Annotated in this window: 38 protein-coding genes; 14 read left to right on the forward strand and 24 right to left on the reverse strand. The window is 72.3% G+C overall.

What is annotated here, in order from left to right; all coding sequences use genetic code 11:
- The 3 genes from katG to ABZ215_RS30100 all read left to right on the forward strand — a co-directional run.
- On the forward strand, positions 1 to 1,835 hold a 1,835-nt coding region (gene katG / locus ABZ215_RS30090), incomplete at its 5' end, for a catalase/peroxidase HPI (RefSeq protein WP_354953389.1).
- A 173-nt stretch (positions 1,836 to 2,008) separates the two neighbouring features.
- Positions 2,009 to 3,502 (forward strand): HD domain-containing phosphohydrolase, encoded by a 1,494-nt coding sequence (locus ABZ215_RS30095; protein WP_354710433.1) that lies wholly within the window; start codon positions 2,009 to 2,011, stop codon positions 3,500 to 3,502.
- Between the two features lie 54 nt (positions 3,503 to 3,556).
- On the forward strand, positions 3,557 to 4,558 hold the full coding sequence (locus ABZ215_RS30100; protein ID WP_354953391.1) for a nitronate monooxygenase: 1,002 nt from the start codon (positions 3,557 to 3,559) through the stop codon (positions 4,556 to 4,558).
- On the opposite strand, the gene ABZ215_RS30105 is transcribed toward ABZ215_RS30100, so the two are convergent.
- The 7 genes from ABZ215_RS30105 to ABZ215_RS30135 form a co-directional block, all read right to left on the reverse strand.
- Positions 4,473 to 5,861 (reverse strand): 2-polyprenyl-6-methoxyphenol hydroxylase-like oxidoreductase, encoded by a 1,389-nt coding sequence (locus ABZ215_RS30105; RefSeq protein WP_354953393.1) that lies wholly within the window; start codon positions 5,859 to 5,861, stop codon positions 4,473 to 4,475. The two genes, ABZ215_RS30100 and ABZ215_RS30105, sit on opposite strands and share 86 nt — an antisense overlap.
- 236 nt (positions 5,862 to 6,097) lie before the next feature.
- A complete protein-coding gene (locus ABZ215_RS30110; protein WP_354953395.1) occupies positions 6,098 to 7,063 on the reverse strand; it encodes an ABC transporter substrate-binding protein in 966 nt (321 codons plus the stop codon).
- A gap of 19 nt (positions 7,064 to 7,082) precedes the next feature.
- On the reverse strand, positions 7,083 to 8,078 hold the full coding sequence (locus ABZ215_RS30115; RefSeq protein ID WP_237335029.1) for an ABC transporter permease: 996 nt from the start codon (positions 8,076 to 8,078) through the stop codon (positions 7,083 to 7,085).
- Positions 8,075 to 9,652 (reverse strand): sugar ABC transporter ATP-binding protein, encoded by a 1,578-nt coding sequence (locus ABZ215_RS30120; protein ID WP_354953397.1) that lies wholly within the window; start codon positions 9,650 to 9,652, stop codon positions 8,075 to 8,077. Before ABZ215_RS30120 ends, ABZ215_RS30115 begins: the two co-directional genes overlap by 4 nt.
- Positions 9,649 to 10,497: an amidohydrolase family protein gene (locus tag ABZ215_RS30125; protein WP_354953399.1), complete on the reverse strand. Its 849-nt coding sequence runs from the start codon at positions 10,495 to 10,497 to the stop codon at positions 9,649 to 9,651. Before ABZ215_RS30125 ends, ABZ215_RS30120 begins: the two co-directional genes overlap by 4 nt.
- On the reverse strand, positions 10,494 to 11,441 hold the full coding sequence (locus ABZ215_RS30130) for an aldo/keto reductase (RefSeq protein ID WP_354953401.1): 948 nt from the start codon (positions 11,439 to 11,441) through the stop codon (positions 10,494 to 10,496). The genes ABZ215_RS30125 and ABZ215_RS30130 overlap by 4 nt, the downstream gene beginning before the upstream one ends.
- A complete protein-coding gene (locus tag ABZ215_RS30135; RefSeq protein ID WP_354953403.1) occupies positions 11,434 to 12,711 on the reverse strand; it encodes an L-fuconate dehydratase in 1,278 nt (425 codons plus the stop codon). Before ABZ215_RS30135 ends, ABZ215_RS30130 begins: the two co-directional genes overlap by 8 nt.
- Positions 12,712 to 12,860: 149 nt before the next feature.
- On the opposite strand from ABZ215_RS30135, the gene ABZ215_RS30140 reads away from it, so the two are divergent.
- The 4 genes from ABZ215_RS30140 to ABZ215_RS30155 all read left to right on the forward strand — a co-directional run bounded on the left by ABZ215_RS30140 (position 12,861) and on the right by ABZ215_RS30155 (position 15,972).
- Complete coding sequence (locus ABZ215_RS30140) at positions 12,861 to 13,718, forward strand: fumarylacetoacetate hydrolase family protein (protein ID WP_237335024.1); 858 nt, start codon at positions 12,861 to 12,863, stop codon at positions 13,716 to 13,718.
- The gene (locus ABZ215_RS30145; RefSeq protein ID WP_354953405.1) at positions 13,718 to 14,452 is read left to right on the forward strand and encodes an SDR family oxidoreductase; all 735 of its coding nucleotides are present in this window, start codon (positions 13,718 to 13,720) and stop codon (positions 14,450 to 14,452) included. The genes ABZ215_RS30140 and ABZ215_RS30145 overlap by 1 nt, the downstream gene beginning before the upstream one ends.
- An 86-nt stretch (positions 14,453 to 14,538) precedes the next feature.
- Complete coding sequence (locus ABZ215_RS30150) at positions 14,539 to 14,913, forward strand: hypothetical protein (RefSeq protein ID WP_020419171.1); 375 nt, start codon at positions 14,539 to 14,541, stop codon at positions 14,911 to 14,913.
- 9 nt (positions 14,914 to 14,922) lie between these two features.
- Positions 14,923 to 15,972 (forward strand): hypothetical protein, encoded by a 1,050-nt coding sequence (locus ABZ215_RS30155; RefSeq protein ID WP_354953407.1) that lies wholly within the window; start codon positions 14,923 to 14,925, stop codon positions 15,970 to 15,972.
- A 15-nt stretch (positions 15,973 to 15,987) separates the two neighbouring features.
- Here ABZ215_RS30155 and ABZ215_RS30160 read toward each other — a convergent pair whose 3' ends face one another.
- The 4 genes from ABZ215_RS30160 to ABZ215_RS30175 are packed head-to-tail and all read right to left on the reverse strand — an operon-like array spanning position 15,988 to position 19,375.
- Positions 15,988 to 16,665, reverse strand: coding sequence for a FadR/GntR family transcriptional regulator (locus tag ABZ215_RS30160; RefSeq protein ID WP_020419175.1), 678 nt, complete (start codon positions 16,663 to 16,665; stop codon positions 15,988 to 15,990).
- A gap of 5 nt (positions 16,666 to 16,670) precedes the next feature.
- Entirely contained in the window at positions 16,671 to 17,006 is a 336-nt protein-coding gene (locus tag ABZ215_RS30165; RefSeq protein ID WP_354953409.1) for an L-rhamnose mutarotase, read from the reverse strand.
- Positions 17,007 to 17,058: 52 nt separating this feature from the next.
- Positions 17,059 to 17,739, reverse strand: coding sequence for a DUF1345 domain-containing protein (locus ABZ215_RS30170; protein ID WP_020419177.1), 681 nt, complete (start codon positions 17,737 to 17,739; stop codon positions 17,059 to 17,061).
- 37 nt (positions 17,740 to 17,776) lie between these two features.
- Positions 17,777 to 19,375 carry a DNA polymerase ligase N-terminal domain-containing protein gene (locus ABZ215_RS30175; RefSeq protein ID WP_354953411.1) on the reverse strand — a complete coding sequence of 533 codons (1,599 nt, stop codon included), beginning with the start codon at positions 19,373 to 19,375 and terminating at the stop codon, positions 17,777 to 17,779.
- 358 nt (positions 19,376 to 19,733) lie between these two features.
- Here ABZ215_RS30175 and ABZ215_RS30180 point away from each other — a divergent pair, with 358 nt between their 5' ends.
- Complete coding sequence (locus ABZ215_RS30180; protein ID WP_354953413.1) at positions 19,734 to 22,136, forward strand: hypothetical protein; 2,403 nt, start codon at positions 19,734 to 19,736, stop codon at positions 22,134 to 22,136.
- 18 nt (positions 22,137 to 22,154) lie between these two features.
- Here the strand turns inward: ABZ215_RS30180 and ABZ215_RS30185 are convergent, their stop codons facing one another.
- From ABZ215_RS30185 to ABZ215_RS30195, 3 genes are read right to left on the reverse strand one after another with little or no spacing between them, the layout of a single operon-like run.
- The gene (locus ABZ215_RS30185; protein WP_354953415.1) at positions 22,155 to 22,451 is read right to left on the reverse strand and encodes a hypothetical protein; all 297 of its coding nucleotides are present in this window, start codon (positions 22,449 to 22,451) and stop codon (positions 22,155 to 22,157) included.
- 20 nt (positions 22,452 to 22,471) lie between these two features.
- A complete protein-coding gene (locus ABZ215_RS30190; RefSeq protein ID WP_354953417.1) occupies positions 22,472 to 23,650 on the reverse strand; it encodes an MFS transporter in 1,179 nt (392 codons plus the stop codon).
- Positions 23,647 to 23,802, reverse strand: a complete 156-nt coding sequence (locus tag ABZ215_RS30195) for a hypothetical protein (protein ID WP_354953419.1) — start codon at positions 23,800 to 23,802, stop codon at positions 23,647 to 23,649. Before ABZ215_RS30195 ends, ABZ215_RS30190 begins: the two co-directional genes overlap by 4 nt.
- A gap of 20 nt (positions 23,803 to 23,822) precedes the next feature.
- Between ABZ215_RS30195 and ABZ215_RS30200 the strand changes: the two genes are divergently transcribed.
- Positions 23,823 to 24,731, forward strand: a complete 909-nt coding sequence (locus ABZ215_RS30200; RefSeq protein WP_354953421.1) for a LysR family transcriptional regulator — start codon at positions 23,823 to 23,825, stop codon at positions 24,729 to 24,731.
- 33 nt (positions 24,732 to 24,764) lie between these two features.
- On the opposite strand, the gene ABZ215_RS30205 is transcribed toward ABZ215_RS30200, so the two are convergent.
- Genes ABZ215_RS30205 through ABZ215_RS30215 form a run of 3 tightly spaced genes read right to left on the reverse strand, consistent with a single transcriptional unit; the run spans position 24,765 to position 27,680 of the window.
- Positions 24,765 to 25,370, reverse strand: coding sequence for a hypothetical protein (locus ABZ215_RS30205; protein ID WP_354953423.1), 606 nt, complete (start codon positions 25,368 to 25,370; stop codon positions 24,765 to 24,767).
- Positions 25,367 to 26,695 (reverse strand): aromatic acid/H+ symport family MFS transporter, encoded by a 1,329-nt coding sequence (locus ABZ215_RS30210; protein WP_237335015.1) that lies wholly within the window; start codon positions 26,693 to 26,695, stop codon positions 25,367 to 25,369. The genes ABZ215_RS30205 and ABZ215_RS30210 overlap by 4 nt, the downstream gene beginning before the upstream one ends.
- 37 nt (positions 26,696 to 26,732) lie before the next feature.
- Positions 26,733 to 27,680, reverse strand: coding sequence for an amidohydrolase family protein (locus tag ABZ215_RS30215; protein WP_354710450.1), 948 nt, complete (start codon positions 27,678 to 27,680; stop codon positions 26,733 to 26,735).
- 138 nt (positions 27,681 to 27,818) lie between these two features.
- Between ABZ215_RS30215 and ABZ215_RS30220 the strand changes: the two genes are divergently transcribed.
- Both ABZ215_RS30220 and ABZ215_RS30225 read left to right on the forward strand, forming a co-directional pair.
- Complete coding sequence (locus tag ABZ215_RS30220) at positions 27,819 to 28,943, forward strand: NAD(P)-dependent alcohol dehydrogenase (protein ID WP_027936046.1); 1,125 nt, start codon at positions 27,819 to 27,821, stop codon at positions 28,941 to 28,943.
- Between the two features lie 3 nt (positions 28,944 to 28,946).
- On the forward strand, positions 28,947 to 30,392 hold the full coding sequence (locus ABZ215_RS30225; protein ID WP_354953425.1) for an aldehyde dehydrogenase family protein: 1,446 nt from the start codon (positions 28,947 to 28,949) through the stop codon (positions 30,390 to 30,392).
- 53 nt (positions 30,393 to 30,445) lie between these two features.
- On the opposite strand, the gene ABZ215_RS30230 is transcribed toward ABZ215_RS30225, so the two are convergent.
- Together ABZ215_RS30230 and ABZ215_RS30235 are read right to left on the reverse strand one after the other, a co-directional pair.
- Complete coding sequence (locus ABZ215_RS30230; protein WP_039791626.1) at positions 30,446 to 31,912, reverse strand: NAD(P)/FAD-dependent oxidoreductase; 1,467 nt, start codon at positions 31,910 to 31,912, stop codon at positions 30,446 to 30,448.
- A gap of 14 nt (positions 31,913 to 31,926) precedes the next feature.
- Complete coding sequence (locus ABZ215_RS30235; RefSeq protein ID WP_354953427.1) at positions 31,927 to 32,817, reverse strand: alpha/beta hydrolase; 891 nt, start codon at positions 32,815 to 32,817, stop codon at positions 31,927 to 31,929.
- 133 nt (positions 32,818 to 32,950) lie between these two features.
- Here ABZ215_RS30235 and ABZ215_RS30240 point away from each other — a divergent pair, with 133 nt between their 5' ends.
- From ABZ215_RS30240 to ABZ215_RS30250, 3 genes are read left to right on the forward strand one after another with little or no spacing between them, the layout of a single operon-like run.
- Entirely contained in the window at positions 32,951 to 34,558 is a 1,608-nt protein-coding gene (locus ABZ215_RS30240) for a bifunctional 3-(3-hydroxy-phenyl)propionate/3-hydroxycinnamic acid hydroxylase (RefSeq protein ID WP_354953429.1), read from the forward strand.
- 29 nt (positions 34,559 to 34,587) lie between these two features.
- Positions 34,588 to 35,517, forward strand: coding sequence for a VOC family protein (locus tag ABZ215_RS30245; protein WP_354953431.1), 930 nt, complete (start codon positions 34,588 to 34,590; stop codon positions 35,515 to 35,517).
- A gap of 7 nt (positions 35,518 to 35,524) precedes the next feature.
- Positions 35,525 to 36,349, forward strand: a complete 825-nt coding sequence (locus ABZ215_RS30250; protein ID WP_354953433.1) for a fumarylacetoacetate hydrolase family protein — start codon at positions 35,525 to 35,527, stop codon at positions 36,347 to 36,349.
- Between the two features lie 4 nt (positions 36,350 to 36,353).
- Here the strand turns inward: ABZ215_RS30250 and ABZ215_RS30255 are convergent, their stop codons facing one another.
- The 5 genes from ABZ215_RS30255 to ABZ215_RS30275 all read right to left on the reverse strand — a co-directional run.
- On the reverse strand, positions 36,354 to 37,145 hold the full coding sequence (locus ABZ215_RS30255) for an IclR family transcriptional regulator (protein WP_027936048.1): 792 nt from the start codon (positions 37,143 to 37,145) through the stop codon (positions 36,354 to 36,356).
- A gap of 20 nt (positions 37,146 to 37,165) precedes the next feature.
- Positions 37,166 to 37,996 (reverse strand): 3-keto-5-aminohexanoate cleavage protein, encoded by an 831-nt coding sequence (locus ABZ215_RS30260; protein ID WP_354953435.1) that lies wholly within the window; start codon positions 37,994 to 37,996, stop codon positions 37,166 to 37,168.
- A 13-nt stretch (positions 37,997 to 38,009) separates the two neighbouring features.
- The gene (locus tag ABZ215_RS30265; RefSeq protein ID WP_354953437.1) at positions 38,010 to 38,783 is read right to left on the reverse strand and encodes a cyclase family protein; all 774 of its coding nucleotides are present in this window, start codon (positions 38,781 to 38,783) and stop codon (positions 38,010 to 38,012) included.
- 12 nt (positions 38,784 to 38,795) lie between these two features.
- Positions 38,796 to 40,091 (reverse strand): MFS transporter, encoded by a 1,296-nt coding sequence (locus ABZ215_RS30270; protein ID WP_354953439.1) that lies wholly within the window; start codon positions 40,089 to 40,091, stop codon positions 38,796 to 38,798.
- Positions 40,092 to 40,125: 34 nt separating this feature from the next.
- The coding region (locus tag ABZ215_RS30275) for an amidohydrolase family protein (protein ID WP_354953441.1) at positions 40,126 to 40,767 on the reverse strand (642 nt) is incomplete at its 5' end.

The following is a 40,767-nucleotide window of genomic DNA, read 5'->3' on the forward strand; positions in this document are numbered from 1 at the left end:
AGCGCTTCGCCCCGCTGAACACCTGGCCGGACAACGCCAACCTGGACAAGGCGCGCCGCCTGCTGTGGCCGGTCAAGCAGAAGTACGGCCAGAAGATCTCCTGGGCCGACCTGCTCGTGCTCGCGGGCAACGTGGCGCTGGAGTCGATGGGCTTCAAGACCTTCGGCTTCGGCTTCGGCCGCGAGGACATCTGGGAGACCGAGGAGGTCTACTGGGGCCCCGAGGACGACTGGCTGGGCGACGAGCGCTACGTCACCGACTCGGAGATGGTGCCCGAGCTCGGCGCCACCGAGATGGGCCTCATCTACGTCAACCCGGAGGGCCCGCGCGGCAGCGCCGACTACATGGCGGCGGCGCACTTCATCCGCGAGACCTTCGGCCGCATGGCGATGAACGACGAGGAGACCGTCGCCCTCATCGCCGGTGGCCACACCTTTGGCAAGACCCACGGCGCCGGCATCGCCGACGACCACGTCGGCCCGGAGCCGGAGGCCGCCCCGCTGGAGGCACAGGGCCTCGGCTGGCTGAGCACCCACGGCAGCGGCAAGGGCCCGGACACGATCACCAGTGGTCTCGAGGTGACGTGGACCGACAAGCCGACCCAGTGGAGCAACCGCTTCTTCGAGATCCTGTTCGGCTACGAGTGGGAGCTCACCACGAGCCCCGGCGGCGCCAAGCAGTACGTGGCGAAGGACGCTCCGGAGATCATCCCGGACCCCTACGACCCGAACAAGAAGTACAAGCCGACCATGCTGACCACGGACCTGGCGCTGCGGTTCGACCCGGTCTACGGCAAGATCTCGCGCCGGTTCCTGGAGAACCCGGACGAGTTCGCGCTGGCGTTCGCCAAGGCCTGGTACAAGCTGCTGCACCGCGACATGGGCCCGATCAGCCGCTACCTCGGCCCGTGGGTGCCCGAGCCGCAGCTGTGGCAGGACCCGGTGCCCGCCGTCGACCACGAGCTCGTGGGCGAGTCCGACATCGCCGCGCTGAAGGCGAAGGTCCTGGAGTCCGGCCTGACCACCCAGCAGCTGGTCACCACCGCGTGGGCGTCGGCGGCGAGCTTCCGCTCCACCGACAAGCGCGGTGGCGCGAACGGCGCCCGCATCCGGCTCGAGCCGCAGCGCAACTGGGAGGTCAACCAGCCCGAGCAGCTCGCGCCGGTGCTGGAGAAGCTCGAGGCCATCCAGCGCGAGTTCAACGAGGCGGGCGGCGCGAAGATCTCGCTGGCCGACCTGATCGTGCTGGCCGGCTCGGCCGCCGTCGAGAAGGCCGCGCGTGACGCGGGCGTCGAGGTGACCGTGCCGTTCCACCCGGGCCGCACCGACGCCAGCCAGGAGCAGACCGACGTCGAGTCGTTCAAGGTGCTGGAGCCGCGCGCCGACGGGTTCCGCAACTACCTGCGGGCCGGGGAGAAGCTCCAGCCGGAGGTCCTGCTGGTCGACCGCGCCTACATGCTGGACCTGACCGCGCCGGAGATGACCGTCCTGGTCGGCGGCCTGCGCTCGCTGGGCGCCAACTACGGCGGCGCCAAGCACGGCGTGCTCACCGACCGGCCGGGCGTGCTCACCAACGACTTCTTCACCAACCTGCTCGCGCCGGGCACCCGGTGGAAGGCGTCGGAGTCGGAGGAGAACGTCTACGAGATCCGCGACGTGGCGACCGACGAGCTGAAGTGGACGGCCACCCCGGTCGACCTGATCTTCGGCTCCAACTCGCAGCTGCGGGCCCTCTCGGAGGTCTACGCCAGCGACGACGCGCGCGAGAAGTTCGTCAACGACTTCGTCGCGGCCTGGACGAAGGTCATGGAACTGGACCGGTTCGACCTGGCCTGATCCGGTCTCCGCGGCGGCGAGCCCGGCTGATCCTCCGCGGATCGGCCGGGCTCGTCCCGTTGTGCCGAGGTTCGCCGGACCGGGCTGGGCGAGGTCGCCCCCCGGCGGCCGGCCCGTCGTCACCTCAAGCGCAGAAGTAGCGGACCGGCGCCCCGGCGCGTCAAGCTGGGGGAGTGACGGACGGGCGGATCCGGCTCGCGGAGGTCCTGGCGGCGTTGTCGATCGCCACGGACCTCGGGCTCGGGCAGCCCGCCGGGCACGCTGCCCGCACCTGCCTGCTCGCGATGCGGCTCGCCCGCGCGCTCGGCGTCGGCGGCGCCGAACTGTCCGATGTCTACTACGTGTCGCTGCTGCGGTACATCGGCTGCACCGCGGACGCGTTCGAGGTGGCGGCGCTGGCCGGCGACGAGATCGGCATCGCCGCGGCGGTGGGCCCGGCCGTGATGGGGGAGCCGGCCGAGGAGGCCGCCGCCGTCGCGCTGCCGGGCGGGAACGCGGCCAAGGCCGTGGTGATGGCGACGCACTGCGAGGCCGCCGAGTTGCTGGCCGGACGGCTGGGGCTCGGCGCCGGGGTGCTCACCGCCCTGCGGCACGCGTTCGAGCGGTGGGACGGCCGGGGCAACCCGGCCGGGCTGGCCGCGGAGGCGGTGCCGCTGCCGGTCCGCGTCGCCGTCGTCGCCCGGGACGCGGAGCTGTGGCACCGGCGGGCCGGGTACGCGGCGACAGCCGAGGTGCTGCGTCACCGTCGCGGCCGCGCCTATGACCCGGCCGTGGTCGACGCGATCCTCGGCGGCGGCGAGCCGATGCTGGCCGGGACCGCCGTGCCCCCGTGGGAGGAGGTCCTGGCGGCCGAACCGGCTCCGGTCCACATCGGAGGCGACCGGCTGGACACCCTGCTGGCGGTGGCCGCCGACTTCGCCGACCTGAAGATCCCCTACGCGCTCGGGCACTCCCGCCAGGTGGCGCGGCTGGCCGAAGCCGCCGCCCGCGACGCGGGACTCGGCGACGAGTGCGCGGTCCGGCTACGGCGCGCGGGGCTGCTGCACGATCTCGGCCGCACCGGCATCAGCAACGTCGTCTGGGACCAGCCCCGGCCGCTGTCGGCCGACGAGTGGGAACGCGTCCGCCTGCACCCCTACCTCACCGAACGCATCCTGGAGCGCACCGCGTTGCTGCGCCCGCTGGCCCGCCTGGCCGGGGCCCACCACGAGCGGCTCGACGGCGGTGGCTACCACCGCGGGAGTCCCGGTTCCGCGCTCGGCATGGCCGAGCGGGTCCTGGCCGCCGCGGACTGCTACCAGGCGATGCTCCAGCAGCGGCCGCACCGGCGGGCGCGAACCCCGGCGGAGGCGGCGCGGGAGCTGGCTGCCGAGGTCGCCGGCGGCCGGCTCGATCCGCGGGCGGCGGCAGCGGTGACGGCGGCGGCCGGGCAGACCTCGGTGCGGCTGCCGTCCCGCTGGCCCGGCGGCCTCACCGACCGGGAGGTGGACGTGCTGCGGCTGGCCTGCCGCGGACTGTCCAAGCCGCAGGTCGCCCAGGCGTTGTGCATTTCGGTCAAGACGGTGGGCCGTCACCTGGAGAACAGCTACGCGAAGATCGGGGTGTCCAGCCGCGCCGGAGCGGCCCTCTACGCCGTGCACCACGGCCTCCTCGGCGAGACCGGGTGAAAGATGGGGCGATCGCCCGAGGCGAAGACCGGGCCGCCCGCGCAGACTTCCCCCATGCGAACCACACTCTGCGATCTGCTCGGCATCGAGGTGCCGATCATCAGCGCCCCGTTCGGCCCGTTCGACTCGGTCGGCCTCGCGGCCGCCGTGTGCGAGGCCGGCGGCCTGGGCAGCCTGGGCACGGCGATCCGGCCACTGCCCGACCTGCGCGAGCAGTGGCGCCGGCTGCGGGAACGCACCGCGCGGCCCTTCGCCATCAACCACACCACCCGGCCCTTCGACGAGGAGGTGTTCGCCGCGAGCCTGCTGGCGCGGCCGTCGGTGATCTCCTTCCACCTGGGCGACCCCGGCGACCTCGTGAAGCGGGCGCACGACGCCGGTTGCGCCTGGGTGCAGCAGGTCATGGACGTCGACCAGGCGCGCCAGGCCCTCGACCGCGGCGCCGACGTGCTGATCGCCCAGGGCACCGAGGCGGGCGGGCACAGCGGCTTCATCGGAACACTGGCGCTGGTCCCGCAGGTGGTGGACGTCGCGGGGGCGGTGCCCGTGGTGGCCGCGGGCGGGATCGCCGACGGCCGCGGCCTGGCCGCGGCGCTCGCGCTCGGCGCGCAGGGTGTGGCGATGGGCACCCGGTTCCTCGCCACCACCGAGATGGCGATCAGTCCCGAGTGGAAGCAGCTGCTCGTCGAGGCCGGCTCCCGCGACGCGGTGCACGAGGACCTGCTCGACGTGCTGCTGCCGCCGTACAACCGGCCGCGCCACCCCGCGCAGGGGCGCCTGCTGCGCACCCCGTTCCTGCGCGAGTGGGCGGACCGGCGGGACGAGCTCCCCGAACGGATCGGCGAGATCGGCCGCGAGGTGGTCACGGCCGTCCTGACCGGGCGGGGTCACGAGTACCTGCCGTTCGCGGGGCAGTCCGTCGGCCTGATCGGGGATGTCCGTCCCGCGGCGCAGGTCGTGCGTGACGTCGTCAGCGAGGCTGAAACGATCCTGTCCGCGCTGGGGCGGGACCGGGCACCGCGGCCGGCCGCGGGAGCGCCCGTCCCGTCCCGGTGACGCGTGCCAGGATCGACGGCCGCATCAGGGCGGACGGCGGGTCCAGGAACGCGCTCACCCGCATGAACTGCGCCGCCACCACCGGATCCTCTTCGGCGGCGGTGAGCACCTTCGCCACGTACCGGTTGACCAGCCGCACGGGCAGCGGTCGCGGCGCCTCGATCTGCGGCAGCGCCAGGTCGCTGCCCACCGACAGCTTCCACGCCACGCCGATCGGTTTCGCCGCGGCGCGGAAGAACCGCCGGGCCAGGTGCCGATCGCCCTGGCGCAGGCAGTCCCGCAGCGCCAGCGCCTCCAGCGCGGCGACGGACATGCCCTGCCCGTAGATCGGGTTGAAGCTGCAGATCGCGTCGCCGAACACGAGCAGGCCGTCCGGGAAGCGGCGAAGCTTGTCGTAGCGGCGCCAGCGGCTCGCCGGGAAGGCGAAGGTGGCCACGTCGGACAGCGGCTCGGCCGTCCGCAGCGCCTCGATCAGGTGCGGGGGCGCGCACTGGGCGGCGAAGTCGACCATGGCGTCGTACCGGGGTGACGGGTGGTCACCGGCGTAACCGGCGACGGTGAACAACCAGGTGTCGTCCTCGTAGGCGAACAGCGCCATGCCGTTGGGCCGCTCCGGGGTGGCGCCGACGACGACCAGCGTCTCCGGGACCGCACCGGGCCGCAGCCGCACCAGGCGGCTGGTGTACCGCAGCTGCACCGGGACTTCGACCTCGGCCGGCCGCCGGTAGCCGAGCTCGGCCAGCCAGGCCGGCGTGCGCGCGCCGCGGCCGAGCGCGTCGACCACCAGGTCCGCGCTCAGAACCTCCTCGGGGCTGCCCGGCGCCCGACGCTGGAGGCGCACGCCGGTGACGCGGTCACCGGCCGCGGTGGCGGTCAGGCCGGTCACGTCGCAGCCGTCGCGAAGGTCAACAGTGGACAGTCGCCGGAGCCGGTTGCGCACGTGGGTCTCGAGGAACGGCCTGCTCGGCTGGTGCATCGGCGGCAGCTCCATCTCCGGCGACAGCCGGTGCCCGCCGGGGGAGAAGTGCAACCGCGAGTAGTCGGTCAGCACCGTGCCGCCGTCGGCGACGAGCTCGCCGAGCAATCCGGGGAACAACTCCTCCACGATCTCCCCGCCGCGCGGCAACAGCGCGTGGACGTGCCGGCCCTGCGGGATGCCGCGCCGGTGCGCCACCGTTTCGCCGAGGTGGTCCCGCTCGACCACCGTCACCCGGTCGTAGGACCCGGCGAGCACGCGGGCCGCGAGCAGCCCGCCCATCCCCGCGCCCAGCACCACCGCGTGCGTCCGCTCCTGCGTCGTCATCGTCCCGCGCCTCCTCCGTCGTCGCCCGTTTCCTCCGGCCAGCGTGACCGGACCGCCGGGGCGATGCATGGAGGAGAGGTGGGGAAAGTGTGGAGACTCCGCGGTGACCGTCGTCCACACCGGACTCGCCGAACTCGCGGGTTTGTTGTCCACGCGGTGCGGCCGCGACCTGGGGGGCGCCCACGGCGAGGGCCGTGGACGGCCCCGTCGTCACCGTCCACGGCCCTCGCCCGCGGTCACTGGTACAGCGCCGCCTGGATCTTGGGGTCGTTGATGTTGCTCTTGTCGTACCAGTAGTACGCCGTGTCGATCCGCTTCGGCAGCTGCTCGCCGTTGATGGCCTTCAGCGAGGCGTCCACCAGCTGCCTGCCCATGTCCACCGGGTCCTGCGTCACGGCGCCCGCCATCAGGCCGCTGTTGATCGCGTCGATCTGGGCCTTCCCGGAGTCGAACCCGACGATCGTCAGGCCCTGCCGCCCGCTCTCCTGCACGCCCTTGATCACGCCGATCGCCGAGCCTTCGTTGGAGGCGTAGATCCCCTTCAGGTCCGGGTTTGCCGCGATGATCGACTTGGTGATGTTGGCCGACTCCAGCTGGTCGCCGCCGCCGTACTGGGGCGCCAGCACCGTGATGCCCGGCGCGTTCTTGGCCATCCAGTCCAGGAATCCGTCCCGCCGGTCCTTGCCGGACAGGCTGGTCTGGTCGTGCACCACGAGCGCGACCTTGCCCTGCCCGCCGATCTGCTCGGCCAGGTGCTTGGCCGCCTCCGCCGCCGCGGCCTTGTTGTCCGTGGCCACCGTCGTGACCGGGATGTCGCTGTCCACACCGGAGTCGAACGCCACCACCGGGACCTTCTGCGCCTTGGCCTGCTGCAGCAGGGGAGCGGCGGCGCGGGAGTCCAGCGCCGCGAACCCGAGCGCCTGCGGCGACTTGGCCAGCTCGTTGGTGAGCATGTTCACCTGCTGCTCGACGTCCTTCTCGGTGGCCGGGCCGACGAACGTCGTGCGCGCGCCCTTCGCGGCGGCCTCGTCCTCCGCGCCCTTCTTCACGGCCTGCCAGAACTGGTGCTGGAAGCCCTTCGACACGATGGCGATGAGCGGCCCGTTCCCGCCACCCGCGGTGCCGCCGCCCTGGCCGCACGCGGTCATCGTCAGCGCCAGCACGGCGCCGGCGACCGCCGCGACGATCTTCTGCGTCCTCATCAAGAACTCCTTTGTTCTCTCAGGCTTCCCGTTTCCGGATCCGGTCGGTGTAGACGGCCACCAGGATCACGCAGCCGAGGATGACGTTCTGCCACTCCTGCGGGATCGACATGATCTGCAGCCCGTTGTTGAGCACCGAGATGATCAGCGCGCCGATCAGGGTGCCGATGATCGACCCCTTGCCGCCGGACAGCGACGTCCCGCCGATCACCACGGCGGCGATGGCCTGGAGCTCGTAGCCCATGCCGGTCGCCGGCTGCGCCGACCCGAGCCGGGCGGAGATCATCACCCCGGCCAGGCCGGTGAACAGCCCGGCGAACGCGTAGATCCCGACCTTCCACTTGCGGACGTCGATGCCGGACAGCGCGGTCGCTTCCTCGTTGCTGCCGATCGAGTAGGTGTAGCGGCCGAGCACCGTCTTGGTCAGCAGCACCCCGGCGATGATCGCGATCGCGGCGAGGATCAGCACCGCGTTCGGCACGTTCGGGATCAGGTTCCCGGCCGAGATCTCGATGTAGCCGGGCGAGTCGCTGAAGTAGATCGGCGTGCTGTTGGACAGCACCAGCGCCAGCCCCTCGGCGACCAGCATCATCGCCAGCGTCGCGATGAACGGCGGGATCTTCAGCAGCGCCACGTTGATCCCGTTGACCAGCCCCATCAGCCCGCCGAACAGGATCGCCAGCGGCACGCCGATCCCCAGCGGCAGCCCCGAGTTCACGATGAACACGCCGGACATCACCGCGCACAACGCCATGCCGGTGCCGATGGACAGGTCGATGCCGCCGGTGATGATGACGAACGTGGTGCCGATCGCGAGCGTCCCGATCACCACCGTGGAGAACAGGATCGCGATGAAGTTGCCGTAGGAGAAGAAGAACGGGCTGACGATCGAGAAGAACGCGTAGATCACGATGAGGCTGGCGAACGCCAGCAGCTGCTGCAGCCTGCTCCTGATCGCGCCGGTGACTCCGCCGGCCCGCTGCCGCTCCGTCACCGGAGCCTTCACCGTGGTCATGACCGACCTGCCTTCTCTTCGGGGGCGAGACCGAGCTCGGCGGCGTCGGCCGGGTTTTCGTCCGGCCGCAGGGTGGCGTAGTGCATGATGTTCTCCTGGGTCGCCTCGGCGGCGTCGAGCACGCGGGTCACGCGGCCCTCGCTCATCACCACGACGCGGTGGGACATGCGCAGGATCTCCGGGAGCTCCGAGGAGATCATGATGATCGACTTGCCCTGCCCGGTGAGTTCCCGCAGCAACTGGTAGATCTCCTCCTTCGCGCCGACGTCGATGCCGCGCGTCGGCTCGTCGAAGATGAGCACGTCGCAGTCCTTGGTCAGCCACTTGGCGATGACGACCTTCTGCTGGTTGCCGCCGGAGAGGTTCTTCGTGGTCTGGTCGAGTGACGGGGTCTTGATGCGCAGCGCGCCGATGTAGCGGCCGGCGGTCGCGCGCAGCGCGCCGTCGCGCACGAACCCGGCCCTGGTGAACTGGTCCCGCAGCGCCGACAACGCGATGTTGGCCTTGACGTCCTGGTCGAGCAGCAGGCCGAACCGCTTGCGGTCCTCCGACAGGTAGCCGATGCCGAGCTTCGCGGCGTCGGCCGGGTTGCCGATGCGGACCGGCTTGCCGTGCAGGGTCACCGTGCCCGCCTCGGTCTTGTCCGCGCCGACCAGCGCCCGCGCCACCTCGGTGCGGCCGGCGCCCATCAGCCCGGCGAAGCCGAGGATCTCGCCCTGCCGCAGGTCGAACGACACGTCCTTGAGCAGGTCCCGGGTGCGCAGGCCGTCGACCCGCAGCACCACCTCGCGGTCCGCGCGCACGCCCTCGGGACGGGCGTCGGTGTCGATGGCCCGGCCCACCATCAGCGCGATGATGTCCGGCGTGGCGGCGGTGGCCATGTCGAGCGTGTCGATGTACTCGCCGTCACGGATCACCGTGACCCGGTCGGCGATGCGCTTGATCTCCTCCATGCGGTGGGAGATGTAGATGACGCCGGTGCCCGGCCGCACGAACCGGCGGATCAGCTCGTGCAGGGTCGCGACCTCGGCGTCGTTCAACGCGGCGGTCGGCTCGTCCATGATCAGCACGCGCGGGTCGTAGGACAGCGCCTTGGCGATCTCCACCATCTGCTGGTTGGCCACGGTCAGCTCGCCGACCACGGCCCGCGGGTCCAGCCGCAGGTGCAGCCGGTCGAGCAGCTCGGCGGCGTCCGCGTTGAGCTTGCGCTCGTCGAGCAGCAGCCGCCCGCGGCGCGGCTCCCGGCCGATGAAGATGTTCTGCGCGACCGTCAGGTGCGGCACCAGGTTGAACTCCTGGTGGATGATGCTGATGCCCAGCTCCAGCGCGTGCCGCGGGCCCGAGGGCTGGTAGGGCTCGCCGCCCAGCCGGAACCGGCCCGCATCGGCGGTGTGGATGCCCGACAGCAGCTTCATCAGCGTGGACTTGCCCGCGCCGTTCTCCCCGACCAGCGCGAGCACCTCGCCGGAGCGCAGCTCCAGCCGCATGTCGTGCAGCGCGCGCACGCCGGGGAAGCTCTTGTCCACGCCTTCGACTTCGAGCAGTGGTTCCGTCATCGTCGCGACCTCGCTCATCGCACCCGCTCCGGCACCCCGTAGACCGCGCTCGCGGTCCCCGACAGCACCCGCGCCCGGTCGGGCGCGGGCAGTTCGCCGATCAGCGCCGACAGGACCTCCCACGCCCGGCCGTACCCGCCGTGCGGGACGGTCATCGGCCAGTCCCCGCCGTACATCAGCCGGTCCGGGCCGAACAGCTCGACCGCCGCCTCCACCGCGGGCCGCGCGGACTGCACGGTCAGCGGCTCGCCGGGCCGCTGCAGCCCGGAGATCTTCGCGACCGTGTTCGGGTGCGCGGCCACCGTTCGCAGCGTCGCCAGCCAGTCGCGGAATTCATCGGGGGCGGCGGGCGGCTTGCCGAGGTGGTCGACCACGATCGTCAGCTCCGGCAGGGCGGCCGCGAGGTCCGCGACCTGGCGGAGGTGCCGCGGCCAGGCGTCGGGGACGTCGAAGGGCAGGCCGCGTTCGGCGAGCAGGGCCAGCGAGCGGCGCACCGCCGGCAGGTCGAGGAAGTCCGCGCGCGGGTCGTCGTGCACCAGGTGCCGCACGCCGCGGAACGCCGGGTGCCGCTGCCGGCGGTCGAGCTGACGGCGGGCGGTGTCCGGGTCGTCGAGGCGGACCCAGCCGACCACGCCGGCGATCCAGTCGTGTTGGCCGGCCTTGGCGAGCATGAACTCGGTGTCGGCCTCGGAGTCCTCGGCCTGCACCAGGATGGCGGTGGCGATCCCGGCGGCGTCCAGCTCCCGCCGCGCCTGTACGGCGGTGAAGGTCCGGTGCAGCGGGCTGCCGGGCGGCAGCCACGCGTAGTCGCTGACCGTGAGGTCCCACAGGTGCAGGTGGGTGTCCACGACGTGCTCGGTCATGTCCGGATCAGCCCCTTGTCCCGCAGGGTGGTCCACAGGTCGGCGGGCACGGCGGCCGCCAGCCGCGCGGCGTTCTGCCGCACCTCCTCCGGGGTGGCCGCGCCGGCGACCACCACGCTCACCGCCGGGTCCCGCAGCGGGAAGTGCAGCGCGGCGGTGGGCAGGTCGACGCCGAACTCGGCGCAGATCCCGGCGATCTCCCGTGCGGTGTCGACAACGTCCGGTGGAGCGGTGGCGTACTCGTAGCGGCCCGACGGCTCGGGCGTGGCGAGCAGACCCGAGTTGAACACGCTCGCGACCGCCACGCCGATCGAGCGGGCGTGGCACTCGGGCAGCACGTCGTCCAGCGCGGACTGGTCGAGCAACGTGAACCGGCCGGCGACCATCAGCAGGTCGACGACTCCGGTTCGGGCGGACGCGGCGAGCGCGGCCACCGATTTCGAGCCGACGCCGATCGCCTGGACGGCGCCCTCGTCGCGCAGGGCGGCGAGCGCGGGCAGGCCGGACGCCAGCGCCGGTCCGAGGTCGTGCTCCTCCGGATCGTGCAGGTAGAGGATGTCGACGGAGTCCAGTCCGAGGCGGGTCAGCGAGTCGTCGAGGCTGCGCCGCACCCCGTCGGCGGAGAAGTCCCACACCCGGCGGTGGCCGGCGGGCACGGCGAAGTGGTTCGCCTCGTCGAGGCGGTTCGCGCCGTCCGGATCGGGCACCAGTAGCCGGCCGGCCTTGGTGGACACCACGAACTCGGCGCGCGGCTTGCCGGCGAGGAAGGCGCCCAGCCGGCGTTCGGACAGGCCGAGGCCGTAGTGCGGGGCGGTGTCGAAGTGCCGGATCCCGCTGTCCCACGCGGCTTCCAGCACCGCGTGCGCCTGCTCGTCGCTCATCGGCGCGTACAGGTTGCCCAGGTTCGCAGCGCCGAGCGCGAACGGGCCCGGAACCTCAGCCATGGGCGTACTCCTGCAGAGATGCCGCGTGCATCTCGGTGCCCGCGCCCGGGGCCTTCGGCGCGAAGTAACGTCCACTGTGGACGTCGACCGGGGTGACGAAGTGCTCGTGCAGGTGGTCGACGAACTCGATCATCCGGTCCTCGGTGGTGCCGGACACCGCGACGAAGTCGAACATCGCCAGGTGCTGCACCGCCTCGCACAGGCCGACCCCGCCCGCGTGCGGGCAGACCCGGACGCCGAACTTGGCGGCCAGCAACAGGATCGCGATGTTCTCGTTGACCCCGGCCACGCGGGTGGCGTCGAGCTGCAGCACCGACAGCGCCTTGGCCTGCAGCAGTTGTTTGAACAGCACCCGGTTGGCGCCGTGCTCGCCGGTGGCGACCGGGATCGGCGCGACCGCCTTGGCGATGGCGGCGTGGCCGAGGATGTCGTCCGGGCTGGTGGGCTCCTCGATCCAGGCGAGGTCGAACGGGCGCAGCCGCTCGACCCAGGCGATCGCGTCGCCGACGTCCCAGCGCTGGTTGGCGTCCACCGCGATCCGCACGTCCGGGCCGCACACCTCGCGCGCGATCCGCAGGCGGCGCAGGTCCTCGTCGAGGTCGGCGCCCACCTTGAGCTTGATCTGGCGGAAGCCGTCGTCCACCGCTTCCCGGCACAGGCGCGCGAGCTTGTCGTCGTCGTAGCCCAGCCAGCCGGGGGTGGTGGTGTAGGCGGGGTAGCCCTCGCTGAGCAGCCGCGCTTCCCGCTCGGCGCGGCCGGGCTGGGCCGCGCGGAGGATCTCCAGCGCCTCGTCGCGGGTCAGCGCGTCGGTCAGGTACCGGAAGTCGACGAGGTCGACGATCTCCTCCGGGGTGAGCGAGGACAGCAGCTGCCACAACGGTTTGCCCTCCCGTTTGGCACGCAGGTCCCACAGCGCGTTGACGGCCGCGCCGATGGCCATGTGCATGATCCCCTTCTCGGGGCCGAGCCAGCGCAGCTGCGAATCGTGGACCAGTTCCCGCCACAACCCGCCCAGGTCCGCGAGCGTGGTTTCCACGTCGCGGCCGAGGAGGTGGCCCTCCAGCGCGCGCAGCGCGGCTACCTGGACGTCGTTGCCGCGGCCGATCGTGAAGACGAAACCGTGGCCCTCCAACCCGTCGCCGGCGTCGGTGACCAGCCGCAGGTAGGCGGCCGAGTAGTCGGGGTCCGGGTTCATCGCGTCGGAACCGTCGAGCGTCTGCGACGTCGGGAACCGGACGTCGTGCGTGTGCAGGGCGACGATGCGTGCCACGGACCCACTCCCTTGTACGCCTCGGTGACGACGCCGACGATAGAGATCCGATGTCTGCGCCGTCAAGGCTCGCGCGTGGCGGGAAGGGTGGCCTAGGATCTTGGCGAGCTCGATGAAGAGACCCGACCAATACCGTGAGGAAGTGAACCGTGCACCTCGTCCGCCTCGGTCCCGCCGGCCAGGAACGACCCGCCGTCGTCGCCGGCGGCACGACCTACGACCTGACCGGGCTGACGGCCGACATCGACGGCGCGTTCCTCGCCGGGGGCGGGATCGCGGCGGTCCGGGCCGCGTTGGAGGCCGGCGAGCTGCCGGAACTGCCGGACGCGGACGCCCTGCGGGTGGGCGCGCCGATCGCGCGGCCCGGCGCGATCATCTGCATCGGGATGAACTACGCCGAGCACGCCGCCGAGTCGGGCTCGGCGCCGCCGGACGTGCCGATCATGTTCCTCAAGACGCCGAACACGCTCGCCGGGCCGCACGACCCGGTGACGATCCCGCCCGGCAGCGAGCGCACGGACTGGGAGGTCGAGCTCGGCGTCGTCATCGGCAAGCGGGCGCTGTACCTCGACTCGCCGTCGCAGAGCCTCGCGCACGTCGCCGGTTTCGTGCTCGGCAACGACGTCTCCGAGCGGCAGTACCAGCTCGTCGATTCCGGCGGGCAGTGGAGCAAGGGCAAGTGCGCGCCCGGGTTCAACCCGCTCGGGCCGTGGCTGGTGACGCCGGACGAAGTGGACCACACCGGGCTGCGGTTGCGCAGCTGGGTCAACGGCGAGCCGCGCCAGGACTCCACGACCGCGGACATGATCTTCGGGGTCGAGCACCTGGTGTGGCACCTGAGCCGGTACCTGGCGCTGGAACCGGGTGACGTGATCATGACCGGCACGCCGCAGGGCGTCGCGCTGTCGGGGAAGTACCCGTACCTGCGGCCGGGCGACGTGGTGGAGCTGGAGATCGAGGGCCTGGGCAGGCAGCGGCAGGAGTTCGTCGCGGCGGAGGTGGCGTGATGGGCGAGTTCGACGGGCTCATCGCCGCGGTCACCGGGGGCGCGTCGGGAATCGGCGCGGCGATCGTGGCGGCGCTGCGGGAGCGCGGCGCGCGGGTGGCGGCGCTGGACCTGACCGAGGTCGAAGACGGCGTGCGGGTCGACGTGAGTGACGACGAGTCGGTGCGGCAGGGGATTTCCGCGGTGGTGGACCGGTTCGGCGGGCTGGACATCGTGGTGAACAACGCGGGCATCGGGGCGCAGGGCACGGTCGCCGACAACGACGACGCCGAGTGGCTGCGGGTGCTGGACGTGAACCTGCTCGGGATGGTGCGGGTGAGCCGGGCGGCGCTGCCGCACCTGCGCCGGTCCCGCGCCGCGGCGATCGTGAACGTCGGCTCGATCGCGGCGACGGCCGGGCTGCCGCAGCGGGCGTTGTACAGCGCGTCGAAGGGCGCGGTGGCGGCGTTGACGCGGGCGATGGCCGCCGACCACCTGCGGGAGGGGATCCGGGTCAACTGCGTGCACCCGGGCACGGCCGACACGCCGTGGATCGGGCGGCTGCTGGAGCGGGCGGCGGACCCCGAGGCGGAGCGCGCGGCGCTGGAGGCGAGGCAACCCCACGGGCGGCTCGTGTCCCCGGCGGAGGTCGCGCACGCGGTGGTCTACCTGGCGAGCCCGCTGGCGACGTCCACGGCCGGGGTGGGCCTGGCCGTGGACGGCGGGATGCAGGACCTGCGGCTGCGGCCGCGTTGAACGGCTTTTCCCGGAAACGGCGTACAAGGCCCCTCGGTCGGCGCTAGTCTCCCCTTGTCCGGATTCCGCTGGGGGAGGGGAGTTCCGTGGACCTGGTTGTGGACGCGCCGGAGCTGCGCAGGTACGCCACGAGCGTGCTCGGTGGCGAGGGCGCCGGTGGCGGGGTGGTCGATTACCTGCGGGACGGTCATGCCCTGCTGCGCGACGTCGCGATCGAGGCGGAGCAGGGTGTCCTGCAGGGCGGGTGGGGCAAGACCGGGCAGTTCCAGGAGGGGCTGCTGCGGTTCGCCCGCGAATTCGCCGCGAAGGTGACGGAGTTCGTCAACGAGGAAGGCGATTTCATCGCGTTCCTCGACGGGCTGCGTGAGCGGATGCTCGCCTCCGCGGACGCCTACGAAGGAGTCGAGGCGCAGAACGTCCAATCGCTGAGTTCGATAGCCAAGGCGCTGAATCCGGAGTAGGGGGACGACATGGCGCAGCGGTGGTACTCCGAGGACGCCGGTGGTCCGGTCGCCGATCTCGACCCGGTGTTCCGCGACGGTTACGCCCCGGCCTTGCACGGCATGCTCAAGGCGCTGAGCGTGGTCGACCCGCAGGGGCCGCCCTGGGGACCGGTGTGGGCGCACACCGAGGACCTGCTGGAGCAGTCGACGGAACTGCGCTCGACGGACAACAACCTGGGGCCCTCGTTCAACTACCGCGTCGCTCCCGGGGTCACCCTCTACCCGATCATGCAGGGTTCGGTGCACGGCGATGGCAGCCGGGACCTCAGCGTCGAGGAGTTCTTCAGCCACGCGGAGATCCTCAGCGGTCAGGACGTCGGCAAGGTGAAGGGCAACGCCGGCCGCGACCCCGCCGCGCTCGCGCTGCAGGACGGCGGCTGGATCGAGCGGGCGGGCAGCGCGCTGGAGAACACCCGGGCGTCCGGCCGATCGCTGTCCGAGTACGGCCGCTTGGAAACCCTGCAGGTGGGCAACGGGTGGTGGGCCGCGCACTGGAGCGGGCCGCCGGGCTCGGTGCCGCACGAGGCGCAGGCGCGGTGCTCGACGATCAACGAGTGGTACGACCACTTCCGCGCCTCCGCGCTTACCGTGCTGGCCGAGTCGCTCACCCGGTTCGGCGCGATCATCCACGGCGCGCGGTTCAACCTGAACAGCCTGATGGGCTCGTGCGTGGAGCAGCTCGAGAAGTTCGACGCGCAGGGCGAGGTGAGCCCGGGCCTGTCGACCGGGTGGAAGACCTACCGGGGGATCGTCGACCTCGCGACCGCCGGCCCGATGGCCCCGTTCACGATCACCGACAAGATGATCGAGGTGCTCCAGGCCAACGGCACGGAGAACCTGGACGGCGGCGGGTTCTACGGCACCCTCTACAGCTTCCTGCAGAAGGCAAACGCCCTGATGCACCGCACGGTGGACGAGGTCGACACCCTGTTCAGGGAGATGATCGCGAAGTTCGTCATCGCCGATGCCGACCTGCACGCCCCGTCCTGGACGGGACCCGCGCCGGGGATCGCCTGAGCTGGTCCCCGGCCGCTACTCGACCAGGGTCTGGCGCAGCCACTGCTCCACGCCGGCGATGTGGACCGTCGCGGCGGCGCGGGCCACGTCGGGCTGCCGGGCGGCCAGCGCGTGCAGGATGGCGCGGTGCTCGGCGAGGGTCCGCTCCGCCACGCCCTCCTGCGTGATACCCCGCCACGTCCGCGCCCGCTGCGTGCGCCCGGACAGGCTTTCCAGCAGCGAGGCCAGCACGGAGTTCCCGCAGCCGCCGGCGATGCGGCGGTGGAACTCCAGGTCGTTCTCCACCAGCTGGTCCACCGTGGGCCGGTCGCCGAGCGAGTCGAGCAGCTTCGCGAGGTCCTCGAGGTCGGAGTCGGGCATGTGCCGCGCGGCCATCTCGGTCACGGCGGGCTCGATGACGCGGCGCGCCTCCAGGAACTGCAGCACGGTGTCGTCGCGGTGGAAGTCCACCACGAACCCCATCGCGTCCATCAGCAGCGACGGCTCCAGGCTCGTCACGTACGTCCCGTCGCCGCGGCGCACGTCCAGCACGTGGATCAGCGACAGCGCGCGCACCGCCTCGCGCAGCGAGTTGCGCGACAGGCCGAGCCGGTCGGCGAGGTCGGCCTCCCTGGGCAGGCGGTCGCCGGGGCGCAGCTCGCCGTCCACGATCATCTGCTTGATCGCCTCGATGGCGTCGTCGGTGACGGACATGCCGCTCAGCGTTCCTTCCCGGCCAGCTGCCCGGCGAGGCTCCACACCAGCGGCAGCCCGTCATCGGCGCCGGAGTAGTCGTCCGGCGTGGCGTGCAGCGGCCCGACGGTCTCCTGCCAGCGGACGTTCGCCGGGTGGTCGCGCAGCGCGTGCCGCATCCGCCGGTAGTCCTCGACCTCGACGAGGTGCAACAGGTGCGTGCCGTCGCGCCAGATCCGCCAGTTCCGGACGCCACTGCCGACCAGCGCGGCCGCCACATCGGAGGGGATGGACCGGTGCACGGCCTCGTAGTCCAGCTCCGAGCCCGGCTTCAGCTCCGTGTGCAGCGCGATCTCCGGCATACCCGCTCCTTGTCCACGACGTAGAGGCAGGATACATCGGATCTTTCGCGGATCAGTGCAGAATGTTCACGGCCCGCGCGACGACCAGCACCACCAGCACGAGGGACACCACCGACTGGGCCAGCATCGTGAGCTTCGCCCACGGCCTCAGCGGCAGCACGTCGGTCGGGCTGAACGCGGTCGCGTTGGTGAAGGCCAGGTACAGGTAGTCCACATAGGCCGGTTCCCAGTCGCGCGGTGCCAGCCCGGGGCTGGTCATCTGCGGGAACAGCAGGTCCGGGTACTCCTGGGTGCCTGCCGCCCGCGCGGCCGGGCCGCCGCGGTCGAACTCCCAGTACCACAGCGAGAACACCACGACGTTGGTGAGGTACACGCCCGCCCCGGCGGCGAGCAGCGGGCCCGCCTGGTCGCCGATCGAGCCGTCGAGGATGTGGCCGACCAGCAGCACCGCCGAGCCGGCGTTGCCCGCGCTCACCACCAGCAGTAGGGACAACGCCACCTTGCGCGCGTGCCGGTGGTCCCCGGCCGCGCGGCCGGGGCCGAGCGCCACCAGTGTCAGCAACAGCAGCGCCGACAACCCGGGCAGCAGCCAGTCCGGCTGGATCACCAGGCGGTCGGGCAGGAGCACCTGGACGCCGATCACCGCGCCGATCGTGACCGCGGCAGGCCACCGGTGCGCCCCCGCGGTGGCGCGCCGCCACGCCGGCAGCTCACCGCTGTCGTGCGAACTCATGCGCGGATCATCCCCCACCGGCCGCGGTGGTTCCGGTTCAGCTCTCCAGTTCGGGCAGCTGCTGCGGCAGGCCGATCAGCGGCGCGAGCGGGTCGCCCGCCTCGGCGACGCGGTCGAGGACGGTGCGGACGGTCCAGCGGTCCGGGCGCAGGCCGGGGTCGTCGAGCTCGTCCCAGGTGATGGGGACCGAGACCGGCGCGCCGGGGGCCGGGCGCGGGCTGAACGGGGCGACCAGGGTCTTGTTGATCGCGTTCTGGGTGTAGTCGAGGCGGGCGAGACCGCCGCGCTCGTTCTTGTACCACCGCCAGCTGACCAGGTCCGGCAACACGCGGCCGACGACCCGGGACAGCGTCTCGACCCAGTTGCGGGTGTCGGTGAAGGTGTAGCCGGGGGCGACCGGCACCCAGATCTGGATGCCGCGCTGCCCGGTGACCTTGGGCATGCCGCGCAGGTCCAGGTGGTCCAGCGCGGTGCGGTAGAGGCGGGCGAGTTCGACGATGTCGTCGAAGCCGGTGGTGGTGCCCGGGTCGATGTCGATCAGCGCCCAGGTGGGCTGGTGCACGTCGGGCAGCCGCGAGGTCCACGGGTGCAGCTCGACGCCGCCGAAGTTAACCATCCACACCAGGGCGGGCACGCTGTCCAGCACCGCGTAGCACTGGGTCTCGCCGGGGTCGGCTTCGGTGTTGTGCCAGCGGTTGAGCCACTCCGGGGCGTGGCTCGGCACCTCCTTGTGCCAGAAGCCGGGCCGGTCCACGCCGTCGGGGTAGCGGTGCGCGTTGACCGGACGGCCGGCGAGGTAGGGCAGCATGAACGGGGCGATCCGAGCGCTGTAGCGGATGAGGTCCCGTTTCGTCACCGGCGGTTCGCCGCCCGCGCCGGGGAACAGCACCTTGTCCAGGTTGGTGAGCTTGAGGCGGCGCCCCGCGATCGTCCAGGTGCCCGACTTGCCCATCTCGTCCAGCGCGGCGAGCTCCTCGTCCGATGGGGGAGTCCACTGTGGAGCCAGCGGCACCTCGGCCTCGGCGGCGGGCACGCCGCTGCGCCACATCGCCTCCGGCGCGGCGGCGACCTCGTCGTTGGTGCGGCCGGACTTGACCGACCGGGGCAGCTCCTCGGGGTCCCAGCCCGGCCGGGCGTCGTCGTCGTGCTTGTGGATCAGCAGCCACTGCTCCTTGCCCCGGCGTTCCGTGCGGACCAGGGCGAACCGGCCGGCGAGCTTCTCCCCACGCAGGTCGAAGTGCAGCTCGCCGTCGTCGATCGCCCGGGCCGGGTCGGCGCCGTCGGCGGGCTCCCAGGTGCCCCGGTCCCACACGATGACGTCGCCGCCGCCGTACTGGCCCTTCGGGATGACGCCTTCGAAGTCGGCGTATTCGAGCGGGTGGTCCTCGACGTGCACGGCGAGCTGACGCACCCCGGGGTCCAGCGTCGGCCCCTTCGGCACCGCCCAGCTCGCGAGCACGCCGTCGACCTCCAGGCGGAAGTCGTAGTGGAGCCGCCGGGCGCGGTGCCGCTGCACGACGAACCGCCGCCCGGCCGCGCCGCCCGCCGCGGCCCCGGCGGGCTCCCCGGTGACCGAGAAGTCCCGCTTGGCCCGGTACGAGGCGAGCCGGTCGGTCTTCCGTCGGGCAGGGCTCACGTCAGGTGAGTACCCAGGCCGGGGCGCGCCCATGCTCCGGCGCCCCGGGCTGCGCCTCAGGTACGTCAAGCGGGCGCGGCAAGGCCGCCGTCTTCTGAGGCCGGGTCGTGCATTTGAATCGTATGACAGCGCTGCTCCGTGCGGATGAATGTCCCCGCCGCGCGCTCGGAGTGGACCGCTTTGCGTAATCATATGAACGCTGATCAACGTCTTGCTCTGGAGGTCGTCGCCGGTGTCAAACGAGGCAGGCAGGATGCCTCGATATGTTGCTTCTCCCGACGTCGTTTCCGACATGGAGACGTTAGTGAGGGGCGCAGTCCGTACGCCTGCTATCGCGTCCGCGCTTGCGGAAGCCCGGTTGTCCGAGCACGTGATCGTGTCCGAGATGATCACCGACCCCTTTCTGGAGGTCCGTGCCCGCCAGCTCTACCGGAAGGTGCTGAGCCGGGCGGCGAAGTTGCGCCAACATGATGCGCGGAAGCCGGAATGGCGCGTCAGCGACTGGCGCCCCACGTACCTGCAGGTGGCCTGCCTCGCCGGGGCGCTCGCCTGGCCGGTGGCCGTCGCTCTCGTGGTATTCAGCCTCGTCTTCTCGGCGCCGTGGTTGCTGCACGTCGTCACGGTGGTCGGGATGCTTCATTTTGATCCGGTGACCCGTCACTTCCTCAAGAGCGGCGTTCCGGAGTCGGTGTGGCAGCGCATGCAGTGGGGGCGGCAGCGGCGCTTGATGCGTTTGCGTCTTCCGATCTCGCGGGGGGAGTGGCGGCAAGCGGTCAGGGAGGAGGTGGTGCTTCCGGAGCTCCGGCTGAAGATCCACCAGCACCAACAGCTGAAATTCAGTCTCGACCTGCAAATTTTCGACGCATCGGGGCTCCGTTCCGCCGACGATCTGGCGTCGCTTGTGGAAACTGAGCCTGTTAAGCGGTTGATCGAGGAGCTGGAGCGTACCGATGAAGGGGCCATCGCTCTCGCCGGTCAGAGGGGAACCGGTAAGACGACTTTGCTCAGGGCGCTCGCGAAAGATCTGTTCCCGGACCCGAAGCCGCGCCTGACCGTGTCAGCTTCTGCTCCCGTCAACTATGACCCGAGAGACTTCGTGCTGCACTTGCACGCGGTGGTCTGCCGGTCGCTGCTGGACCGGCTGCGAGTGGGCGTCACCGGAGGTGGCGGCGACGAGACCGAGCAGCGGTGGCTCAAGCTCCGATTGCGGGAAAACCGTCGCGCGGCGTGGGTCGATCATTCCGGGCGGGCGGTTCGGAGGCTCGGATGGGTGCTCCTGTACTTGGTGGTCGCCAACATGGTGGACCCAGGCGGGCAGCTGGCTCTCGCCGAATACTTCGAACAGCTGCGCATCCCGATTGGGGTTCCTCGGCAGGATGTTTACGACTGGGCGGGGAGCTTGGCCCCCGAGCGGTTGGTGGCACTGGTGCTTGTCGCACTTGCAGGCGCGGTTGCCGCCAGTTGGGCGCTTGGCGCGCTGTTGCGTGTCGGCGGATGGGGCTTTCGCAGGCTGCTGCGAGGTCTGGCTGGGCGCCTACAGGTGACCTTTCGAGATTTCCGGCGGTCGGACTTGCTTGCCAGGTTCTTCACCTCGCTGGCTCGGGTCCTGTCCGTGTTGGGCCTGGATAGCCTCACACCCCGCTGGCGACCGGTGACCAAGAGGCGGCCGGTCGACTTCTCGCCGCAGTTCCTCCGGTTGGGAAGTGATCTCACGGCACTGCGACGCCTGGCACAGGAGCAGTTGCGACACGTGCGGTATCTGCAGACCCGTACGGCGGGTTGGTCGGGGAAGTTCAGCTCGGTGAAGGGGATTTCCCTCGGATTGGACCGCTCAGTGCAGGAAGCGGAGCAACCGCTCACGTATCCGGAAGTGGTTGATCGTTTCCGGAACTTCGCCAACCACGCGGGCTCGGTGCTGGCCCGCTCCAGGGCATTCGACGGGATCACAATCGTGATCGACGAAGTGGACAAGGTCGCTGATGCTGAGACCGCGCACAAGTTCATCAACGACATCAAGGGCGTGTTTCTCGATGTCGAACGCTGCGTGTTCATCGTGTCCGTGTCCGAAGATGCGCTGACCTCGTTCGAGCGACGCGGAGTGCCGGTGCGGGATGCGATGGACAGCGCGTTTCACACGATGATTGCCATGACCCCGTTCGACATCCAGGACACCAAGAACTGGTTGAGCCGTCGTGTGGTGGGACTTTCACAACCGTACGTTGCGCTTTGTCATTGTTTGAGCGGTGGTGTTCCCCGCGAGCTCTACCGCGTGGCGCGCGCGGTTCTGCGGCTGTACCGGCGTGGCGAAGCGCGGCGATTGGGTGAAACTACCCATTCGCTCGTGTGGGACGAAATCGAGCGGAAGATCGGTGCCTTTTCGCGAGCCGCCAGGGAGTCGGCAAGTGCCCATGAGGTTCACAAGTTCATCGTGGTGCTCGAAGGGTGCCGTGCCCGAGCCGGCGTGTGGAAGTTGCTCGTAGCGTCGAAGCAGTTGCAGGAGATGGCGGAGGCGGATGAGGGTGACGGCGCTGATCTGCGGCGCGAAGCTGCGGCCTACCTCTATCTGTGCGCGACGCTCCTTGAGTACTTTTCCGACGATCTCGAAGAGTCGCAGCATGGTGAGGATTGGCTGGATGAGAGTCATGGCCTGCCCAGGCTCGCATCCGCTCGGACCGCGCTGGCCGTCTCGCCCGCGCTCGCTTGGCAGCACGTTGCAGCTTTCCGTCGGCATCACGGCATGGATACAGCGCTGGCCGGATAGCGTGCCAGATCGGAAATTTCACGCCGCCGACGGGGCGAGCATCGGCACCAGGAAGCGGCGCGCGATGTCCCCCGCAGCTGCTCCTCGTCGTTCAGGTGGACGAGCAGGCTCGGGTTTGATCAGGAACGATGCGGAGATCCGCACATGAGCTCCGTCACCAGCTCCGCGGCGCAGCTGGCCCGCCACGAAGCTCCGCACCGTCGCCATCGTGCGGCCGCCGGCGCTGATCGTGGACGGCACCACGACGTCCGGTTCGGCTGTCCCGGCGTGGCGGGCGAACTCGCGGCCGTCGCGCCGCGACCACGGCCGCGCCACCGGGAGGATCCGCTCCGTGATCAGGCCAGCGGCGCGGCGGAGGTGACCACCGGCTCCGGCGGGCGCAGCAGGCCGGGTCGCGCGGCGGCGAGCCCGCACACCAGCTCGGGCACGACCAGCAGGAGCAGCAGCCAGATGGAGGCGTGCCAGCCGCCGGTCGTGGTGTGCAGCAGGCCGAACGTCAGCGGGCCGGTGGCGGCGAGGAGGTAACCACCGGACTGCGCCATGCCCGACAGTCGCGCCGTGATCTCCGCCGTGGGGGACCGCAGGTTGAGCAGCGTGAGGGCGAGCGGGAACGCGCTGCCGGTGGCGACGCCGAACACCACCGTCCACAGCCACCCCGCCCCGGGCGCCACCAGCAGGCCGCCCAGTCCGAGGACCATCAGCGCGGCCACCGCGACGACGAGCGGCCGCTGGTCCCGCATCCGGGCGGCGAGGACCGGCACGGCGAACCCGAGCGGGATCCCGATGACGATGATGACCGAGTTCATCGTGCCCGCCGTGGCGGCCGGGAACCCGTGCTCGCGCATGATCTGCGGCAGCCACGACGTCAGCGTGTAGAACATCAGCGACGCCATGCCCATGAACACCATCACCGACCAGGCCAGCGGCTCGCGCAGCAGCGAACCCGCGGCCTGCTGAACTGTTTCGGCGGCGCGACGGCGGGTGAGCGGGCCCCACGCGAGTGCCGCGACGAGCGCCGGGACCGCCCACGCGACGAGCGCGAGCCGCCAGCCGCCCGCCTGCTCCAGCGGCACCGCCAACCCCGCGGCGGCCGCGCCGCTGACGGACATCAGCATCATCGCCAGGCCGGTGAACGTGCCCGCGCGGCCGGGGAAGGCGTGCTTGACGACCGCGGGCACCAGCACGTTGCCGGTGGCGACACCGGCTCCGGCCAGCACGGTCCCGGCGAACAACGCCGCCCGGCCGGGGATCGCGCGCAGCAGGAGCCCGGCCGTGAGCACCACGAGCGCCGCGGTGATCGCCGCCTCGGTGCCGATCCGGCGGGCCAGCGCGGGCGCGAGCGCGGAGAACAGGCCCACGCACAGCTCCGGCAGGGTGGTGAGCACGCTGACCTCGACGCCGGTGAGGCCGAACTCCTCCCGCAGCTCGCCGAGCACCGGCGGGACGCCGGTGATGGCCGCGCGCAGGTTGAGGGTCAGCAGCACCAGGCCGACCGCCAGCCAGATCGCCCTCACCGGCGGGCGGACCAGCGGACGAGCGCGGCGGCGATTCCGGTCGCCACCACGGTTTCGGCGAACAACGACAACCACACGGTGATCATGCGGGCACCTCCTGGTTCCAGCGTGCGTCGCCGGACCGGGTAGGTCCAGGTTGCGGTTCCGGACATGACCGTGAAGAATCAGCTACATGATCGACCTGCGGCGGCTCCACGTGCTCCGCGCGGTGGACCACTACGGCACGGTGCGGGCGGCGGCGGAGGCCCTGCACTTCACCCCGTCGGCCGCGTCGCAGCAGATCCGCCAGCTGGGGCGGGAGCTCGGGGTGGCCCTGCTCGAACCCCACGGCCGCCGCGTGCGGCTGACACCGGCGGCGCAACGGCTCCTGGCGCACGCGGACGAGATCCAGGCGCGCTGGGAGGTGGCCGAGCGGGACCTGCGCGCCGACGACGACCAGCCCGCCGGGCTGCTGCGGCTGGCCGGGTTCCCGGGCGCGGTGAGCGCGCTGCTCGCCCCGGCCGCCGCCGCGCTCGCCGCCCGTCACCCGCGGCTGACCCCGCGGATCCGCGAGGCCGAGGCCGGGAACTGCTTCGACCTGCTGTTCGACGGCGACGCGGACCTGGCAGTGGTGGAGGCCAAACCGGACGAGCCGCCCCGCGACCGGGCCCGGTTCGACCAGCGTCCGCTGCTGGACGACCCGTTCGACCTGCTGGTTCCGGCCGGCCACCGGCTCGCGGCCCGGGAACGGGTGGAGCTCGCCGAGGCCGCGGACGAGCCGTGGATCGTGCCCGGCGCGCCGTGCACGTGCCGCACCCACGTCCTGTCCGCCTGCGGCGCGGCCGGCTTCACCCCGCCGGTCGCCCACGACGCGGTCAACTGGGAGGCGACGATCGCGCTGGTGGCGCACGGGCTCGGGGTGGCGCTGGTGCCGAGGCTGGCCCGGGTCCCCGAGACCGCCCCGGTGGTCCGGCTGACGTGCGCGGAGGAGCCGCGGCGCAAGATCCTGACGGTCACCCGGCCGGGCGCGCGCGGTGATGCCGCGGTGGCCGCGGCACTGGCGGAGCTGGAGCGCCTGACGCCCGCCCTGCTCACCCGGTGAGCGGGGCGGGCGTCAGCCCGGTGAGCGGCTGGCTCAGCCCGGGCCGGGGTGGGCGGCGATCACGGGGGCGAGCAGCTCGGCCGCCCGTCCCGGGGTGATCACCTCTGCGGGCGTCAGCTTCCGCGTCGCGACGCTGCCCGGATCCTCGTACACGTGCTCGCCTTCGAGCCTGCCCTGCTCGTCGTACGGCCAGATGAAGGCCGCGCGGCAGCTGACCAGGTAGGTCGCCGCCGGATCGTCCACGTCGGCGCCGGCGCGGGCCAGGAAGCGGCCGGGCAGCTGGCGGTGGAACCAGGCCTCGGCGGCGAAACCCCAGTCCGCGACGGCGGGCCGGAGCGCGGTCGTCCACAGCACGAGGGCTTCCGCCCGCCGCACCTCGTCGTAGAACCGCCCGATCTCCTCCAGCCCGCTGAGCACGATGCCGGCCCGGCCTTCGCTCAGCCGGTAGACCGGCTCGGCGGCCATCATCGCCGGTGTCAGGAACTCGTGGTGGCGCCCGGCCACTTCGAGCAGGACGTGCTGCCGGAAGTTCAGCAGGATGCGCCGGTGGTGGGGGTCGGCGGTCCGGGTCAGGAGTTCGTCGACGGCGTCCATCTGGTGCACGAGCTGGTGCTCGTGGCCGGTGAGCACCGCGGTCACGACGCGGCCCGCCCGGGGACGCGGGGCCCGAAGGTCAGCACCAGCGCGGCCACCACGGGGGCGAGCGCGAAGGCCAGGAACCCGGTGGCGGTGCCTGCGCCGGAGGCGACGATGAGGCCGCCGTAGATCGGGCCCACCACCCCGCCGATGCGGCCGAACGCGAGCGCCAGCCCGAGCCCGCTGCCGCGGTTGGACGGCGGGTAGTAGGTGGCCATGTAGGAGTTGAGCAGGTTCTGCGTGCCCGCCCCGCCCGCGCCGACGAAGACCACCAGCAGGTACACCAGGGCGGGCGCGGGCTGCTGGGACAGCGCGGCCAGCGCCAGCGCCGCGGAGCAGAAACCGGCGATCACCACGTACTTGGGGCCGACCCGGTCGGCGACGGCCGCGCCGGCGAGCGAACCGAGGACCGCGCCGAGGTTGAGGAACACCAGGAACGACAGCGCGGAGCTGATGCCGTACCCGGACTTCATCATCAGCGAGGGCAGCCACGTGTTGGTGCCGAACATCAGCAGCAGGCACAGTGCCGTGCCGATCCAGAAGACCACGGTGGCGCGCAGGTGCCGTCGCCCGAACAGCGACCCGGCCGCGGCGAACGGGCGCTCCCGCCCCGTGACCGGCTGCGCGCCCGGGATCTCGGTGAGCTCCAGCGGCAGCCGGAACCGGTGGATCTGCTCGCGCGCGGCCGCGATCCGTCCTTTCGAGACCAGGAACGACACGGACTCGGGCAGCCTGCGCAGCGCGAACGGCAGCAGGATCAGCAGGGGCAGCACCCCGATCCAGAACAGCGCGCGGTAGCCCCAGGCCGGCACCAGCCAGATGCCCAGCAACGCCGAGAGGATGCCGCCGAGCCCCACTCCGACGAGGGCGAGGGAGACGTTGAGGTTGCGCCTGCCCTCCGGCGAGAACTCGACGACCATGGACAGTGCCGTGGGCATGAACCCGCCGCCGCCGATGCCCACGATGAGCCTGCCGACGAGCAGCACTTCGGGGGTGGGCGCCACGGCGCACAGCAGCATGCCGAGCGAGAAGACGGTGACGGTGGCCAGGTAGATGCGGCGGCGGCCGATGATGTCGGTGAACATGCCGGCGACGAGCGCGCCGAGCAGCATGCCGAACACGGCCGCCGAGCCGATCACCCCGGCGTAGCCCGGGCTCAGCGTCCACCCGGGGTGCTGGAGCAGCGAGGGCACGGCGACACCGAAGACGTAGATGTCGTAGCCCTCGAAGATCAGGGCCGCGCCGCACAGCAGCATGATCGCGGGCGACGTCCGGGTCACGGTGACCCTGGCCGCGCCGTGGCCGACGGTGGTGGGCGTGGTGCTCACTTGGACCTCCTTGTGCAAGCGAACAGGTCGGGGCCGGCTAGCGCAGGGCCTTGGTGTTGCGGCGGAACAGATCGAGCCAGCTGCCACCGGCCGGGCAGGCGCCCGCCTTTTCGATCTCGCCGATCCCGGCCAGCACCTGGGCGGGCCGGGTGAAGCAGTAGTCGGTGCCGAAGAGCAACCGGTCGGTGCCCACGACGGAGGCGAGTGTGGACAGCGCGGTCGGCATGGGAGTGCCGGCGCAGTCGAACCACAGCTTGCCGAGCTGGATGCGGGCGCTCTCCGCGGGATCGCCGTCGCCGATGCCGAGCGCCCTGCCGCGGAACAGTTCCACCCGGTCCATCAGCAGCGGCAGGACACCGCCGCTGTGCGTGAACACGAACCGGATGCGCGGGTGGCGGAGCAGGACGCCGGCGAAGATCAGGTCGACGACGGTGCGGGCCGTGTCGAACGGGAACTCGATCATCGGCAGCGGCCGTCCCAGCGCGACCGCGTCCGCGTTGAGCGGTTTCGTCGGGTGCACGAACAACACGGCCTCGTGCCGGTCGAGTTCGGCCCACAGCGGCGCGTACCGCGGGTCGCCCAGGTACACGCCGTGCGCGTTGGACATCACCGAGAACCCGGCGACCCCGCTTTCGGCGCGGACCCGGCGGATCTCGGCGATCGCGCCGTCCACATCGGGCAGCGGCAGGGACGCGAACAGGCCGAAGCGGCCGGGGTGCGCCGCGGCCACCGCGATGCCGAAGTCGTTGACGTGCCGGGCCACGTCCCTGGCGGTGTCGTCGTCTCCGAAGTGGACACCGGGGGAGGAGATCGACAGCAGTGCCTGGCCGATCCCGGCGTCGTCCATCAGCCGCAGGTGCTCCTCCGCCGACCAGGACGGCCACCCGGGCATGCCGTCGGGAACGTCGTGCCCCGCCTGCCGGGCCGCCGCGATGTAGTCGCCGGTGACGAAGTGGGAGTGCACGTCGACGAGTGATGAGGTCATTTCCGCCCTTCCGGGTCAGTGCGCGGACCGGGGAACCGGGTGCGCGGCTGGACATCGACCGCGCTCGCCACAGTATAGTCTCGTATCACAGGATACAAGACCTGATAATCAGGACTCAGCTACTCTGGAGGGGCGACGATGCCCGTAGTGACCTCGGCCGCGGTGGTGTCCGGTCCGGACAGTCCGTTCCGGCTCACCACCGTCCACCTGGACCACCTGCGGCCCGGCGAAGTCCTCGTGCGGATGCGGGCAGCCGGGATGTGCCACACCGATCTCAGCGTCCGCTCCGGCGTCATCCCGTTCCCGCTGCCCGGCATACTCGGGCACGAGGGCGCGGGCGAGGTCGTCGCGACCGGCGGCCACGTCACCCGGGTGCGCCCGGGGGAGCGGGTGCTGCTCACCTTCACCTCGTGCGGCCGGTGCGCCGCGTGCCGGTCCGGCCACCCCGCGTACTGCGCGCAGCACCTGACGGCCAATCTGCTGGGCGGGGCGCGCGCCGACGGCTCGCCCACCGTCCGGGACGCCGCCGGCCGGCCGCTGCACGCGCACTTCTTCGGGCAGTCGTCCTTCGCGGAGATGGCGATCGCCGACGAACGCAGTGTGATCCCGCTGCCTCCGGACACCTCCGACGACGAGCTGATCACGCTGGCGCCGCTGGGCTGCGGTTTCCAGACCGGCGCGGGCGCGGTGCTCAACGTGCTGCGGCCGCGGCCGGGCGCCTCGCTCGTCGTGGCAGGCGCCGGCGCGGTCGGGCTCGCCGCCGTCATGGCCGCCGCGTCCACGGCGGCGGAGCGGATCATCGTCGTCGACCGGGTGCCGTCCCGGCTGGACCTGGCTCGTTCGCTCGGCGCGACCGAGACCGTTCACGCGACCGGGCAGGACCTTAGGCAGGACCTGCTCGACCGCACCGGCGGCGCCGGGGTGGACCTCGCGATCGAGACCACCGGCAACGTCGCCGTTCTGGAAGGGCTGATCGGAGCGCTCGCGGTGCGCGGCACCTGCGCGGTGATCGGCGCCCCGCACGCCGGGTCCACCGCCGCCTTCGACGTCAACGCTCTGCTGCCCGGACGGCGGATCGTCGGGGTGACCCTCGGCGACAGCGAGCCCGAGTCGTTCGTGCCGCACCTGATCGCCCTGCACCGGGCGGGCCGGTTCCCGCTGGACCGGCTGATCCGGCGCTACCCGTTCGCCGACATCGAGACCGCCGCGCGGGATGCCGCGTCGGGCGAAACGATCAAGCCCGTCCTGGTCTTCGGAGCGTGACCCGTGCGCACTGACACCCTCACCCCGCTCTGGTACGGCGGAGAGCACCACCCGGCCGCCGGTGGCACCTTTCCCGACATCTCGCCCGTGACGGGCGAACCGGTGGCGACCGTCGCCGCGGCGACCGCGCGCGACGCGGAAGCCGCCGTCACAGCCGCCGCGGCAGCGCAGCGGGCCTGGGCCGCGACCGGCGTCGGCGAACGGCGGCGCGTCCTGCTGACGGCCGCGGACATCCTCGAACGCGACCTGGACGCCCACCGGCACACGCTGGCCCTGGAGACGGGCGCGGTCCGCGGGTGGGCCGACATGAACGTGCGGGAGGCGGCGGCGACCCTGCGGGAGGCGGCGGGCCTGGTCACCGTCGCCACGGGGGAGATCCTGCCCTCCCACGACCCGGGGACCGTCACGTTCTCGCGGCGCGAGCCGGCCGGGGTTGTGCTCGCCCTGGTGCCGTGGAACGCGCCGGTGATCCTCTGCGCCCGCTCGATCGCCATCGCTCTCGCCGTGGGCAACGCGGTGGTGGTGCGGCCCAGCGAGCACGCGCCGATCGCCGCGGGGCACCTGCTGGCCGGCGCGCTGCACGAGGCCGGCCTGCCCGCGGGCGTGGTCGGCGTCGTCACGACCGACGCCGCTGCCGGGCCGGAGGTGACGGCCGCGATGATCGCGCATCCGGACGTGCGGCGGGTGGTGTTCATCGGCTCCACGCCGGTGGGCCGGTCGATCGCGGAACTGGCCGGCCGTGCCCTGACTCCGTCCGTGCTGGAGCTGGGCGGCAAGAACGCCACCATCGTGCGCGCCGACGCGGATCTGGAAGCGTGGACCCCGGCGCTGGTCACCGCGTCGTTCGCCAACAGCGGGCAGGTGTGCATGTGCACTGACCGCATCATCGTGCACGCCGACCGCGCCGGAGAACTGGTGGCGCGCCTGTCCGCGGCGGCCGAAGCCCTGGTGACCGGGGATCCCCGCGACGAGCGCACCGATCTGGGGCCGCTGATCGACGGGCGGGCCGCGGAGCGGTTCCGCGCGCTGGTCGCCGACGCGGTCGGCAAGGGTGCGCGCGTCCGGTCGGGCGGCCCCGACGTCGACGGCGGTCTCGCCCGCCCGACCGTGCTCACCGGCGTGGGCCCGGACTGTCGCCTGTGGACCGAGGAGGCCTTCTCCCCGGTGGTGTCGGTGCATCCGGTGGCCGGCGACGAGGAGGCGGTCGCGCTCGCGAACTCCTCCGAGTACGGCCTCATCGCCAGCGTGATCACGGCGGACGCGGCGGCGGCGGAGCGCCTGGCCGGGCGGTTGCGCACCGGCGCGGTGCACCTCAACGGTCCGTCGGTCGGGGACGAGCCGCACGTGCCCTTCGGCGGGCTCGGCGCGTCCGGGTTCGGCCGGCTCGGCGGTCTGGAGTCGGTGCGCACGTTCACCGAGCAGCGGACGTTCTACCGGCACCAGGCATGACGGAAGGAGCCGCCCAGGCGTGCCTGGGCGGCTCCTTCCGCGTGTTCGCCCGGTCAGGCCGGGGAACCGACCGTGCGGTACTCGGCCGGGTCGAACCGCGCCGTGCGGGCCTTGTACGCGTCGACCGTGCCCCACCAGTTGGTCACCACCCGCCCGCCTTCGCCGACGTACCAGCTCGAGCACCCGGTGGCGAACGCGCTGCGGGCGAGGTCCTGCTGCAGCCGGTCGTTGTAGGCCGCCACCACCTCCGGGCGCACGTCCAGGGCCGGGGCGTCCGGGCCGAGCCGCGCGAAGGCCTGCAGCAGGTAGTCGTACTGGGCCTCCAGCATGGCGATGATCGAGTTGTGGTTGAGGTTGGTGTTCGGCCCGTAGAGGATGAAGAAGTTCGGGAAGCCGGGCACCGCCATCCCGAGGTAGGCCTGCGGCGACTCGCGCCACGCCTGCTCGTGCAGGTCCGTCCCGCCGCGGCCGGTGACGCGCAGCCCGTTGAGGAACTTCAGTGACTCGAACCCGGTCGAGTACACGATCACGTCCACCGGGTGCAGCGCGCCGGTGGCGTCCCGCACGCCGTCCGGTTCCACCCCGGCGACCCCCGCGGTCACGAGGTCCACGTTGGGCCGGGTGAACGCGGGCAGGTACTCGTCGCTGATGACGGGGCGCTTGCAGCCGAACGCGTAGCCGGGCCACAGCTTCTCGCGCAGCACCGGATCGGCGACCTGTGCCTCCAGGTGCTCGCGCGCGATCCGCACGGTCTCGCGCGCCACGTCCGAACCCGGCTCCAGCGCCCAGAACTGCCGCTCCCGTTCGGCGTACTGTTCGGCGCGGCTCTTGGCCAGCGCCTCCGGGTCCTCCCGGAACGCCCGCAGCTCCGCCTCGGTGTACGGGCGGTCCTCGCGGGGCAGCACGTAGGGCGCCGAGCGCTGGAACACGGTCAGTTTCGCCGCGACCGCGGCGATCTCGGGGATCAGCTGCGCGGCGCTGGCGCCGCTGCCGACGCAGGCGACTCGCTTGCCGGTCAGGTCGACGTCGTGGCGCCAGCGAGCGGAGTGGAAGGAAACGCCGGTGAACCGCTCGCGCCCGGCGATGCCGCGGTAGCTGGGTTCCGCCAGCTGCCCGCAGGCGGAGACGAACACGCGCGCGGTGATCGTGCCGCCGTCCGCGGTCGTCACCCGCCAGTGCAGGTCCGCCTCGTCCCAGTCCGCCGCGACGACCCGCGTGTTCAGCCGGACGTGCCCGAGGACGCCGGTGCGTTCGGCGAACTCCCGCAGCCGCGCGAACACCTCGCCCTGGCTCGGGTAGATCCGGCTCCAGTCCGGCGGCTCCTCGTCGAAGGAGTACCAGTACAGGTGCGACGGCACGTCGCACGCGCACCCGGGGTAGGTGTTGTCGCGCCACGTGCCGCCCACCTCCGCGGCCCGCTCCAGCACGAGGAAGTCGTGCTGCCCGCGGGCCTTGAGCCGGGCGCCGAGCCCCAGCCCGGCCACGCCCGCCCCCATCACCACCACGTCGTAGTCGGTCATCAGCACACCGCCTGTCAGTCGAAACGGGACACGAGGAAGGCCGCCGCCGCGGTCAGCGCCTGCATGCCTTCGTCGAGGAACGCGGCGAAGGTCTGCCACACGTGCGGCATCTCCGCCCGGATCTGCAGGTCCACGTCCACGTCGGCGCGCGCCGCCGCGGCGGCCAGGCCGACCGCGTCGTCCAGCAGGATCTCCGCCGTGCCTGCCTGGATCAGCAGGGGCGGGAGGCCGGTCAGGTCGGCGAACACCGGGCTGGCCAGCGGCGTGCGCGGGTCCTGCCCGCCGAGGTAGTCCGCGGCGCGGGTGCTCAGCGACCGCGCCGTGAGGGCCGGGTCGGCGTCGGCCTTGCTGATCAGCGAGCCGGCCGACAGGGTCAGGTCGGCCCAGGGGGAGAAGACCGCGGCCGCGGCGGGCAACGGCAGTCCCTCGTCGCGTGCGGCGACCAGCGTCGCGATCGCCAGCCCGCCGCCGGCGGAGTCGCCGGCCAGCGCGAGGCGGCCCGGGTCGATCCCCTGGTCCAGCAGGGCGCGGTAAGCCGCGAGCGCGTCGCCGACGGCCGCCGGGAACGGATGTTCCGGGGCGAGGCGGTAATCCGCGGCCACGGCCCGGCAGCCCGCCTGCGCGGCCAGCGCCGCGACCACCGCGCGTGCGCTGCGCGAGCTGCCCACGACGTAGGCGCCACCGTGCAGGTAGAGGATCGCGGCGTCGCGGGCCGCCCCGGCCGGCTCGGCGGCGAGGGCGGGCACCGCGCCGAGCCTGGTCTCGGACAGCCGCACGTCGTCGGGGACCGGGAGATCGGCGTGGATCGCCTCGAACATCCGCCGGGTCTCGGCGACCGGTCCGCCGATGTCGAGCGGGCCTTCACGGAGGTTCTTCTTCAGTTGCTCGAGCTGTTCCGAACTCACAGGGGAGCTCCTTGTCTTCTCCGGCGCTGTCCCGCCGACGGTACTGTCCTGAAAAGCGCAACACAAGTTCTTGTATCCAGGACACTGGTGGCTTAGCGTGAACGAGCACCACCTGGGGAAGGGAGGAGACTTCGTGCAGACACAGCAACCGCCGCCCGCCGCGGAGACCGACTGCGAGGTGGCGGTCGTCGGGGCCGGGCCGGTGGGCATGACCGCGGCGGCGCTGCTGGCCGCCCGCGGCGTCCACGTGGTGGTCCTGGAGCGCGAACCGCGCACCAGCGACGAGCCGAAGGCGATCAGCATCGACGACGAGGCGCTGCGCGTGTACCAGTCGGCCGGGCTCGCCGGCCGTCTGCTGCGCATCATCGTTCCCGGCACCGGGACCAGGTACTACGACGCGACCGGCCGTCCCGTCTTCCACGCGGGCAGCCCGTGGCCGTTCCGGCACGGGTACCCGTTCAAGAACCCCTTCGCCCAGCCCGACCTGGAACGCGAACTGCACGGCCACCTCGTCGAAGCCCCGGGCGCCGAAGTCCGGATGAGCACGACGGTCACCGGCCTCGCCGGGTGCCCCGACGGCCGGACCGGACTGCGGTGCCGGCAGGACGACGGCACGACGTCGCTGGTCCGGGCCCGGTACGTGCTGGGCTGCGACGGGGGCCGCTCCACCGTCCGCGAATTGCTGGGGATCGGCATGACCGGGCGCAGCCACGACGAGGTGTGGCTGGTGGCCGACGTGCTCGGCGACCACCACGACCAGCGGTACGGGATGCATCACGGTGATCCGGCGCGCCCGCACGTGATCGTGCCAGGGCGGGACGGCCGGTGCCGCTACGAGTTCCTGCTGCACCCGGGCGAAGGCAGCCCGGGACAGCGGCCGGACTTCGCGCTCGTGCGCCGCCTGCTGGCCCCCTACCGCGACATCACGCCCGGCCAGGTCGAGCGGGCCGTGAACTACCGGTTCAACGCCGTGGTCGCCGACCGGTGGCGCGACGGCCCCGTCTTCCTGCTCGGCGACGCCGCGCACATGATGCCGCCCTTCGCCGGGCAGGGGCTCAACTCCGGGGTGCGGGACGCGGCGAACCTGGCCTGGAAGATCGCCGACGTGCTCGCCGGGCGGCTCGGCGAGTCCGCATTGGACACCTACGAGACCGAGCGGCGCCCGCACGTCGAGGCGACGGTCCGGCTCTCGGCCCGCTTGGGCCGGGTGGTGATGACGACCAGTCCCCGGCTCGCCCGGCAGCGGGACCGGCTCATCGGCGCCGCGATGCGCACCGAGCACGGCCGCGCGTACTTCGAGCACATGCGGTACCGCCCGCCGCACGTCTACACCGAAGGCCTGCTGGCGGGGGAACCCGGGCTCGCCGGGCGGATGATCGGCCAGCCGCGGGTGTTCGACACCGCCGCGCACCGCATCCGGTTGCTCGACGAGGTTCTCGGCACCGGGTGGGCCCTGCTCGGGGTCGGGGTCGATCCGGGGGAGGCGGCGGCGCTCGCCGGCCCGCTCGCGCCGGCCGTCGCGGAAGTGGCGGTGGACGACCGGATGCCGTCCACCCGGGGGCACCGCGTCCTCGTCGACGTCGACGGCGGGCTGGACGCCGAGCTCGCCGGCTACCGGGGCCGGGTCGTCCTGCTGCGGCCGGACCGGTTCGTCGCCGCCGCCTGGCGGCCCGCCGAGCCGCCCGCGCTGGCCGGCCCGCTGCGCCTGGCGCGCCGCCCCGTTCCCGAACCGGTCGCCTGACCATCCACAGTGGAGAGAGGAAGAAACCCGTGCCCACACCCGAACGCGTGATTCTCGCCGAGCCCGGCGCCGCGGGCAGTCTGCGCCGGACCGCGGTGTCCCACCTGGGCCTGCGCGTCCCCGACGTGGCGTCCACCACCGACTTCTACGGCCGGGTCCTCGGCCTGGTGCCGCACGACGACCTGCCCGGCGGCGGCCGGCGCCTGGGATGGGGGAGCGGCCACCACGTGCTCGACCTCCTGCCCGGCGAAGCGGGCCTGGACCACATCGCCTTCGAGGTCCGCGACCCGGACGGCCTGGCGGGACTGGAGAAACGGCTCACCGCGGCCGGTCACCACGTCAGCACGCTGGACGAGGCGTACCTGACCGAAGCGGTCACCGGTGAGCCGGGCCTGGTCTGCACCGACCCGGACGGCAACACGGTTCACTTCCACGGCCCGGTGCGCCGCGGCGGTGAGCACGCCGCCGACACCGGCCGCCGCCCGGTCAAGTACCAGCACGTCACCCTGTCCACGCGCGACGTCGCCGCGATGGCCGAGTTCTACGTGGGGATCGCCGGGTTCCGCATCTCCGACCAGCTTGCCGACGGCCGGTTCGCGTGGCTGCGCAGCGACCGCGACCACCACACCCTCGCCGTCGTCGCCGGCGGCCGGCCGGGACAGCTCGACCACTACTCCTACGACCTCGCCGAGTGGGCGGACTTCAAGGCCTGGTGCGACCGGCTGACCGACGAGGGCGTGGACGTGGTGTGGGGTCCCGGGCGGCACGGGCCGGGCAACAACCTGTTCGTGTTCTTCGACGATCCGGCGGGCAACCACGTGGAGCTGTCCGCGGAGATGGAGAAGTTCCACGACGACCGCGTCACCTACGTGCCGCGCCGGTGGGATCCGGTGCCGCGCAGCGTGAACCTGTGGGGCGGTCAGCTCGCGAGCTGGCGCACCACCTCGGAAGGGCAGTGAGGCGGCCATGCCGTACGCGACCTACGAATTCGGCGGCGCCCGGCGAGTCGGCCGGGTCGAGGGGGACCGGCTGATCCCGCTCGACGGGCTGTCGGAGCTGGGCCGGGACACCCCGTCCGACGTGCTGTCGGCGGCCCGCGAACGGCCCGCCGAGGCCGTCCCGGTGGCCGCGGCGCGGGTGTGCCCGCCGGTGCCGAACCCGGACAAGATCGTGTGCGTCGGCCTCAACTACCACGCGCACGTCGGCGAAACCGGGCGCGACCTGCCCACCTACCCGGTGCTGTTCACCAAGTTCGCCTCGAGCCTGATCGGCCCGTACGACGACATCGTGCTGCCGCCGGAGTCGGCCCAGGTCGACTACGAAGCCGAGCTGGCGGTCGTCATCGGGAAGGCGGGCCGGCGGATCCCGCCGGAGAAGGCCGTGGACCACGTGCTCGGCTACTGCGTGGCCAACGACGTCACCATGCGCGACTACCAGTACAAGACGCACCAGTGGCTGCCGGGCAAGGCGTGGGACCGCTCCACGCCGCTCGGGCCGTACCTGGTCACCCCGGCCGAGGCGGACCTCACGGCCGCGCGCGTGACCACCGTGCTGGGCGGGCGCGAACTGCAGAGTTCGGACACCTCCCGGCTGATCTTCGGCATCCCCACGCTGATCGCGGCGATCTCGGAGTTCACCACGTTGCTCCCCGGGGACGTCATCCTGACCGGCACCCCGGGCGGCGTGGGTTTCCGCCGCGATCCGCAGGTGTTCCTGCGCGACGGCGACGAGATCACGGTTTCGGTCGAGGGGATCGGCACGCTCGTCAACCGGGTGCGCGCCGAAAGCTGACCGGTCAGCCGTTCATCAGGGCGAGGCGGCCGCCGATCTCGGCGGCCGCCGACCGCACCTGCTCCACGATCGGCGCCTCGCGCTTCTTCGGCACCCGCGAGGCCAGGGCCGCGACGCTGATCGCGGCGACCACCCGGTCCTCGTCGTCCCGGATCGGCGCGGCGATGCCGAGCACGTCGGGGTCGAGTTCGCCGCGGGTGACGGAGAAGCCCTGCTCCCGGATCTCCGCCAGGCGCCGCATCACGGCGTCGACGTCGGTCAGCGTCGCCGGGGTGAACCGCTGCAGGGGCGCCGACTTCAGCACCGCGCGGGCCTCGTCCGGATCGCTCCACGCCAGCAGCACGAGGGCGGACGCCCCGGCGTTGAGCGGGAGGGTGCTGCCGCGTTCGTAGGACAGGCGGACGTGGTGCGCGGGTGGTTCCTCGCGGTCGACGCACACGACCAGCTCGCCGACGCGACGGGTCAGCAACACCGTTTCCCGCACCGCTTCGCTCAGCTTGGCCATCACCGGCGCGGCGGCCTCGGACAGCCCGTAGGAACGGCGGGCGATGCGGCCGAGTTCCAGCACGCGCAGGCCCAGCCGGAAGCCGCCGCCCGGAGCCTCCTCCAGGAACCGGCTGGCGACCAGGCTCTGCAGGTAGCGGTAGGCGGTGGAGCGGGCGACCTCCAGGCGGGCGGCGACGGCGGCGCCGGAGAGCACCCGCTCCTCGTCGGTGAACATCATCAGGATGTCGAGGGCGCGGTCGGCCGTGGAGTTGCGCTCCCGGTACGACCCGGTACGCGGTTGTCCTGACATGCGGACGACCATACCGCGTTTCAGGTCTTGGCGGGCTCCGGGTGGAGGCCGAGCAGCCGCGCGGTCTCCTCGACGCCGGCCACGCTCAGGTCGAGCTCCCGCGCGAGCCGGACCGTGCGCTCCACCAGCGGCAGGTTCCCCGGGCTGAGTTCGCCCTTGCGCAGGTACAGCGTGTCCTCCAGGCCGGCGCGCGCGTTGCCGCCCAGGGCGAGCCCCATCGCGGTCAGCCGCAGGTTCGCCCGGCCGATCGCGATCACCTGCCAGACCGCGCCCTCGGGCAGGCGCCGCACCATCGTCAGCAGGTTCTCCGGGGTGGCGGCCATCCCCCCGGCGACGCCCAGCACCAGGGAGAACTGCATCGGCTCGTCGTCGAGCAGGCCCTCGTCCCGCAGCCGCAGGCAGGCGTCCAGGTGGCCGGTGTCGTAGACCTCCAGTTCCGGTTTCACGCCCAGCTCCCGCATCCGGGACGCGAGCCGCCGCACCGCGTCCGGCGGGTTGCGGAACTCGCCCGCCCCGAAACTCATGCTGCACGGGTTCAACGTCGCCATCCGGGGCCGCAGCTCGACCAGCGCGGCGCGCTCTTCGAACGGCACCGTCAGCCCCACCCCGGTGGAGAGCTGGACCAGAATCGGGCACCGCTGCGCGATGAGGTCCATCGTGCGGCGCGCGGTGTCCGGGTCGGCCGTCGGCCGTCCGTCGGCGTCGCGCAGGTGGATGTGCGCGACCGCCGCCCCGGCCGAGTAGGCCGCGGCCACGGCGTCGGCGATCTCCTCCGGCTGCGTGGGCAGGTGCGGGTTGTCGGACTTGGTGGCGATCGGGCCGGTCGGCGCGACCGTGATCACGACGCTCACGAACAGTTCTCCTTCACTCGTGGAAAATCGCCACGGCGCGCGTCCATCCCGCGGACGCGGCGTGGATCTTGACCGGGAAGCAGGCGATGGAGAACCCGTCGCTGGGCAGGTCCTCCAGGCCGTGCAGCTTCTCCAGGTGGCAGTAGCCGATGTCGCGGCCCGCGCGGTGGCCCTCCCAGATCACCGACGGGTCCCGCTCGCGCGCGTAGCGCTGTGCGGTGTGGACGAACGGCGCGTCCCAGCTCCACGCGTCGGTCCCGGTGAGCCGCACGCCGCGCTCCAGCAGGTACAGCGTCGCCTCCCGGCCCATGCCGCACCCGGCGGAGACGTAGTCGTCCTGCCCGTACCGGGCTCCGGCCGCCGTGTTGACCACCACGATCTCCAGCGGCCGCAGGTCGTGACCGATCCGCGCCAGCTCGGCCTCGACGTCGGCGGCGGTCGCCACGTACCCGTCGGGCAGGTGCCGGAAGTCCAGCTTCACCGCGGGCTGCAGGCACCACTCCAGTGGCACCTCGTCGATCGTGACGGCCCGCGCGCCACCGTCCATCGTGGACGCGAAGTGGTAGGGCGCGTCCAGGTGCGTGCCGTTGTGCGTGGTGACGCGCAGGCGCTCGATTGCCCAGCCTTCGCCGTCCGGCAGGTCGTCCACCGTGGCCCCGGGGAAGTACGAGACCACCTCCTGCGCGGTCTCGGCGTGGGAGTAGTAGTCGATCTCGGGCAGCAGGCCCGGCGGGTCGGAGGCGATGCCCGCCCGCAGCGGCACCGACAGGTCGACGATCCTGGTCATGGAAGGCCTTTCTCAGCGGGCCAGACCGGCCCGGCCGGTCTCCCTCGTCATGGCGATCACGAGCAGGCCGAGCAGGGCGCACGCGGTGCCCCACAGCCCCGGCGCCGCGCCCCAGCCGGTCCACGCGACCAGTTGCCCGCAGAGGAACGGGCCGAGCCCGGCGGCCACGATGGTGCCGAGGTTGAAGCCGATCGACGTGCCGGTGTAACGGGTCCGGGCGGGGAACAGCTCGGCGAAGGTCGTGTAGACGGCGGCGGAGACGAACGGTTCGATCGCGGCGAACACCAGCACCACCGGCAGGATCACCGCCAGGCTGGACGTCCCGTCGACGACGAGGAACAGCGGCAGCGACAGCACGGCGAACGCGGCGAACCCGGCACGCGCGATCGGCCGGCGCCCGCGCCGGTCGCTGACCTGCCCCATCACCGGGAACAGCGCCGCCGTCGCCAGCAGCACCACGCCGAGCAGACCGTAGACGGTGGCCGGGCGGAAGTCCTTGACCTGCACCAGGTGGATGCCCAGGTACAGCTTGGCGAGAAAACCCGGGCCGAGGGTGGCGACGGTGAGCGCCGCGACCCGCAGCACGTCGGGCAGGTGCCCGCGCAGCACGTCCCGCACCGGGGTCCGGGTCCGCTCCGCCTTCGCCACGATCTCGGTGAACTGCGGCGAATCCTCCAGTCGCAGGCGCAGGAACAAGCACACGATCGTCAGCGGCAGGCACAGCAGGAACGGCAACCGCCAGCCCCAGTCGCTCAGCTGCTCCGCGGTCAGCACCGTGCTCAGCAGCGCAACGACGAGCGAGGCGACGCCGAACCCGAGGCCGATCCCGAGCGCGGGCAGGGACCCCAGCGCGCCCCGCCGCCGCGGCGGCGCCATCTCCACGATGTAGGTCTGCGCCCCGGTGAACTCGCCGCCCGCGGACAGGCCCTGCACCAGCCGCAGCACCAGCAGGGCCAGCGGAGCCACCAGACCGGCCTGCGCGTAGGTGGGCAGCACGCCGATCAGCGTGGACGCGCCGCCCATCAGGAAGATGGTGGCCATCAGCACCGACCGCCGTCCGATCCGGTCGCCCAGCGCGCCGAACAGGATCCCGCCGAGCGGCCGCGCCAGGTAACCGCCGCCGAACACCGCGAGCGCGGACAGCGTCGAGGCCGCGGCGTCGCCGGAGGGGAAGAACAGCGGCCCGAACACGACCGCCAGGAAGCCGTAGATGGTGAACTCGTAGAACTCGACCGCGCTGCCGACGGTGCTGGCGACCGCGGCGCGGCGCAGCGCCACCGGCCTGCCGGTGGTGGACGTGGTGGTCATGGGATTCCTTCCTCGTTGAAGGCGGGGGAGAACGTCAGGAGCGGGCGGCCACCGCCGCGGGCAGGAGGCCGAGGCGCTGGGCGTTGCCGCCGGTGACGGCGGCGGTGGCGGCCGGGTCGAGCCCGGCGGCGCGCACCCGCGCGACCGGGTCGGCGACCCCCATGTCGAACGGGTAGTCCGAGCCGAGCAGCACCCGGTCCGCGCCGGCGGCGGCGACGAGGCCGCGCAGGGCGCCGGGCGTGTAGACGAGCGAGTCGAACCACAGCCGCGGCAGGTACGAACTCGGCGGCTCGGCGCACCCGCGCGCGTCCGGGCGGTGGTGCCAGGCGTGGTCGGCCCGCCCCAGGCACAGCGGCAGGTAGCCGCCGCCGTGCGCGGCGATCAGGCGCAGGCCAGGGAACCGGTCGAGCACCCCGCCGAACACCAGGTGCGACAACGCGACCGCGTGCTCGACCGGCTGCCCCACCGAGTTGGACAGGTACCAGCGGTCCAGCCGTTCGTCCAAAGTGCACCCCCAGGGGTGCAGGAACACCACCGCGTCCAGCTCGGCGGCCCGCTGCCACAGCGGGTCCAGCGCGCGGTCGGAGAGCTCCACGCCGGGGGCGTGCGAGGAGATCTCCACGCCCTTGAGCCCGTGCCCGAGCACGGCGTCGTCGAGCGCCGCGACCGCGAGGCC

Source organism: Amycolatopsis sp. NPDC006131, from assembly GCF_040614175.1.
Classification (GTDB): domain Bacteria; phylum Actinomycetota; class Actinomycetes; order Mycobacteriales; family Pseudonocardiaceae; genus Amycolatopsis_E; species Amycolatopsis_E tucumanensis.

Bases quoted from the DNA above. Each gene is read 5' to 3' on its own strand.
- ABZ215_RS30100 (WP_354953391.1), top strand. From the start codon at position 3,557: ATGCGAACCACACTCTGCGATCTGCTCGGCATCGAGGTGCCGATCATC.
- ABZ215_RS30105 (WP_354953393.1), bottom strand. From the start codon at position 5,861: ATGACGACGCAGGAGCGGACGCACGCGGTGGTGCTGGGCGCGGGGATG.
- ABZ215_RS30110 (WP_354953395.1), bottom strand. From the start codon at position 7,063: ATGAGGACGCAGAAGATCGTCGCGGCGGTCGCCGGCGCCGTGCTGGCG.
- ABZ215_RS30115 (WP_237335029.1), bottom strand. From the start codon at position 8,078: ATGACCACGGTGAAGGCTCCGGTGACGGAGCGGCAGCGGGCCGGCGGA.
- ABZ215_RS30120 (WP_354953397.1), bottom strand. From the start codon at position 9,652: ATGAGCGAGGTCGCGACGATGACGGAACCACTGCTCGAAGTCGAAGGC.
- ABZ215_RS30125 (WP_354953399.1), bottom strand. From the start codon at position 10,497: ATGACCGAGCACGTCGTGGACACCCACCTGCACCTGTGGGACCTCACG.
- ABZ215_RS30130 (WP_354953401.1), bottom strand. From the start codon at position 11,441: ATGGCTGAGGTTCCGGGCCCGTTCGCGCTCGGCGCTGCGAACCTGGGC.
- ABZ215_RS30145 (WP_354953405.1), top strand. From the start codon at position 13,718: ATGGGCGAGTTCGACGGGCTCATCGCCGCGGTCACCGGGGGCGCGTCG.
- ABZ215_RS30155 (WP_354953407.1), top strand. From the start codon at position 14,923: ATGGCGCAGCGGTGGTACTCCGAGGACGCCGGTGGTCCGGTCGCCGAT.
- ABZ215_RS30160 (WP_020419175.1), bottom strand. From the start codon at position 16,665: ATGTCCGTCACCGACGACGCCATCGAGGCGATCAAGCAGATGATCGTG.
- ABZ215_RS30165 (WP_354953409.1), bottom strand. From the start codon at position 17,006: ATGCCGGAGATCGCGCTGCACACGGAGCTGAAGCCGGGCTCGGAGCTG.
- ABZ215_RS30170 (WP_020419177.1), bottom strand. From the start codon at position 17,739: ATGAGTTCGCACGACAGCGGTGAGCTGCCGGCGTGGCGGCGCGCCACC.
- ABZ215_RS30195 (WP_354953419.1), bottom strand. From the start codon at position 23,802: ATGTCCGGAACCGCAACCTGGACCTACCCGGTCCGGCGACGCACGCTG.
- ABZ215_RS30200 (WP_354953421.1), top strand. From the start codon at position 23,823: ATGATCGACCTGCGGCGGCTCCACGTGCTCCGCGCGGTGGACCACTAC.
- ABZ215_RS30215 (WP_354710450.1), bottom strand. From the start codon at position 27,680: ATGACCTCATCACTCGTCGACGTGCACTCCCACTTCGTCACCGGCGAC.
- ABZ215_RS30220 (WP_027936046.1), top strand. From the start codon at position 27,819: ATGCCCGTAGTGACCTCGGCCGCGGTGGTGTCCGGTCCGGACAGTCCG.
- ABZ215_RS30230 (WP_039791626.1), bottom strand. From the start codon at position 31,912: ATGACCGACTACGACGTGGTGGTGATGGGGGCGGGCGTGGCCGGGCTG.
- ABZ215_RS30250 (WP_354953433.1), top strand. From the start codon at position 35,525: ATGCCGTACGCGACCTACGAATTCGGCGGCGCCCGGCGAGTCGGCCGG.
- ABZ215_RS30255 (WP_027936048.1), bottom strand. From the start codon at position 37,145: ATGTCAGGACAACCGCGTACCGGGTCGTACCGGGAGCGCAACTCCACG.
- ABZ215_RS30265 (WP_354953437.1), bottom strand. From the start codon at position 38,783: ATGACCAGGATCGTCGACCTGTCGGTGCCGCTGCGGGCGGGCATCGCC.
- ABZ215_RS30270 (WP_354953439.1), bottom strand. From the start codon at position 40,091: ATGACCACCACGTCCACCACCGGCAGGCCGGTGGCGCTGCGCCGCGCC.